Below are 57,055 nucleotides of genomic sequence, written 5' to 3'. Positions count from 1 at the left end.
GCCTGCAGATCAAGGGCCTCGCGATGCGGCTCTTCCATCTCGGCCTGAAGTCGTCCGTCGTCGGCGACATGACGACGCCGCCGGTCGGTCCCGGAGACCTGCTCATCGTCTCGGCCGGACCGGGCAATTTCGCGACCATCTCCGCACTGATGGGTGTCGCCCGCACGGCAGGGGCCCGCACTCTGCTGGTCACGGCAGAACCCACGGGGGGAGCGGCCAGGCTCGCCGACACCGTGCTCGTCGTGCCGGCGCAGACCATGGCGAGCGATCAGGGGGCGTCGACCTCCGTGCTGCCCATGGGCTCGCTCTATGAGGGTGCGCTCTACGTGTTGTTCGAAGTGCTGATCCTCAATCTGCGGGAACGTCTCGGAGTTTCGGCCGCCGCCATGCGGGCGAACCACACCAATCTTGAATGACCGGCGCGCTCTGCGTCACATCGGGGGAGAGCCAACCGTCATGAGGGAAACGACCGTGAAACCCAACCGGGGTTACGGGCGCTGGACTCCGTTCTGGTTCCTGGCGCCGGCCGTGCTGACGCTCTTCGTCATCGGCATCTATCCGACCATCTTCGCGCTGGTCACCTCGTTCCGCCAGTACAACATCGCCCGGCCGCGCGAGGGCTTTCCCTTCGTCGGTTTCGACAACTACATCAACGTCCTTTCCGACAGTACCTTCTGGGCCTCGCTCCTGCTGACCGCGCGGTTCTACATCACCGTGCTGCCGATCCAGCTTGTGCTCGGCCTCATCATCGCGCTGCTGCTCCACAAGCCCGGGCTGGGCCTCCTGAAATCGCTGGCGCGCGTGGTGCTGGTTGTGCCGCTCGCCACCACCTATGCGGTGGTCGGCCTGATCGGCCGCCTGATCTTCAACCGGGAATTCGGGGTCGCCAACCAGTTCCTCGATGTCGTCGGCATCGGCGGGATCGACTGGCTCGGCTCGCAGGGTGGGGCGTTCGCCGCCATCGTCATCATGGATGTATGGCAGTGGACGCCGTTCTGCGCCCTCATCCTGCTCGCCGGCCTGTCCATGGTGCCGGGCGAGATCGAGGAAGCGGCGCGGCTGGAGACCCGTTCCAAGCTGGCGATGCTGCGCTACGTGCAGCTGCCGTTCCTGCTGCCGAGCCTCACCGCCATCCTCATCATGCGCTCGGCGGACGTGCTGAAGCTGTTCGACATGGTGTTCGTCATGACCCGCGGCGGACCCGGCTCGGCGACCGACCTCGTGTCGATCTACATCCAGCGTGTCGGGTTCCGCATCTTCGACCTCGGGACGGCTTCTGCCCAGGCGATCCTGCTGCTGATCCTCACCATCCTGATCAGCCGTCTCTACATCCGCGTGCTCTACCGGGAGGTCAACTGATGCGCAGCAAGTCGGGAATCCTCCTTCACGCGATCGGTCTGGTCCTGATCATCGCGTTCTCGCTGTTCCCCTTCTACTGGATGGTCTCGTCGAGCTTCAAAACCCAGGCGCAGATCCTCGCATCCCCGCCGCAGTGGTTCTTCACGCCGACGCTGCAGAACTATGCCGACATCTTCGCCGACGCGAAGGTGGTCAACGCGATCATCAATTCGCTGATCGTCGCCACCTCGACGACGCTGCTGGCGGTCGCTCTGGGAACGCCGGCGGCCTTCGCGCTCGCCCGGTATGAATTCAAGGGCAAGTCGGACCTGTGGTTCTGGTTCATCTCGAACCGCATGACGAGCCCCATCGTGCTGGCGCTGCCGGTCTATCTGATCGCGATGTATGCGAACCTGCTCGATACCCATATCGTGCTGATCCTGATCTATCTCACCTTCAACGTTCCGATCGTGGTGTGGATCGTCACCGACCAGTTCAAGTCGATCCCGCCGGATCTCGAACAGGCGGCGCGGCTCGACGGGGCGGACCAGTTCACCATCTTCCGCAAGATCTACCTGCCGCTCGGCGCCCCGGGCATTGCCGTGTCGGCGATCTTCTCCTTCATCTTCTCGTGGAACGAGCTGCTCTATGCGCTGGTGCTGACCCGCCGCAACGTGCAGACGGCGCCCGTGGTCGCGACCTCCTTCATGTCCGGCTATGAGCTGCCCTGGGGCAAGATCATGGCGACGGGCACGGTCATCGTTTTGCCGGTCACCATCTTCGCGCTCATCGTCTCCCGCCACATGGTGCGCGGCCTGACCATGGGAGCGACCAAGTGACGGAGGCGCGCGAACCCATCCGCTTCGGCATCAACCTGTCCTTCTGCGTGAAGCGCTGGGTGACGCCGGAGCTCTGGGCGCCTCTGGTCCGCGAGCGGCTGGGTCTCGAGCTCGTGCAGCTGAGCTACGACCTCATCGACCCGATGTGGCCGGATGAGGTGCTGGATCGCCATGCGAACGCCATACGCCGTGCCGCGGCGGAGAACGGCATCACCGTGCACAGCGCCTTCATCGGCCTGGCGCACTACACCTACAACCAGCTGCTCCACCCCGATCCGGCCGTGCGCGATTATGCGGAAGGCTGGCTCGGCCGCGCCTATCGCGTGGCGGCTCTCGCCGGCATTCTCGAGGTCGGCGGCCCGCTCGGCGCCATCGCCTCCCGTCCCGATGGTGCCGAGTCCGAGGCGCTCGACGCGCGTGACTACGACGATCTCGTCGCCCGGATGCTGCGCCTGGCGGAACGAGCGAAGGTGGAAGGCTTGACCGGGCTCTATGTCGAGCCGACGCCGCTGCGCCGGGAATGGCCATGGACCGTCGACCAGGCGCGCGGCATGATGACGGATGTCGCCGGCAGCGCAGTGCCGTGGCGCTATTGCGTCGACTGGGGCCATGGAACCTTCGAGCCTCTCTACGGGCCCGATCACGGCGCAATGGAACCGTGGTTCACCGGCCTCTCCGACGTGATCACGGCCGTCCACATCCAGCAGACCGATTTCGCCTTTGACCGGCATTGGGATTTCACGGTTCCCGGCCGCGTCGATGCCGAGGCCGCCGCAGCGATGCTGCGGCGTACCGGGCTCGCCCGCTGGCCGGTTTTTCTCGAGGTCTTCTATCCCTTCGAGCAGGACGACATTTCGATCCTGAAGGCGGTGGAAGCCTCGGCCCAGCTCCTCAAGCGCAGCTTCGCCTGAGCGGGAGATGGCCATGACCTACAGCCACGATGCGCCGAACGTCTTCTCCGCCCAGGAGCTGGATGCCGCGCAGGTGCGTGCGCGGGTGGCGTGGCTGTATTTCGTCGGGGGCCTTACCCAGCAGGAGATCGCCGACAAGCTTGGCATCACCCGGCTGAAGGTAAACAAGGTGTTGGGGCAGGTGCGGTCGGAGGGCTCGGTCGTCATCGACATCCGCCTGCCGCTCGCCGAATGCGTCAATCTCGAACATCGGCTCGTCGAGCGCTACGGGTTGTCCGAGGCGTGCGTGGTGCCGAGCCTGGCGGATGTCGCCGAGCAGCAGCGCGTCATCGGAGAGGCGGCCGGGTCGATGTTCGATCGCCTGCTGCGCCCTGGCATGGGTGTCGGCGTTGGGCTCGGCACCACGCTGGTGGCCGGGCTGAAGCGCATCACACCCCGTACGCTGGCTGATACCTGGGTATGCTCGCTGATGGGCGGACTTACCCGCGGTTCGGGATCGAGCACCTTCGAGGTCGCCACCGGCTACGCGCGCGCCATCGGGGCGGAGTGCTACTACTTCGCCGCCCCGCTCTATTTCCCGACGCCCGAGAGCCGGGAGGCACTGCTCGCCCATCACGGCATCCGCGAGACCATGAACCGTGCGAGCTCGGTCGATGCGGTCCTGCTGTCGAGCGGCGACATGAGTCCGCTCTCGCTGCTGGTGAAGACCCAGACCGTTTCGCAGAATCTCGACGGCCTGCGTGCCGCCGGCGCGGTGGGCGATCTGCTGGGTGTGTTCCTGGATGCGGACGGCCGCCCGGTGGATCATCCCCTGAACGAGCGTGTGCTGGCGCTGTCGCCGGCGCAGGTTCGCTCCATCCCCTGCTCGATCCTCGCTTCCGGCGGCATGCACAAGGTGCCGGTGGTGCGCGCGATCCTCCGGGGAGGCTATGTGAAACGACTGGTGACGGACGAGAGCTGCGCCGCGGCGCTGCTCGAACGATGAGTTTGACGCTCCACACCCGCGCCCCTCTGGTGCGGATGTGGCGATCCTTGATTTAGGAGCTTGGGCCCGATGAGCTTTTTGCAGCTGGACACCATCAAGAAGACCTATGGCGATGTGAGCGTCATCAAGGGGGTCAGCTTTGCCGCGGCGAAGGGCGAGTTCGTGGTCTTCGTCGGTCCGTCGGGCTGCGGAAAATCCACGCTGCTGCGGATGATCGCCGGGCTCGAGGACGTCACCGAGGGACATCTCTATATCGACGGCAAGGACGTGACCTATGAGGAGCCCGCCAAGCGCGAGCTTTCCATGGTGTTCCAGTCCTATGCGCTCTACCCGCATATGAGCGTGTTCGAGAACATGGCGTTCGGCCTGCGCATGGCGAAGGTGCCGGAGGCCGAGATCAAGACGCGAGTGACGGAAGCCGCGCGCATCCTCCATCTAGAGCCGTTGCTCGACCGCAAGCCGCGCGCGCTTTCCGGCGGCCAGCGCCAGCGCGTGGCGATTGGCCGCTCGATCGTGCGCCACCCCAAGATCTTCCTGTTCGATGAGCCGCTGTCGAATCTCGACGCGGAGCTGCGGACCCAAATGCGGGTCGAGATCGCCAAGCTGCATCGCGACCTCGGCACCACCATGGTCTATGTCACGCACGATCAGGTCGAGGCGATGACGTTGGCCGACCGCATCGTGGTGCTGCGGGCCGGGCTGGTGGAGCAGATCGGAACACCGACCGAGCTGTATGACCGGCCGGCCAACACCTTCGTCGCCGGCTTCATCGGCTCGCCCAAGATGAACTTCATCAAGGCCAGCGTCACCGGCGTCGGCTCTGGCTCGCTCACGCTCGCCAACCCTTCTTTCGTCGGCGGCACGCTGTCGGTCGAGACGGTGAGCACCGGTCGCGTCAAGGCCGGCGACACCGTCATCGTAGGCTTGCGTCCGGAGCATCTCGAGCTCAACGCGGCCCAGCCGCTCTTGTCCCTCACGCTGGATTTCGCCGAAAATCTCGGTGGCGCCACCCAGCTCTACAGCCGCAGCGAAGGCGACATCGTCGCCATCGTCGTCCACGGTCGCCCCGATGTGAAGCCGGGCGACACGCTGCGTGTCGGCATCGAGGGTCGCCATATCTATCTCTTCGACGCCAATGGCCTTGCCCTCTGACCGGGCGCCGGCATCTCTCAACAGGACATAGACCCGTGATTGCACTGGTTCTGGAAAAGAAGGGCGAACTCGCCCTGCGTGACATCGAGCTGCCGACCGAGGTCGGCCCGGATGACGTGAAGATCTCCATTCACACGGTCGGCGTCTGCGGCTCCGACGTGCACTACTATACCCATGGTGCCATCGGCTCCTTCGTGGTCCGCGAACCGATGGTTCTCGGCCACGAGGCCGCTGGCACCGTGGTCGCGGTCGGCTCGAATGTGAAGAACCTCAAGATCGGCGACCGGGTCTGCATGGAGCCGGGGGTGCCGAACATGAATTCGCGCGCCACCAAGCTCGGCATCTACAATGTCGATCCCGACGTGCAGTTCTGGGCGACCCCGCCGGTGCACGGCGTGCTGACGCCCGAGGTGGTGCACCCTGCCGCCTTCACCTACAAGCTGCCGAACAACGTCTCCTTCGCCGAGGGCGCGATGGTCGAGCCCTTCGCGGTCGGGCTGCAGGCCGCGACGCGTGCCCATATCACGCCCGGCGATGTCGCCATCGTGATCGGCTGCGGCCCCATCGGCATCATGACAGCGCTCGCCGCTCTCGCCGGTGGCTGCGCGCGTGTCTACATCTCCGACCTCTCGGCCCCCAAGTTGGCCATCGCCGGCCAGTATCCCGGCGTGATCCCGGTGAACATCACCGAGAAGAAGCTTGCCGACGTCATTGCGGCCGAGACGGATGGCTGGGGTGCCGACGTGATCTTCGAGGCAAGCGGCAGCCCCCGCGCTTATGACGGCATCTTCAACCTTTTGCGCCCTGGCGGCACGCTTGTGCTGGTCGGCCTGCCGGTCGAGCCCGTGAATTTCGACGTGCCGGCCTCCATCATCAAGGAAGCCCGCATCGAGACCGTGTTCCGCTATGCGAACAATTTCGACCGTGCGGTGAATCTCATCGCGTCCGGCAAGGTCGATCTGAAGCCGCTGATCTCGGAAACCTTCGATTTCGCGCAGAGCATCGAGGCGTTCGACCGCGCGGCCAAGGGCCTGCCCACAGATGTGAAACTGCAGATCCGCATGCCGGACTGAGGTCTGCCGGACTGAAGGCTGCCGGCGGCGCTTGCGAGCGCCGCCGGGCGGTCATTCGAGGATTGAGGACAGAACATGGGTAACAGGCTTGAGGGCAAGGTAGCGGCCATAACGGGCGCAGCCTCCGGCATCGGGCTCGAATGCGCGCGCGCCATGATCGGGGAAGGTGCCAGCGTGGTGCTGGTCGACCGCGCGGCCGATGCTCTGGAGGCGGCGGTGGCCGATCTCGGCGGCGCGGCGAGCCCGCTCGTTGTCGACCTCACCGATCCGGCGAGCGTGGCATCGATGATGCCGGCGATCCTGGAACGGCACGGCCGGCTCGACATCTTCCACGCCAATGCGGGCGCCTATATCGGCGGCGATGTCGTCACGGCCGATCCGGACGTTTGGGACCGCGTGCTGAACCTGAACGTCAACGCCGCCTTCCGCTCGGTGCAGGCGGTGCTGCCGCACATGGTGGAGCGCAAGACCGGCGACGTGATCTTCACTTCCTCCATTGCCGGGGTGGTTCCTGTGGTGTGGGAGCCGGTCTACACCGCATCCAAGTTCGCGGTGCAGGCCTTCGTCCACACCGTGCGCCGGCAGGTGGCGAAGCATGGCGTGCGCGTCGGCGCCGTGTTGCCCGGGCCGGTGGTGACGGCGCTCATCAAGGACTGGCCGAAGGCAAAGCTCGACGAGGCGCTGGAAGCGGGTGCATTGATGCAGCCGCAGGAGGTTGCCGATTCGGTGGTCTTCATGCTGACGCGGCCGCGCAACGTTACCATTCGCGACCTCGTCATCCTTCCGAACGGGACGGATCTCTAGACCATGAGCACTTGCTTCGCCGGCATCGACGTGGGGACGGGCAGCGTCCGCGCGGGCATCTTCGACGAGAGCGGCACGCTGCTGGCGGTCGCCAAGCGGCCGATCACCTTGTGGAAGGAGCCCGGCGAGATCGTCGAACAGTCCAGCGACGAGATCTGGCGCTGCATCGGCGAAAGCGTGCGCGAGGCGGTGGCGACGGCAGGTGTTGCTCCGGGGGACATCGCGGGCGTCGGTTTCGATGCCACCTGCTCGCTAGTGGTTCTTGGCGAAGGCGGCATGCCGCTGCCGGTGGGCGCGCATGGCGACGCCAATCGCAACATCATGGTGTGGATGGATCATCGCGCCACCGGGCAGGCCGAACGCATCAATGCCCTCGGCAGTCCGGTGCTCGACTATGTCGGGGGCACCATTTCGCCGGAGATGGAGACGCCGAAGCTGCTCTGGCTGAGCGAGAACCTGCCGGCGACCTTCGCAAAAGCCTGGCAGTTTCTCGACCTCACCGACTTCCTCACCTGGAAGGCGACGGGCTCATTGGCGCGCTCGGTCTGCACCGTGACCGGCAAGTGGACCTACCTCGCTCATGAACAGCGGTGGGACGGCGATTATTTTCGCAAGATCGGCCTCGGGGTACTTGCGGACGAGAATTTCACGCGCATCGGCACCGAAGTGACTTCAGCCGGCAGCCCGCTCGGAACGGGGCTGACGCAGCAGGCGGCTTCCGAACTCGGCCTCTTGGCGGGTACCCCCGTCGGTACCGGTCTCATCGACGCTCACGCCGGCGGACTCGGCACGGTCGGGGCCCGCGGCGGTGAGGGCGATGTCCTGAACCGGCTGGCCTATGTGTTCGGCACCTCGGCCTGTGCCATGCTGACCACGCGCGAGCCGGTGTTCATCAAGGGCGTGTGGGGGCCTTATTTCTCCGCCATGGTGCCGGGCTATTGGCTGAACGAAGGTGGGCAGTCGGGAGCCGGTGCGGCGATCGACCGGCTGGTCGACATGCATCCCGCCCGCCCCCGAGCGGGCGAGTTGGCGTGTGCGGATGGCCTCAGCCTCACCGGCTGGCTGTCGAAGCAGGCCGAAGCCAAGGGCGGTGCGGAGGCCATCGCACGCCTCGTCGGCACCATCCATGTGGTGCCGGAATTCCTTGGCAACCGCGCCCCTTCGCCGATCCTCATGCCCGCGGCATCATTGCCGGGCTCGGCATGGAGGACGGGCTGGACGACCTTGTCGGGCTTTACATGGCGGGCCTTGCGGGCCTCGGCTATGGCCTGCGCCAGATCCTGTCCGCGCAGGCAGCAAAGGGTGCGCCGAGCGCAACGGTGGTGGTCAGCGGTGGCGCCGGGCAGAGCCCGCTGGTGCGTCAGGTGCTGGCGGATGCGACGGGCGTGAATGTTGCGGCGACGACCTCGCCCGAGCCAGTTTTGCTCGGGTCGGCGATCCTTGGTGCGGTGGCGGCGGGCCGGTTCACGGATGTCGAGGCGGCCATGGCTGCGATGTCCGAACTCGGCATCACCTACCGCCCGGCGGCGGCGACGCGCGCGTGGCATGACAAGAGGTTCGCGGCCTTCGAGACGCTTCAGGCGGCCTATCGCGTCATTCGCGACTGAGGCGAGGCGCACCACGAAAAAGGCCGGCCTCGCAATCGGGGCCGGCCTTTTTTATTCCCGATACTCAGCTGCTCAGGTCCTACCGGCCACCGTGTCGCGCATGGTCTGGATCAGTAGCACGGCGACCGTGGCACCGGCATCCTGCAGTCCGACCGTCTTCGCCTGGAAGGCAGCGGCCTTGCCATGCTGCGCCTGCATCGACTTGGTTGCCTCCAGCGCCTCCTCGGCGGCGGTGGCGGCATCCCTGAGTGCGGTGTCCAGTGTCGTGCCGGACGCTGCTGAGACTTCCAGCGAACGGGCCATGGGGTCGAGAACGTCGAGGATGGTCTTGTCACCGAGCTTGGCCTTGCCGCGCTCCGCCACGCCGTCGGCGAAAGCACGCCAGAGCGCGGCGGCCTCGGCGGTGCCGATGGCGTCCTTGCCCTCCAGCGCCTTGCTGCCGCGCAGGAAGCCGGTCGCGGTCAGCGTACCCATGGTCGAGGGTGCGGTCTTCGCCATGATCACGCCGGCGCTGCGCAGCAGCTTCGAGATGCCCGCGCCGGCGCCTTCCGCCGTGACGGTCTCGGCCGCGGCGGCGAAGGACTTGCTCATGGTGATGCCGAGATCGCTGTCGCCGACCTTGCCGTCGAGCGCGATCAGGAACTCGCGCTGCTCGGCGAACATGGCGCGCCAGGCGTCGAACAGGGCGATGAGGTCGGCAGCGTTCAGACGGTCCATGGCACGCCTCACAGCTTCACGTGCTGGAAGAAGGGCGTATTGGCCGGCGCGTCGATCAGGCGGTCGAGCTCCTCGTCGAGGGTCAGCACCGAGATCGAGGCGCCCGCCATCTCCATCGCGGTGGCATATTCGCCGATGAAGACATGTCTGGCCGTGGCGCCGCGCTCCTCCAGAAGCTGGGAAACGCGACGGAACAGGATGTAGAGCTCTTCCTTCGGCGTCCCGCCAAGACCGTTCACCAGAACCGCGACCTGCGAACCGACGCCGAGATCCTGTTCGGCGAAGATCCGCTCCATCATCTCGTCCACCACGGCATCGGCCGGGGCGAGCTTCTTGCGGCTGATGCCGGGCTCGCCATGGATGCCCATGCCGATTTCCATCTCGTCCTCGCCGATCGAGAAGGTGGCATGACCGACTTCCGGTACCACGCAGCTCGACAGGGCGACGCCGATGGTGCGGGTGCCGAGACGGGCCTTGTCGGCTATACGGGCGACCTCGTCGAGCGGAAGGCCCTCGGCGGCCGCGGCGCCGGCCGCCTTGAACAGGAAGAAGATGCCGGCAACGCCGCGGCGCTTGTGCTCCTCGCCGACGATGGACGAGGCCGCGTCGTCATTGCCGACAACCTGTTTCACCTGGATGCCGTCGAGATCGGCGAGTTCGGCAGCCATGTCGAAATTGATGATGTCGCCGGTATAGTTTCCGTAGATGTAGAGGACGCCCGCGCCCTTATCGATCGCTTTGGTGACTTCGTACATCTGCTCGGCGCTCGGCGACTGGAACACGCCGCCCACGGCCGCGCCGTCCAGCATGCCGTCGCCGACATAGCCGAGAAAGACCGGCAGGTGGCCCGAGCCGCCGCCTGTGGCGATACCGACCTTGCCCGCCGTCGGGCGCGCGGTCACCATGCAACGCCGGTCTCCGGCAGCATAGGTGAGCTGCTTCGGGTGGGCCCGATAGATGCCGTCCAGCATTTCATCGACGAAATCGACGGGATCGTTGAGAAACTTCTTCATTTCACGTGTCTCCGAAAGCTCAGCTTTTCTTCTGCGCGGTCACGAAGAAGGCGGCGGCGAGCAGGATGAAGCTGCCGACGACAACGCGCTGCCAGGTGCTGGGAATGCCGACCATGACCAGCACGCTGTTGACCACCACCACCAGCAACACGCCGAGAAGGGTGCCCAGCACGGTGCCGGTGCCGCCGGTGATGCGGGCGCCGCCCAGCACCACGGCGGCGATGACGTTGATCTCCGTTCCGACGAGATCGAACGGGTTCGACTGCCGGTTGGCGCAGGTGTGGATGATGCCGGCCAGACCGGCCAAGGCGCCGGCATACGCGAACAGGAAGATATGGACCGTACGCAGATTGTAGCCGAGCCGTCCCGCGACGCTTGCGTTGCCACCCACGGCGAAGATCGCGCGGCCCATAAGCGTTCGGTTGAGAATCCACCAGGTCAGCAGGGCAGCGATCGGCAGCACGAGGAAATACATCGGCAGCGTGATCGTGCGCCCGTCGGCGGAATCGAACTGCAGCAGCGGCATCCGGCCGAACGCGCCCATCTGCGGGGGCAGCGACATGATCCAGACCGTGCCGATGAAGGACAGCAGGAAGCCGCGGAAGAGATATTGCGTGCCGATGGTGACGATCAGCGAGGGCACGCGCAGATTGTGCACCAGTAGTCCGTTGATGGTGCCGAGCAGCGCGCCGCCCGCCATCGCCATCAGGATGATCGCCGGCATCGGGATCCAGGGGGCGTGTTTCGAGACGAGCAGCGTCAGCGAATACATGGTGAAGGCGGCGATCGCGGTGAAGGACACGTCGATGCCGCCGGCCGCGAGGATGATGAACACGCCGAGCGCAAACAGGCCCATCACCACGCTGGCACGGCCGATGTCGATGAGCGAGGACGGCTGCAGGAAGGCCGGATTGACGACAGAGACGATGACGCAGATCGCCATCAGCAGCAGGAAGGTGATGACTTCCGGCCGGCGGCGCACCAGTTCACGCAGGCTGAAGCCGCCGCGTGTGCCGGGTGCCGTCTCCAGCTCCACCGAGCTCATTGGGCATTCTCCGTCTTGGAAGCCAGCATTGCCTGGTAGAGCTGGTCCTCATTGGTGGCGAGGGCATCAAATTCGGCAACGATGCGCCCTGCATTCATCACCAGGATGCGGTCGCAGTTCTGCAGGAGCTCGGGGAGGTCGTCGCTGACGATGACGAGCCCCATCCCGGCCTCGGCCAGCGTCTGGATCACGCGATAGATCGTGTCCTTGGACCCGACATCGACGCCCACGGTCGGCCCGTGCAGCACAAGCAGCTTCGGCAGGATCGAGAGCCAGCGGCCGATCAGCACGCGCTGCTGGTTGCCGCCGGAGAGCGCACCGACCGGAAGGTCGAGGTCGCGCGTGTTGAGCCGCATGTCCTGCGAGATCTTCGCCGAAAGGGCGCGGCCCTTCTCCTTGTCGACAATGCCGAGCGCGTTGCAGAGCTTGCGCACGACGAGGGCGATCTCGTTCTCGAAGATCGACTTGTCGAGGAACAGGCCTTCGGCCAGCCGGTCCTCCGGCACATAGCCGATGCCGTTCGCGATGGCCTGCGCCGGGTGGCGGATCCGCCGGTCGGTACCCTCGAGGCTGAGCGTACCGCTCGCGGCCGGGCTCACGCCGGCAATCGCCATCGCCAGCTCGTTGCGTCCGGAATCCGCGAGGCCGGTAATGCCGAGAACCTCGCCGGTCCGCACCGAGAAGCTGATCTCCTCGAAAGCCGGCCGGCGGGTGAAGTTGCGGACGTGGAACAGCTCGGCGGCGCCCGGCTTAGCCGAGCGGTAGCGCCCGGCGTCGATTTCGCGGCCGGTCATCAGCTCGGCGAGCTGCTTCTTGCTGTAGTTGGCGATCGGTCCCTGGGCCACGCACTGGCCGTCGCGGAAGACAATGGCGTGGCCGCCGATGCGGTAGCACTCGTCCAGCTTGTGGGTGACGAAGAGCACCGCGACGCCTTCCGAGCGCAGCCGGGCGACGACGGCGATCAGATTGTCGACCTCGCGGCGGGTGAGCGAGGTGGTGGGTTCGTCCATGATGACCATCTTCGCCCGCGTGGCGATGGCGCGCGCAATGGCGACGAGCTGGCGCTGGGCGAGAGGCAGGTCGGAGACGATCGTGGCAAGGAAGGCCCGGTCGTCCGGCAGGCCGACGGCCCGCAGGGCCGTGGCGGCGGTTTCCCGCAGCCGGGTGGTGTTGAACAGCCGGGCGAGCGATCCGCCGGAATGCACCAACTGCTCGTTCAGCGCGACATTCTCCGCGACCGAGAGGTTCGGCAGCAGGGACAGGTCCTGGTAGACGGTCTCGATTCCCGCGGCCAAAGATTGGATAGAGGTGAGCGAGCGGAACGAATGACCTTCGAGGATGATCTCCCCCTCGTCCGGCACCAGCGCTCCGGACATCACCTTGATGACCGTGCTCTTGCCGCAGCCATTCTCGCCCAGCAGGTGATAGGCCTCGCCCGGCTCGATGGAAAAGCTGACGCCACGCAGGGCATGCACGCCGCCGAACCGCTTGTGGATCTGGCGCAGCTCAAGGAAGGCCTTCGCGCCGGCGGGCGCGCTGTCGATGCTGGAGTGGGGTGACACGCGGGTCCCTTTCGGCCGGACGGCGGATCAGGCGGCGATGCGCCGCGAGGCCGGAGGCCGTTCAGCCTCCGGCCCGACGTTTCAGGTTGTGATCAGAACAGCCGGTCCTTGTAGGTCGACTTGTCGACCAGCACCATGCCGTTGCCGATGACGAGCACGCCGTCGCCAGCGCCCTTGGTGATCTTCACCTTCTCATAGCCGGGCACGCCGAGATCCATGCCGTCCTTCAGCTCCTTCTTGTTGACGAGGAGCTTGGCGACCGCATTCATCGCCATGCCGGCATATTTGGGATCCCAGAACCCGATCGCGGTGATGGCGCCGGATTCCAGCAGGTCAGCCGAGGGGTTCGGCAGGCCGGTGCCGACCAGGCACACCTTGCCGGAGAGGCCGGCTTCGTCGATGGCGCGGCCGACGCCGAGCACGTCATTGCCCGCCGAAGTCTGGAAGCCCCGGATGTCCGGGTGCTTGCGCAGGATTTCCTTGGCCTTCTCATAGGTCCCGTTGGCGTCGTCGAACGACTCGTTGTTCGGGTCGACGAGCTGCATGTCGGGGTGATTGGCCTTGGCATTGGCTTCGCCGGCGCCGACCCACTGCATATGGGTCCGGCTGCCGAGCGAGCCCACGAACGTGGTCCACTTGCCCTTGCCGCTCATGCACTGCGCGAGACGCTCGTTCAGCGCCTTGCCGTAATCGGCGTTGTCGAAGGCCTCGATGTCGGCCTGCGTGTTCTTCTGGTTGTCCGCCTCGTGGGTCACCACGACGACGCCACGATCCATGGCGCGCTTCAGCGTGCCCTCGAGCACGGAAGGATCCATCGGCACGACGGCGAGGGCGTTCACGCCCTTGGCGATGAGGTCCTGCACGATCTGGAGCTGCTGCGCGGCATCGGCGGTGGCAGGGCCGTACTGCGTGGCGACGACGTCCGGATTGTCCTTTTGGAACTGCTTGACGCCGGTTTCCATGCGGTCGAACCACGGAATGCCCGAGATCTTGACCACCGTCGCGATGACCGGCTTGTCGGCCGCCATCAGGGCACCGGCCGAGCCGACCGCGACCGCAGCGGCGATGAGCGAGCCGGCAAGAACCTTCTTGGACTTCACTCCCATGACTTCCTCCACTGGAAATTCCCTCATATGTCCGGGGCAGCGCGTGAGGGATTCGCAGCCGCCCGGTGTCTTCATTCCAGATGCGTCTTCATGCCGGCTTCTTGCGACGGCCCGGCGTGAGCAGGCCGACGAGGTCGTAACGGCTGACGGCAAGGAAGGCGAGAAGGAGGGCGCCCCACGCGAAATCGCGCACGAAGTTGGACAGCCCGCCGAAATTCAGCATGCTCGAGAGGAGCTGTAGCGCGATTGCCGCCATGACGACGCAGATCACCCGGCCATACCCCCCCTCGGGCCGCACGCCGGCCATGACCGCGATGAGGATCGCGATCAGCAGGTAGGACGTGCCGTAGTCCCACTTCACATTGACGTTGCGCGCGGCGATCACGACACCCGCGAGCCCCGAAAGCATGCCGCTCATGGCATAGGTCGCAATCAGCACGCGGTCCTTGGGAAAGCCGGCATAGGTGGCAGCCTTGGGATTGGTGCCCATGAGCATCAGCCAGAGGCCGAAGGGCGTGAACTTCAGCAACGCGGCGATCAGCGCCGCGACGGCGACGAACAGAACGAAGCTGACCGGCACGCCCAGCAGCATGCCGTTGCCGATGCTGGCCAATGGTTCGGGGCTGCCGACCGTCACCGCCCGCCCGTCCGAGACCACGACGGCGATGCCGGTGAATGCCATCTGCGTGCCGAGAGTGCACAGGATGGGGGTGATGTTGAGCCGGCTGATGAGCAGGCCGTTGATCATGCCGCCCAGGCAGCCGACGATGACAGCCACCAGCATGAAGGCGATCGAGAAAGCGAACGCGCTGTCCGTGCTGGAGATCAGCGCTCCCACCAGCACGGCGGACAGCACGCTCGACAGATTGGCCAGCGCGATGCCGGACAGGTCGATGCCGCCATTGCCCGCGCACATGGCGAGCATCACGCCGATGGCGAGGAACCCGATCTCGGGAAGCTGGCTGGTCATGGACTGAAGATTGAAAAGGGAGAGAAAGCTGCCACCGGAAATCGCCGCACCCGCCGCCAGCAGGAGCACGTTGATGCCAATGAGCATGACCAGCTGCCCGCCGGTGGTCCGCATGGTCGCCCTCCCATATGTTTTTTAGTAAATTTGGACCAGCTTCACTAAATTTGGTAGCAAAGCGACGGAGGCGGCGCAAGCCGCTTTTGAGGCAGCGGGGCTCGATCCTTAGGTGGAGATGTGAGGCGAGGGTAGCGAGCGGAAATGGGGCATCACTGCTGCCATTTTGCCCGAACGGTTGACCAGTCGCTCATTGTGTAAGCAATGCTTCACTAATCAGCGCCTTTGAACGCCATTTCCCGAGCGGGCACGCGTCTGAATCCGATACGAAAAAGGGGAGAGCGGGCGGTCATCGGGGCTTGGCATTGGGTCAAAAGAGAGTAGTAATTTTTACTAAACAAGATGCCGCCATCCTCGGATATGGCGGTCCCAAGGGCGGAATCAGTTCGGGCCATGGCCGACAGGAAACCTCTGACCATTCGTGACATTGCGCGTGCGGCTGGCGTCTCGCCGTCCACCGTTTCGCTGGTGCTGAACGGCAAGGGCGAGATTTCCGGGATCACCCGGGCGCGGGTGATCGAGGCCGCGGCCCGGCTGAAATACGTGCCGCGCGCGAAAGGGCGGCTGGACGCAGCGGAAACCATTCGTTTTCTCAAGATCGCGCGCCATGGCCACACGGTGAACCGCGATCACAGCGTCTTCATCTCCGATTATATCGACGGCATGTCGAACGAGGCGACCCGCCGCGGCTACACCCTTGAGGTGGTGAGCTTCGAGGCGCAGAACGCCGCTGCCATTGCCGAGACGCTGGCGGGCTCGCCGATCAGCGGGGTGATCGCGCTCGGCACCGAGCTGTCGGAGGTCGACATCGTCACGATCCAGGCCGCCGGCGTGCCGACGGTGTTCATCGACACCTTCCATGACGTGGTCGATGCCAATTTCGTCAACATGAACAACGAGGATGCGGTCCACAAAGTGCTGTCGCGGTTCCGCGATCACGGCTTCCGCCGCATCGGCTTCGTGGCGAGCCATGTCGAGACCACGAATTTCCGTCTGCGGCAGGAGGCCTTCCTCGCCAATATGGCGCGTCTCGAACTGCCGGTGGATCCGCGCCATGTCGTCTCGGTCGAATCCACCTTCGACGGCGCCTATATGGACACGCTGGCGCTTCTGGCGGCGGGTCCCGATCTCGCCGAATGCTATTTCTGCACCAACGACGTCATCGCCTATGGCTTCATCAAGGCGCTGCGGGAGTTCGATATTCGTATCCCCGAGGATGTCTCGATCATCGGCTTCGACAATCTGCCGCTCAGCTCCACCATGGAGCCGTCCCTCACCACCATCGATGTGTCGAAGCGCAAGATCGGTTACCTCGCCGTCACCCTGCTGGACGACCTCATCCATGCCGGTGAACCCCAGCTTCCGGTGAAGATCCTCGTGGGGGCCGAACTGGTGGCGCGGATGAGCGATGTCCGTTTTCCGCCGCCCCCGAAACCGGCCACGCGTGCCCGGCGCAGGACGGGCGCAGCGTGAGGCGGTTCGCTTGCAGGGGCCGACACCCGGTCCGTTGATCGTCGGAGAACATATGCCGCGTCTTGCGCTGATCCACACCGTCCCCGCTCTCATTCCCCTATTCCGCCCGCTGGTCGAGCAGGCCATGCCGGGCTGGCAGAGCTACAACGTCGCCGATGAGAGCCTTCTTCAGGACACGATCCGCGACGGCGCGGTCGGGCCGGCCACGATCCGTCGCCTCACCGGCTATGTGTTCGGCGCAGCAGAGGCCGGTGCCGATGCGATCGTCGTGACCTGCTCCACGCTGGGCGGCATCGTTGACGCGATCCGCCCCCTCCTTCCGACGCCGCTGTTCCGCATCGACCGCGGGATGGCGCTCGCGGCCATCGGGCAGGGCGAGCGCATCGGTGTCCTTGCCACCTTGCCGACCACGCTGGAGCCGACCTCATGTCTGGTCGGGGAGGCTGCCCGTGCCGCGGGCCGCAGCTGCACGGTCGTCGAGCGCCTCTGCGCCGGGGCGTTCCAGACATTGATGGCAGGCGACCGCGCCGGCCATGACAAGGCCATCCGTGCCGCCTTCACCGAGCTCGCCGCCACGGTCGACGTCGTCGTGCTGGCGCAGGCGTCCATGGCCGGTGCGCTGGCAGGTGAGATGCGGGACACCGCAGTGCCCGTGCTGTCGAGCCCCGAACTCGGCATCGCTTATGTCGCGGCGCAGCTTGGCGCGATCTCCTGAAGGCTGACCTGCCTCATCCTCAATCCCGGAGCGAACCAATGAAATACAGGACGCTGGGCCGGTCCGGCCTCAAGGTTTCCGCCCTCAGCATGGGCACCTTCTCCTTCGGGGGTGTCGGCGACTTCGCCATGGTGGCCCGGCAGGGCGTCGCGGAGGCGCGCCGGCTGGTGGATGTCTGCCTCGATGGCGGCATCAATGTCTTCGACACCGCGAACATGTATTCGCTGGGTCGCTCGGAGGAGATCCTCGGCGAGGTTCTGGAAGGGCGCCGCGAGCGCGTGCTCATCTCCTCCAAGGCGCGGATGCGGATCGGCGAAGGGCCGAATGACGAGGGCGCCTCGCGCTTCCACCTCATCCGCGAATGCGAACGCAGCCTCAAGCGGCTGCGCACCGACCATATCGACATCTATTTCCTGCACGAATGGGACGGCACCACCCCGCTGGAGGAGACGCTCTCGGCGCTCGACGCTCTGATGCGGGCCGGCAAGATCCGCTACATCGGCTGCTCGAATTTCTCCGGCTGGCACATCATGAAGGCGCTTGGCGTTGCCGAGCAGAAAGGCCTGCCGCGCTTCGTCACCCAGCAGATCCACTACACGCTCGAGGCGCGCGAGGCGGAATACGAGCTTCTGCCGATCGCGATCGACCAGGGGGTCGACGTGATGGTGTGGAGCCCGCTTGCCGCCGGCCTGCTGTCGGGCGCGTTTACCCGCGATCGTGTCCCCGCCGATTCACGACAGGCTGCGGGCTGGAGCGAGCCGCCGATCCGGGATCGGGAAAGGCTCTGGGCCATCGTGGACGTGTTGACGGACATTGCCGGCGCCCGTGGCGCCACGCCGGCCCAGATCGCGCTGGCCTGGACCCTCACGCGGCCCGGGATCGCGTCGCTCGTGGTCGGGGGCACCGAGGAGCGGCATTTCCGCGACAATATCGCCGCAGCAGCTATCGAGCTGACCTCCGAAGAGCTCGATCGGCTCAATCGTGTCAGCCGGCCGGCTTATATCTACCCTTACTGGCACCAGCATAATTTCGCGGCCGACCGTTTCGGTGCCGGCGACCTGGCGCTGCACGGGGCCTATGAGGATCTTGGGAAGATCTGAAATTCCATTGGCTTAGGCGCGCAAGGTCGCGCCCCCGTCGACATAGAGGTCGGCCATGGTGATGTGGCCGGCCCGGTCGGAGAGCAGGAAGGCGACGGCGTCGGCGACGTCCTCCGGCGTCGCCAGCTTGGCGAGCGGGATGCCGGTCTTGAAGGCCTCCGGGTTGCCGGCAATAACCCGTTGCGCGCCCAGATCATTTTCCCACATGCCGGTCTGCATCGGGGTCAGCGTCGAGCCGGGGGCGACGATGTTGCAGCGTATGCCATGGGGCGCCAGTTCCAGCCCGAGGCAGCGGGTGAACATGGTGGATGCGGCCTTGGATGCGGCATAGGCGGCCATGGCGTGGCGCGGGATGCCCGCGGCGTTCGAGCTCACCGTGACGATGGCCCCCCGCCTTCGCGGCACCATCACCCGCGCCAGCGCCCGCGACACCCGGAACACGCCCGTCGTGTTGATGTCGAAAACGCGCTCCCATTCGGCGTCGTCTGTTTGCAGAATTGCAAGATTGGAGAGCACGCCGGCGACATTCGCTGCGAGGCCGATCGGTCCGATGTGGTGATCGATGAGTCCGATGAGATCATCCACCTCGAGCGTCGATCGGACATCCAGCCGACGGGCGACGACCCCGTCGCCGAGCTCGGCGGCGAGGCGCTCCAGCGGGCCCTCGTCGATATCGGTCGCCACCACAGTCGCTCCCTCGGCGTGAAGGGTACGGACCACGGCCTCGCCGATGCCGCCGGCGGCGCCGGTCACCAGCGCGACCTTGCCGGCGAGTCCGTTCGGGCGGGGGTGTCGGTCGGTCATGCGGTCAGCTCGGCTCTGTGGGACGCCTCGGCCTCGACGAGCGCGGCGGAGAGCAGCGGGGCGATGCGCGCCACGGCTTCCGGGCCGGTGAGGTGGGCGTGGAGGGAAGTGATGTCGTGCACGATGAGGCCGGCGGCGTAGGGGCGCCACAGCTCCGGCGTCAGCCTGCGCTCGTGATGGTCGAGCGCGGCGCGGAAATGGGTCAGCGTTCCGCCATAACGGCGATGGTGGTGACCCCGCACCAGCCGATTGTTGCCCGCCACCACCCGCACCACGCCGTCGAGCGCGGCGTCGGGGAGGCGGGCCAGCGCGCTGCCCGATGCGCGAAGGAAGGCGATGACGGCGGCTCGGTTCAGGGCGAGGGCCGGCAGCCGGTCGGGATCGTGGCCGGCAATGGCGAGCAGGGCCTTCAGCGCGCCGTCCTCGCCGGGGTCGGGTTCGGCGCGCCAGACGTCGCAGGGATAGGAATCCAGCAGCGCCACCGCCCCGACCGCGACGCCCGCCTCCGCAAGCTCCACCGCCACCGCCTGCGCGAGGATGCCGCCCACGGACCAGCCGGCGAGGTGGACCGGGCCGGCGGGGGTGATCGCCCGGATGCGCCGCGCATAGTCCGCGGCCAGTGCCTCGAGGCTCTCCGCCACCGGACAGGCGGGGTCGAGCGCGGGCGCCTGCAGGCCGTGAACGGTGCGGCGGGGGGCGAGGCTGCGCGCGAGCAGCCCATAGCACCAGGAAATGCCGCCGGCGGGGTGGATGACGAAGAGCGGGGGAGCTGTTTCGCCGGTTTCGCTTTCCGTCGCCAGCGTGATGACAGGGCCGAGCCCGGCATCGTCCGTGATGCCGGCGCCGGCCTCCATCAGCCGCGCCAGGGCGGCGATGCCGGGATGGGCGAACAGCGCGCCGAGGCCGGGATCGCGGCCGAAGGCCTGCCGCATCTTCAGGAGCAGCCCGACCGCATCGAGCGAATCCCCGCCCAGCGCGAAGAAATCGTCGTCCGGCCCGACCGGACCGTCGATCTTCAGATGCTCCGCCACCAGCCGGGCGATGCGCGCCTCGGTTTCCGTCATCGGGCGGGAGGAGCCGGCGGTGGCAAGGTCCGGCTCCGGCAGGGCGGCACGGTCGAGCTTGCCGTTCGCGGTCACCGGCAGCACCGGCAGCGGCACGATGGCCGTCGGCACCATGTGCTCCGGCAGCAGGGCGGCAAGCGCGGGCCGCAGCCCGGCGAGGCCGGCGTCCGCCGCCGGCACCGCATAGGCGACCAGCCGGGTCACGCCGCGCGCATCGGGCCGGGCCAGCACCACCGCCTGCGCGACGAGGCCGGTGTCCGCGATGGCGGCCTCGATCTCGCCGAGCTCGATGCGGATGCCGCGGATCTTCACCTGATGGTCGGAGCGGCCGAGATAGACCACCGCGCCATCCTCCCGCACCCGCGCGAGGTCGCCGGTCGCGTAGGTGCGTTCCCTCGGCCGGAACGGGTCGGGGCGGAACCGTTCGGCGGTAAGGTCCGGCCGGCCGAGATAGCCGCGCGCGAGCTGCACGCCGCCGAGATGAAGCTGGCCGGCGACACCCGGCGGGCTCACCCGGTCGCGCCCGTCCAGCACGTAGAGCCGGGTGTTCCACACCGGGTGGCCGATCGGCACCGGCCGGGAGCGGTCCTGCGGCCCGGCGGGCCAGAAGGACACGTCCACCGCCGCTTCCGTCGGGCCGTAGAGATTGTGCAGCTCGCCCGCCATCGTGCGATGGAAGCGCTCGCGCAGCTCCGCCGGCAGTTCCTCGCCGGAGCAGAACACGCGAGCCAGAGCGAGGCCCCGCACCGCCGGCTCGGAAAGGAAGGCGGCGAGCATCGAAGGCACGAAATGCAGCGTGCCGACGCCGTGATCGCGGATCAGCCCCGCCAGCGCCACCGGATCGCGGTGCGCGCCGGGCGGGGCGATGACGAGGCGGCTGCCGGCGATGAGCGGCAGAAAGAACTCCCACACCGAGACGTCGAAGGTGGCCGGCGTCTTCTGCAGGATCACGTCCCGCGCGCCGATGCCGTAGTGGGCCTGCATCCAGATGAGGCGGTTGACGATGGCGCGGTGCTCGATGACGACGCCCTTGGGCTCGCCGGTCGAGCCGGAGGTGTAGATCACATAGGCCGCATCCTCGGGACGGGGCGGTACGGGGCGAGCGCCCGCCTGCGCCCCATCCACGTCTTTCCGATCCGTTTGCTCCCAATCCTCCGGTGCCAGTACCGCGACGGCAAACCGGGCGGCGTCCGCAGCCTGCGCCAGAACGAGGCGCGGCGCGGCGGAGGAGAGGATGCGGGCAAGCCGGGCGTCCGGCTGTTCGAGGTCGAGCGGCAGATAGGCGGCGCCGGCCCGCAGCACCGCGACCAGGGCGACCAGCAGGTCCAGCGAGCGCGGCAGGGCGATGGCGACGAGATCGCCGCGCCCGATGCCGCGTCCCGCGAGTTGCCGGGCGAGCGCGGCCGAACGGAGATCGAGCGTCCGGTAGTCCATCGACGCGGCGCCGAAGGTCAGCGCCACGGCGTCCGGCCGGGCCGCCATGGTGGCTTCGATCAGTGCCGCGAGCGTTGTGTCCGGCACCGCGTGGTCGGTGGCATTGAGCGTTTCGACCAGCCAGTGCTGCTCGGCTGGGCTTACGCTCGGCACCTCTGCGAGCCGGGACGCGCCGATGGCCGCCGCTAGGAAGGCGGCGAGCCGGCCGGCATGGCCTTCCGTCTGCCGGTCGTCATAGAGCCGCGGATGGGCGTCGACCTCGAGGCGCAGCCCATCGGTGCCATGGCTGCGGAAGGTGAAGGTGATGTCGTCCACCGGCCCGGTGCTGAGCACCTCCAGCCGGGCGTCGAGTCCCCCGAAATGCGGCGTCTCGTCGAAAGGCAGCACATTGATGAGCGGGCCGTAGAGCCGATGCCCCGCGCCGACCAGCCGGAGGTCGCGGCGCAATTGCTCGGAACGGTAGCGACCGTGGCGCCGGGCCTTCACCAGCGCGCGGCCCACCGCGGCGACGAAGGCGGGGAGCGGGGCGTCCTCGTCGGGGGTGACCCGGAGCGGCAGCACGTTCATCAGCATGGCGAGGCTGCGCGCCGCCGGACTGCCGAGCCGGGCCATGTGCGGCACCCCAACCAGCGCCTCGGCGGTGCCGGTGTGGCGCTGGCAATAGGCGCCGGCGAGCGCAGTGAGCGCATCCGGCCACGGCACGCCGGCCTCGCCCGCCAGCGCGTTCAGCCCGGCGACGGTCGCGGCCGGCAGATCGAGCGCGGCGCGGCGGAAGGCGGGTGCCCCTTTCCCGATCGGCGAGGGCTCCGGCGCCGTGACGGAGGAGAGGCCGGCCGCCTCCGGCCGGTCGGCGAAGGCCTCCTGCCAGAAGGCGGCGTCGGCCGCGCGCCGGGGCGCGGCGCGGTAGGCGTCGTCCTCCGCGAAGGCGGCCTCGAGCGGGGCGAGCGGCGCGCCGGCCGGCTCGCCGGTGCGCGCGGCGTTGTAGAGGCTCGCGACGCGGCGGGTCAGCAGGATCATGCCGTAGCCGTCCACCGCGAGATGGTGGATGCGCTGGTGCCAGACGTGGCGGGCCTCGCCGAGGCGATAGAGCGTCGCGGCGGCGAGGGGATCGCGTGCCGGGTCGGTGGGCCTCGCCATCTCGGCGGCGATGGCGGCTTCGGCTTCGGCCAGCGGATCGGCCGCCACGCTCACATCGCGGAAGGCGAGGCGGGGGCGGCGGGCCTCCTCGACGCGCTGCCGGGGGCCGGCGGGCGTCCCGACGATGGCGAGTGCCAGCGCGTCGGCCTCGGCAAAGGCCTGCGCCAGTGCGTCGGCGAAGGCGGCACGGTCGAGCGGGCCGGTCAGCTCGACATATTGCCCGGTGTTGAACAGCGGATTGGCCGGTTCGCGCTCCTGCGCGAACCACAGGCCTTCCTGGGCCTCGGTCAGCGGGCGCAGCCCGTCCGCGCCGGCGTCTGCCCCGGAGGCGGAGCGCTCCGCGCCGCTCATCCGTCCGCGCGTCCGGCGGCGGGCTGGCCGGCCTGCTCGGCCATGCGGCGGGAGACGATCGCCCACCAGCCGTCGAGCGTGGGGTGCTCGGCGAATTCGGAGAATTCGAGGTTCAGTCCGCCCTTGCTCCAGCCGAGCACGAGGTTCATGGCCCGCATGGAATCGAGCCCGAGGTCCATCAGGCTGTCTCCGCCGTCGATCGCCTCGGGCGCCTCATGCAGCATGGCGGCGATGTCGGCGCGCATCGCCTCGCGGGTCAGCGGCGCGGCCGGGGCTTCGAAGCGGCGGATCTCGGTCGGGTCGATCATGCGAAAACCTCAAGGATCGCGCGGGTGGAGAGCGGCACGCCGCACACACCGGCGAGATAGGCGAGCGCGCCGTCCTGCTTCTCGCGGGAAAAGTCGCCCAGCGCATCGGCGGCCATGAAGGGCTCGATGTCGCGCATGAAGGCGTCCGCCGCCGTCAGCAGGCAGCCGATATGGGCATAGACCCCGCAGATGACGAGCTGGTCGCGCCCGCGCACCCGCATCAGCGTTTCCAGATTGCTGCGCTGGAAGGCGGAATAGCGGTGCTTCACCAGCACGAAATCGTCCGCCTCCGGCGCCAGTTCCGGGATGATGGACTGGTGGCCGGGCGCGCGGCTCATGCCGGGCCCCCACAGCTCGGCCTGCAGGCCGCGGTCGCGGCGGTCCTGGTTGCCCTCCTGCGCGGTGTAGAACACCGGGATGCCGGCCGCGCGGGCCGCCTGCGCCAGCGCGGCGATATGCGCCACCATCGGGGCGAGCGGCGCGGCGTCGGGGGCGAAGACGCGCAGGAAATAGGCCTGCATGTCGTGAATCAGCAAGGCCGCGCGGCGCTTTTCCAGCGCGAAGGGCGCGCGCGGGGCGGGTAGTTCCTCCTCGCGCGGCAGGGCGTAGGGCGGAACACTGGGCAGGCCAGGTGCGGATGCGGTGCCGGGGGTGCTCATGAGGAGGTCTCCTTCGCGGCCTGCGCCTCCAGGAAGTCGCGTCGCAGCCGGGCGCGCAGCTCCTTGCGGCTGACCTTGCCGACCGCAGTGGTGGCGAAGGCCGGCACGAAGACGATCTGGTCCGGCACCTTGAAATCGGCAAGCCCGCGCCCGCGCACAAAGGCCTTCAGCGCCGCCGCCTTCGGCGCCTCGCCGGCGGCAATCACGAACGCGCAGCTCCGCTCGCCGAGGAACGGGTCGGGCAGCGACACCACGGCGGCATCGAACACCTGCGGATGGGCGAGGAGATGGTCCTCGATCTCCTCGGCGGACACCTTCTCGCCGGCGCGGTTGATGTGGTCGCCGGCCCGGCCCTGCACCACCAGATAACCGCCGGGCCGCCGGGCCACGATGTCGCCGGTGCGGTAATAGCCGTCGGGCGTGAAGGCGCGGGCATTGGCACCGGGATCGTTGTGGTAGCCGCGAATGGTATAGGGCCCGCGCGTCAGCAGATGGCCGGGCTCGCCCTCCGGCACCGGCCGGCCTTCGTCGTCCAGCACCAGCACCTCGTCGTCGGCGCTGATCGGGCGGCCCTGGGTGCCGGTGATGATCTCTTCCGGGTCGTCGAGGCGGGTGTAGTTCACCAGCCCTTCTGCCATGCCGAACACCTGCTGCAGGGTGCAGCCCAGCACCGGGCGCACCCGGCGCGCGGCCTCCGGCGTGAACTTGGCGCCGCCGACCTGAAGCACCTTCAGGCTGGAAAGGTCGTGCGCGCTGTTCGGCGCCGCCTGCAGCCAGAGCAGAGCGAGCGGGGGCACGAGGCCGGTCATGGTCACCTTCTCGCGGGCGATCAGCGGGAAGGCGGCCTCCGGGCTCGGCGAGGGGCTCATCACCACCGTGCCGCCGGCATCCAGCACGCCCAGCACGCCGGGCGAGCTCATCGGGAAATTGTGCGCGACCGGCAGGGCCGCGAGATAGACACTGTCCGGGGTGAGCCCGCAGATCTGCGCGCTGGCCCGCACCGAATAGAGATAATCGTCATGGGTGCGGGGGATCAGCTTGGACAGCCCGGTGCTGCCGCCGGAAATCTGCAGGAAGGCGACCTCGGAGGGGGCGGGCTCGGCAGGCAGCGGGCCGGCCGGCTCCGGCAGCGCGTCGAGCGCGGTGAAGCCGGCGTCGGCGGGAGCGTCGTCGCCGATGACGATCACATGCTCCAGCGCGGGCAGCTCGGCGGTGACCATTCGCGCCAGCGCGCGGTAGTCGAAACCCTCATGCCGGGCGGCGATGATGTAGCCGCGTGCTTCGCTCGCCCGGGCGAGATGGAGCACCTCGACCTGCCGGTGGGCGGGCAGCGCATAGACCGGCACCAGTCGGGCGAGGAACAGGCCGAAGATCACGGACAGGAATTCCGGAATGTTCGGCACCTGCACCACCACCCGGTCGCCGGGTTCGAGCCCCTGCGCCAGCAGGCCGCCGGCAATGCGCGTCGCGCGCGCGGCAAGCTCGGCGTAACTCCAGCGCTGCTCTCCACCGACCACGGCGGTGCGTGCCGCGAAACGGGAGGCGCGGGCACGCAGGAAGGCGGGGAAGGTCTCGCCGGTCCAGATGCCGGCGTCGCGGTAGCGGGCGGCGAGGTCGGGGGGCCAGACCTGTTGCAGAGGGGTCGTCATCATGTGTTCTCCGCGGGGCGGGCCGTGGCCGGCGTGTCGTGCGGCGGCAGCGCGCTCGCGGGCACGCCGAGCGCGGCCAGCAGCGCCGCGAACTTGGCGCCGGTTTCTTCTGTCTCCGCCACGGGATCGGAGCCCGCGACGATGCCGGCCCCGGCGAAGAGGCGGGCCCGGCTGCCGCAGACATCGGCGCAGCGTATGGCGACCCACCAGTCGCCCTCGCCCGCCGCGTCGCACCAGCCGACCGCGCCGGCATAGAAGCCGCGCGGCTCCGGCTCGAGCGCGGCGATGGCGGCGGCGGCGGCGGCGCGCGGGGTGCCACACACCGCCGGTGTCGGGTGCAGCAGGGCGGCGAGGGCGAGCGACGAGGTTTCAGGATCCTTCAGCCGCCCCTCGATGCGGGTGCCGAGGTGCCACATGCTGAGCGTGGAGGCGAGGGTGGTTCCCTCCGGTGCGCCGAGCTCGCGGCAGAGCGGGGCGAGCATGTCGAGGATCGCCTCCACCACCACGCCATGCTCGCGATGGTCCTTCTCCGAGGCCAGCAGGGCTTCGGCGGAGGCGCGATCGGCGGCGGAATCGGCAAGCCGCCGGGCCGAGCCGGCCAACGGATGCGAGGTGACGCGATCGCCGCGTCGCGAGACCAGCAGTTCCGGGCTGGCCCCCACCAGATGGCGCGTCGCCGTGGCGGCTGCCATGCGCGCATCGGCGGGCAGCGGCACGCAGAAGGCGGTGACGGCCGGATCGGCGCCGAGCCGGCGCAGCAGGGCGGCGATGTCGATGGGCCGGTCGGCTTCCAGATCGAGCCCGCGGGCGAGCACGACCTTGCTGAGCGCCCCGGCGTCGCCGAGTTCTCCTGCGTCGTCCCCCGCGCCGGCCGCGATGAGGGCGAGCGCCCGCGCCACGGCATTGCGATAGGCGCCGGCGGAAGGTCGCTCGCCCAGCCGCCAGCCGCCTGCGGGAAGAGGGGCGGAGGGAGGGGTGGCGGACTGCGAGGCGGCTCGTAGCGCCTCGGCCGGTGCGAGGGCCTGCGGCTGGTAGAGATGGGGGGCCTCCGCCACGTCGAAGGGCAGGGCGCCGACCAGCAGGCGAGGGCCTTCGGAGAGGTGCCGGAGAAGATGCGCGGCATCGGCCGCCACCCGGCCGGGGGCGGTGTGCAGCACCTGCCGGCAGCCCTGCGCGACGATCGTCGCGCCGCGGCTTCTCACCACGAAGGAGGCACCGGCCGGCCCGTTCTGCGCGCTCTCCGCCGGGCCGCCCGCTGGTTGCACGCGCGGCTCGGCCGGCGCCTTGCACCCCGTCTGCTGTGTCATGTCCATTCCGCTACCGGCTGCCCGTCAGGGCGTCACCAGGGTGACGGTGTCGCCATAGGGGTCGATCATCGGGGCAGGCCGGCCGCCGGGACCGCCCGGACCGCCGGCCGGCGGCGCGCCCGCAGGAGCCGCGCCCGCAGGAGCCGCAGCGGTAGCGCCGGGAGCGCCCGCCGGAGGAGCGCCCGCCGGGGCCGGGCCTTCCGCCGGGCGCGGGGGACGCATGCCGGTCTTCACCTTGTTGGTGACGAAGATGCCGCCGCCCGCCTTGTCGATCGCCACGGTGTTCGGCATCGAGCCGGTGACGACATTGGCGACGACCTTCAATTCCTTGCCGTCGACGATGCTGACATAGCCGCCGCGGCGATTGGCGACGAAGGCCAGGTTGCGGGCCGGGTCATAAGCGACGCCGAGCGCGCCCTCGCCGGTGGGGATGGTGGCGAGCACGGTGCCGTCATCCGCATTCAGCACGGTGAGGTCGTTGCTCTCCTGATTGGCGATGAACAGGCGGTTGCCGTTCGGGTCGTAGGCGACGTTGATCGAACCCTTGCCGCCCGTCGGCATGTCCTTGACCACTTTGCCGGAGGCGAGGTCGACGATGTGGACCTCGTTGTTCAGCATGGTGATGACGAAGAGGCGCTTGCCCTTCGGATCGAGCGCGAGGCCGGAGACGCCGGCCGGCAGGTCGGTGATGGTGCCGGCGAGTTCCTTCTTCGCGCCGTCGACCACCCAGACCTCGCCGGCGGTCTCGCCGCGGGTGAAGATGCTGACATAGGCCCGGTCGGCGTCTTCATCCACGAGAACCTCGCGGACATGGGACTTCTCGCCTTTCTTCACCGTGCCGACCACCTTGCCGGTGGCGAGGTCGATGATGGCGAGTACGCCGTCGCGGGTCTGGGTGCCGTAGAGGGTCTTCGTCTTCGTGTTGATGCCGAGGCCGAAGACGGGATCGTCGCCGAGCGCGATGGTTTCCTTCACCTCGAGCGTCTTCGGATCGAGCGCGAGGATCTTGCCCTGGTCCGATCCGCGCGGGCCGGTGGCGGCGACATAGACCCGGTCATTGCCGACGACGACCTCATAGAGCCCGTCCGCCGGCTTCACCGACTTCACCACCTGCGGCTCGGCCTCAGCGTAGGCCGGCATCAGCAGGAAGGCGGCGGTGGCGAGCAGGCCGGCCCGCAGGGACAGGCGGGGGGCGAGAAGGGCGAGGGACATGCGAGGGGTCTCCATGAGGTGAGGCGGCGTGGCCGCCGCCGGGCGCGCGGCGAGGTCGGGCGCGGGGGCGGCGATGGCTTCAGCCGTCAGGCAAGGTTGAGCCGTCGTTCGAGGTCGGTCCGTCAGTCGAGGTCGATCCAGTTGGGGCCGGCCACCGGCACGGCGAGGAAACGTTCGTTCAGGGTGCGCTGCACCTCGTCGGCCTCGGCTTCGCTGAAGAGGTCGGGCCGGATCCAGGCGGCGAGGATCTGCGCGGTGACGATGTCGAGCGGCGAATTGAGGAGCTGGTGCGACAGGCCGTGAACCCGGCCTTCGCGCACCGCCTTCAGCGCGGCGAAGCCGGGGCGGGCGACGACGCCCTGAAGGGTGTGGCGCGCCACGTCGGGCGGGAATTCCGGTCCCACCGTCAGGCCTGCCGTGCCGGCCATGTGGGCGCCCCCCGTCGCGATGTAGACCTCCGGGTCCTGCGCGATGACATATTCGAGGTTCAGCTTGCCGAAGGCGCGGGGAATGACGGCCGCGCCGATATTGTCGCCGCCGGCGAAGGCAATGAGGTCGCCCACATTGCCCTTGCCCGGCGAGTTGCAGCAGTCATCCGTCTGCGCGGCGTGCGGCTCCAGGAACACCGTGGGGGCCGGCTTCGGCGAGGCCGCGATGCGGGCGCGGATCGCCTCCAGCTTTTCGCGGCGATAGGCGAGGAAACGCTCGGCCGCCTCCTGCGCGCCGGTCGCCCTGCCGAGCAGCAGCAGGCTCGGCTCGGTGTTGGTCAGCGGGTGGATGAAGAAGTCGATGACCATCACCTTGATGCCGGCCGCCTCCATCGTGGCGCGGTCGGCATCGGACGGCTGGGAGCCGAGCGAGAACACGGCAACGTCGGGCCGCGCCGCCAGCACCTGCTCGACCGACAGCTTGCCGGCCGAGGAGGCGACCTTGGCGAGCCGGTCGATCGCCGGGAAGCGCGCCGCGTAGTCGGCATAGGTACGCTCGCCGAAGCGATTGATGTCGCGCGGCCACGCCGCGAGCACGGCGACGGGATCGCGGTGCAGCAGCGACAGCGCCGTGAGGAAGCGCCCGTCGTCGATCAGCAGGCGATGGGCCGGTGCCTCCAGCGTCACCGTGCGGCCAGCCACGTCGGTGAGCACGATTTCGGCCTGCGCACGCCCAAGCGTAAGCACGGCAGCCGTGAAGAGGAGCAGGGCGACGAAGGTCGGCCTCACCAGATCTGCAATTCGGTCGGGATTGAGCGGGAATGTGACGCGCATGGTTCACGAAGCTGTCAGCAAGATGGCTGGCGAGCTATCCGGTCCGCATGCGGAAAAATCAACTTAAATATTTGTAAGGACAAGTGGAATTATTAAAAAGAACTGCCTGTAAGATTTACATTTGAGAAAATATAAACTGACGGTCCGTCCTGGGTCTCCACTGCGCCTGATGTGTCGCGAAGCCGCGCGGTTGCTCGGCTGAACGCCGGAGCGTCGCATGTTCGCGCAGGCCCGTTCCGCCACCTGTCGACGGCCTTCGGACTGCATGGGGCGCGGGCTGCTGCCATGTGGGAGGCAGCCATGCGTCGGCCGGGGATTGCCGCAGGCATCCGACGGGGGCGGCCGACAACAAAACGGCCGGCGCTGTCCACGCCGGCCGTTTTGTAAAGATGGAGGGCCGAACCGCATCCCGGTGGATGCGGCTCGCGCGGCTGGCCCACTCAGGCAGCGGTCGCCTTGCGACGGCCGCGCGGCTTGGCGGGGGCCGGGGGCGGAACCGGCTTCTTGCGCTGCTGGCCCAGGCCCATCTTCTTGGCGAGATTGGAGCGCGCCTCAGCATAGCTCGGGGCGACCATGGGGTAGTCGTTCGGCAGACCCCACTTCGCGCGGTATTCCTCGGGCGTCATATTGTATTTGGTCCGCAGATGACGCTTCAGCGACTTGAACTTCAGCCCGTCTTCAAGACAGACGATAAATTCCGGAGTCACCGACTTCTTCACCGGAACCGCCGGCTTCAGCACTTCTTCGGTTACCACAGGAACCGGAGCCCCGAGACGGAGGAGCGCGCCATGAACCTTCGCGATCAGGTCAGGCAGCTCGGTGGCCGGAACCGAGTTGTTACCCACGAAAGCGGCGACGACATCGGCAGTAAGGCCAAGATAATCGGCGTTCGACGCGTCTTGTTCGGACATTCATCTTCTCCATTTCACTCAGAATCGGTGTAGTCAGTTTATGTTCGAAGGTCAACGTACCGGACAAGATAAACGTGGCGAAAGAGCAGATGAACCTTCGGATAAGGCAGGACGATTCTGAGCCGAATGACGGTTCGGCAGCAGATATCCGTTCGCAGAGACGTGAACCGCCCTGTCTTAAAGGAACACCGGCTCAGGAGTAGACGTGGTCGAAGAAAGCCCGTTCCAGTTCCACTGCACGGCGGAAGAAGGCGCGCGCGGGGGCGGCGCGCTCCGGGTTGAGCGCCCCGCCGACCCGGTCGAGCTCGCTGCGCAGCCAGCCGACGAAATCGCGGAAACCTTCATTGTTGTGCAGCGTAATCCATTCGGCGTGCACGAAGTCGCGCGGCAGGGGGCGGCCGGGCTGGTCGGCCCAGTCGAGATACAGACCTTCCGCAACGTTCAGCACCGCGAGGCAGGAGGCGTAGTCGAGGCTGCGCGCCGCCTCCTGCATCAGCGCCTGGAAGGCCGTGGTTTCCGGGGAGAGGACTGGTCCGTCGCGCTCGGCCTGCGGCACGTCGAGCGCGTCGAAGGCGCGCTGGAAATAGGTGTTCTCGTCGCTCACGATCATCGCCGCGAAACGGGCGAAGCGGATGCGCGAGGAAAAACGGTCAGCACTGGCGATCGCGGCGCCGATGAGCGCGGTGAAACGGTCGATGAACTGGTAGTCCTGGATCAGATAGCGCCGCATCACCTCCGGCGATACGCTGCCGCGGAAGATCTCTTCGACGAAACGATGCTGAACCGCGGCGTTCCAGTTCTCGCTATTCTCCGCGCGGAGTTCTTGGGCAAAATCGGACATCGGACACCTTTCCTGTCGTCGCGGACACAAGGTCCAGAGCTTTCCCGCGAAAGTCGAGCGCCTTTCGCCATCGGAACATGCCGCGGACCATCCGTTCCGGAGCGATGTCCTGCCGATCAGGCGCGTTGATCTGGTCGGACGGCTCTATGGCTGCTTCGTGTCCTCCCGTCGAGGCCGTCGCCATGCGCAAGCCCGATGCCGGCAGGCGGCAGCCGCAAGGCCGGTCGCGGAGCCTTCGATAGCCGGGAGAGGGCGAAGCTGGCGTGTCGTGATGACAGCACCGGCTTGCAACATTATACGGTCAATCCAGTCGCCGGCATCGTTCCAGCCGCACGCCGCCTGCGAACGGACTGCCGGCGAGAGAGCGCCGACCACCGGGTGCTGACGACAGGGTGCTGACTCCATGGCCGACTGGATTCCCGATCTCTCCCGCTCCGACCGGCCGCGTTATGTCGCCCTCGCCGATGCGATCGCCGAGGATGTGACGGCCGGCCGGCTGGCGGCGGGCGACCGGCTGCCGCCGCAGCGCGCGCTCGCCAAGGCGCTGGATATCGACTTCACCACCGTGGCGCGCGGCTATGTCGAGGCGCAGAAGCGCGGGCTGGTGGAATCCCGCGTCGGGCAGGGCACCTTCGTGCTGCGCCAGCGGCGGGAGCCGCCGCGTCCTGTTGGTCCCGCCATGGTCGATCTCACCATGAACCTGCCGCCGGAGCCGGACGATCCGGTCTTGCTGCAGCGGATGCAGCAGGGGCTGGCGGAGGTGGGGCGCGATCTCGTCGGCCTGCTGCGCTACCAGAGCTTCGGCGGCGCGCCGGCGGACAAGGCGGCGGCGCTGGGGTGGCTCGGCCGCCGGGGGCTGGCGCCGGCCCCTGAGCGGGTCTTCGTCACGCCCGGCGCCCATGCGGCGCTGCTCGGCATCCTCACCCTTCTGGCGAAGCCGGGTGAGGTCGTGCTCTGCGAGGCGCTGACCTATCCGGGCCTGCGGGCGCTGGCCGCCCGGCTGCGGCTCGATCTCGTCGGCCTGCCGATGGATGAGGAGGGCATCGTGCCGGACGCTCTGGCGCAGGCCTGCCGCGCCCTGCGTCCCCGGGCGCTCTACCTCAACCCCACCCTTCACAACCCGACCACGCTGACCCTTCCCGCGCCGCGCCGCGAGGCCCTTGCCGAGGTGGTGCGCGGCCACGGGGTGCCGCTCATCGAGGACGACGCCTATGGCTTCATTCCGCCGGAGGGGCCGCCGCCGTTCGCCGCGCTGGCGCCGGAGCTGACATGGCACGTCGCGGGCCTCGCCAAATGCATCGGCGCGGGGCTGCGCGCGGCCTATGTGGTGGCGCCGGAGGCGCGGGCCGGCTGGCCCTTCGCCGCCGTGCTGCGCGCCGGCAACGTGATGGCCTCGCCGCTCACCGTGGCGCTGGCGACCCGCTGGATCGAGGACGGCACCGCCGACGCACTGCTGCGTTTCATCCGCGAGGAGAGCGCGGCGCGCCAGAAGATCGCGGCGGAGGTTCTTGCGCAGGCGCAGCTCCCGCCCGGCAGCGTGCGGGCCGATCCGTTGGCCTTCAATCTCTGGCTGGAACTGCCCCAGCCCTGGAGCCGCGCGGCCTTCGCCCAGCACATGCAGGCAAGCGGCGGGCAGGCAACGGGCGGGCAGGGGGGTGCCATCGGGGTGGTGGGCAGCGATGTCTTCGCCGCCGACGGCCGCCCGCCGGAGGCGGTGCGCATCTGTCTCGGTGGCCCGGTGGACCGCGCCACGCTGCGTGGCGCGCTGGACTACATGGCCCACACCCTCGCGGATTCGCCGGCGGCGGCCGCGACGGTGCTTTAGCGTCCTTCACCGTTTAACGGAACCGATGAAAGGCTTGAACGCATCGGCTGATCGTATCTTCTTCACGCGAACCGGCATCCACGTCGCTCGAACATGCTCGAGCGGCTACATCCGCACCGTCTGCCCGCCATCGACCACCAGCACATGGCCGTTGACGAAGGAGGCCTCGTCGGACGCGAGGAACACGGCGGCGGCCGCGATCTCCTCCGGCCGACCCCAGCGGCCCGCCGGGACGCGGACATCGACGAAGCGGGCGAAATCGAGATTCTCGACGAGGTGCCGGTTGGTCTCGGTGGCGAACATGCCGGGCGCGATGGCGTTGCTGGTGATGCCAAGCCGCGCATAGTCCACCGCCAGTGCGCGCATCAGCCCGGTGAGACCCGCCTTGGCGGTGGTGTAGACCGGGTCGTCGCGATTGGCGACATGGCCGGCGATCGAGGTGACGAAGATGATCCGCCCATGGGTCTGCCCGGCCATGATGTCGGCTGCGGCGCGGGTCAGCAGCATGGGGCCGACGAGGTCGGCCTCCAGCAGCGCCCGGGCTTCGCTTTCGGTGAAGGCGGCGAGCGGGCGACGGTCGCGGGCGCCGACATTGTTGACGAGGATGTCGAGCCGCCCCTGACGGGTCACGAGATCGGCGATCGCCTCGCGCCCGGCCTCGCCGTCGGCGATGTCGAAGGCCGCGGTCGCCACGCTTTGTCCGCTGGCCTCGCCGATGGCGGCGGCCGCCGCCTGCAGCCGCCCGGCGTCGCGCCCGGTGATGGTGACGCTCGCCCCGGCGAGCGCCAGTGCCTTCGCCATCTCGAAGCCCAGCCCGCGCCCGGCCCCGGTGACGAGCGCGACCCGCCCGGTGAGGGAGAACAGCGCGGGAATGCGAGTCATCGGGCGGCTCCGTGCGATAGAGCATTTTCGAGCGACGTGGATACCGGTTCGCATGAAGACAATGCGATCAGTCGGTACGCCAGAGCCATCCATCGATTCCGTGAAACGATGGATGGCTCTGGCGCGGTGGGATCACCATAGGCCCGCGCGGCGGCAATGCCACCCGGTTCCGCGAGGAAGGAAGGGTTCGCCGGAGGTGCCGCTCCCACAGGGCCGTCGCCCCGGCCGTAGCGCAGCGGAGAGCCGGGTGCGGCGAGCGGGAGAATGAGAACGGGCTGCGCCGGCCGCCCCGCAGCCATCCGGCGCCTGGCCGGCGAGGAGGTGTTCCCGGTCGGCGAAGAGGTGTTCCCGGTCGGTCGCGGTCCCGGCTTTCCGCTGTTATGGACGGGTTGGCGGGGAAGGAATGCGTGCCGGGCATCGGGTGCGGCGCGAGCGCCGGCTAGGGAGGCGGATGGCGAGGAGGCGGAGGGCGAGGAGGCGGAGGGCGAGGAGGCGGAGGGCGAGGAGGCGGATGCGCTCCCCGTCCTCTCCATCTCACGTCCATCTCATTCCGGCAGCTTGCGAACGGCGCCCTTGTCGGCGGAGGTGGCGAAGGCGGCATAGGCCTTCAGGGCGGTCGTCACATTGCGGGCGCGGGGCTCGGCGGGCTTCCACCCGGCCTTGTCCTGCGCGGCGCGGCGGGCGGCGATCTCCTCTTCCGGCACGGCGAGGCGGATGATTCGGTTCGGGATGTCGATCTCGATGGGATCGCCGTCGCGCACCAGCCCGATGGTGCCGCCATTGGCGGCTTCCGGAGAGACATGGCCGATGGACAGGCCCGAGGAGCCGCCCGAGAAGCGCCCGTCGGTGACCAGCGCGCACAGCTTGCCGAGGCCTTTCGACTTCAGATAGCTGGTCGGGTAGAGCATCTCCTGCATGCCGGGGCCGCCCTTCGGGCCCTCATAGCGCACGATGACGACCTCGCCGGCCTTCACCTGATTGCCGAGGATGCCCTTCACCGCCGCGTCCTGGCTTTCGAACACCTTGGCCGGGCCGGTGAAGGTCAGGATGCTCTCGTCGACGCCGGCGGTCTTCACGATGCAGCCGTCCACCGCGAGGTTGCCCTTCAGCACGGCGAGGCCGCCATCCTTCGAGAAGGGATGCTCGACCGAGCGGATCACGCCGTTCGCGCGGTCGGTGTCGAGCTCGTCCCAGCGGGAGGACTGGCTGAAGGCGACCTGGGTGGGCACCCCACCCGGCGCGGCCTTGAAGAAGTCGCGCACGCTCTCGCTGGAGGTGCGGGTGATGTCCCAGCGGTCGATGGCCTCGCCCAGCGTGGGCGCGTGCACGGTCGGGCAGTCGCGGTTGATGAGGCCGCCACGGTCCAGCTCGCCGAGGATCGACATGATGCCGCCGGCGCGGTGCACGTCCTCCATGTGGACGTCGTTCTTGGCGGGCGCGACCTTGGAGAGGCACGGCACACGGCGCGAGAGCTGGTCGATGTCGTCGAGGTTGAAGTCGATCCCGCCCTCATTGGCGGCGGCCAGGATGTGCAGAACCGTGTTGGTGGAGCCGCCCATGGCGATGTCGAGCGCCATCGCGTTCTCGAAGGCCGGGCGGGAGGCGACCGAGCGCGGCAGCACCGAGGCGTCGTCCTGCTCGTAATAGCGGCGGGCGAGGTCGACGATGAGGTGGCCGGCCTCGACGAAGAGGCGCTTGCGGTCGGAATGGGTGGCGAGCGTCGAGCCGTTGCCCGGCAGCGAGAGGCCCAGCGCCTCGGTGAGGCAGTTCATCGAATTGGCGGTGAACATGCCCGAGCAGGAGCCGCAGGTCGGGCAGGCCGAGCGCTCGATCACCTGCACGTCCTCGTCGGTCACGCGGTCGTCGGCGGCCGCGACCATGGCATCCACAAGGTCGAGCGCGACCTTCTTACCGTGCATCACCACCTTGCCGGCCTCCATCGGGCCGCCGGAGACGAACACGGAGGGGATGTTGAGGCGCAGCGAAGCCATCAGCATGCCGGGGGTGATCTTGTCGCAGTTGGAGATGCACACCATCGCGTCGGCGCAGTGCGCGTTCACCATGTATTCGACGCTGTCGGCGATGAGTTCGCGCGAGGGCAGCGAGTAGAGCATGCCGTCATGGCCCATCGCGATGCCGTCATCGACCGCGATGGTGTTGAATTCCTTTGCCACGCCGCCGGCATTCTCGATCTCGCGCGCGACCAGCTGGCCGAGGTCCTTCAGGTGCACGTGGCCGGGCACGAACTGGGTGAAGGAGTTCACCACCGCGATGATGGGCTTGCCGAAATCGCCGTCCTTCATGCCTGTGGCGCGCCACAGGCCGCGGGCGCCGGCCATGTTGCGGCCATGGGTGGTGGTGCGGGAGCGATAGGCGGGCATCGTTCGTCTCCAAAAGGCGGGTCGCGGCGCGGGGTCGAGGCGCGTCGGGACGGTGTTCGTCGGCAGCATCAATCCTTGGCACGGCTTATGCTCCCGCGCGCGGCAGGCCGCAACCCGCCTTTTTGAGCGATTACAGGATCTTGAGTACGAAAATACCGCGCAGCCGACGACCGCGGCGGCTTCGGCTCACATTCCGCACGGTTCCGCAGCTCCTGCGTGCAATTGGCCTTGCCAGCCGCCCGGCAGGTGCGAAGCTGCAACCGGTTCGCTTCGGTGCGAACCGGGTCCGGGTGCCGGGGGGCAATCCGGATCGGTCACGCCGGCAGCCCTCGGCATGGGAAGCCCTCGATGCGGTGTCCTTCGGGCGCCCGTCGCGGGGTCCCGCGCCGAGGGTTCGCGGCGGGCCGGCTATCGCGTGCCGTTCAGCCTTCGATGGTCTGGCAGACATCCACCCATTCGGCCCCGGTGATCGCGGCCATGCGTTCGGGCGCGATGCGCAGCGCCGCGTTCCGGGCGCCGGCGGCGGGCACCACCTCGTCGAACGCCTTCAGCGATACGTCGCAATAGACCTTCAGCGTGCTGGCGAGGCCGAACGGACAGACGCCGCCGACCGGGTGGCCGGTGACCTCCACCACCTCCTCCGCGCTCAGCATGCTGGCCTTTCCGCCGAACGCCGCCTTGGCCTTGCGGTTGTCGAGCCGGGCATCGCCGCGCGCGACCACCAGGAAGGGCTGGTCCCCGACCTTCAACGAGAGCGTCTTGGCGATCTGGCCGTGGCTCACGCCATGGCCCGCCGCCGCCTCGGCGACGGTCGCGGTGCTGGTGTCGAGCTCGACGATAGCGATGTCGGGGGCGTTCTCGGCGAGGAAGGCGCGAACGGATTCGAGGCTCATGGAACCGGCAGACCCTTTCATGCGGGAGGCCCGACAGGATGAGGCCGCGGCACCCGGGCTGGCAAGCCGCAAGGCGGCGGAGCGCTCATTCCCGTTGCGCATGACCTTTTGCCAAATTGTTTATTCTTCGGAATGAGGCCGGGGTCTATTGGTGGGGAACCGGCCCGCGGGGAACGCGGGACCTTTCTCATTCGGACGACCGCCATGCGCAACGACCCGCGAACGCACGGACTCTGGGAAGCCTCCGCTCCCGCGGCCCCTCCCACCGGGCGGCTGGAGCGTGACCTCACCGCCGATGTGGTGGTGGTCGGCGGCGGCTTCACCGGCATGTCGACCGCGCTGCACCTCGCCGAGCGCGGCATCAGCGTGGTGCTGCTGGAGGCCGAGGAGGTCGGCTTCGGTGGGGCCGGCCGCAATGTCGGGCTCATCAATGGGGGCATGTGGGTGATGCCGGACGACATTCCCGGCGTGCTCGGCGCGGTGCATGGCGAGCGGGCGCTGGACCTTCTCGGCGGCGCACCGCTGCTGGTGCGCGAGGTGATCGAGCGCTACGGCATCGACTGCCAGCTTGAAAAACAGGGCACGCTGCATCTCGCCGTCGGCGAGGAGGGGCTCACGGAACTTCGCGACCGCCACCGCCAATGGGCCGCGCGCGGCGCGCCGGTCGAGCTGGTCTCGGCGGAGGAGACGGCGCGGCGTGTTGGAAGCGCGCCCGGCGCCTACACCGGATCGCTGCTCGATCCGCGTGCCGGCACGCTGCAGCCGCTCGCCTATGTGCGCGGCCTCGCTTCCGCCGCCCTCTCGGCCGGGGCGCGGATCTTCACCCACAGTCCGGTCCTCGCCACGGTGCGGCAGGGCGAGGGCTGGAAGGTCTCGACCGCCTCCGGCTCGGTCAGCGCCGGCTTCATCGCCGTGGCGACGGATGCCTATTCCACCGGCCCGTGGGAAGTGGTGCGCGACGAGCAGATCTTCCTTCCCTATTTCAACCTCGCGACGAAGCCGCTCTCCCCCGATCTGCTGAAGTCGATCCTGCCCAACCGCGAAGGCTGCTGGGACACCAAGGAGATCCTCTCCTCCTTCCGCATGGACCGCGCCGGCCGTCTGGTGTTCGGCAGCGTCGGGGCCCTGCGCAACACCGGCCATGCCGTGCATGCCGGCTGGGCGAAGCGCTCGCTGCGCCGGCTGTTCCCGCAGCTCGGGGCGGTGGAGTTCGAATATGCCTGGTTCGGCCGCATCGGCATGACCACGGACGCGGTGCCGCGTTTCCACCGCTTCGCCGACAAGGTGGCCGGCTTCTCCGGCTATAATGGCCGCGGCATCGCGCCGGGCACCGCTTTCGGCAAGGTGCTGGCCGGCTATATTGCGGGCGACATCGCCGAGGCGGATCTGCCGCTGCCGGTGACCGAGCCGAAGGCACAGCTGTTCAGGAACGTGAAGGCCGCCTATTACGAGGCCGGCGCCCAGGCGGCACATGTGGTGGCGGAACGCTTCTGAGGCGGCCGTCGCCGGTCCGGGGGTGCCGTGCCGCTTCCCCGCCCCCGGCCGGACCGCGCCGGGCGGCTCGCCCGGATGATCCGCATGCAGGTGCCGCGCCGTTTCCTCCCCTCCCTGCCGCTGCTCATGGCCTTCGAGGCGGCGGCGCGCAATGAGAGCATCACCGCGGCGGCGCGCGAGTTGAACCTCACGCAGAGCGCGGTGAGCCGGCAGATCAAGGCGCTGGAGGAGCAGCTCGGCGTCGAGCTGTTCCACCGCGAGCGGCAGACCATCCGCCTCACCGCCGGCGGCCACGCCTATGTGCGCGAGATCCGCGAGGCGCTGCAGAAGATCAGCACCGCCTCGCTCAACCTGCGCGCCAACCCGTTCGGCGGCACGCTGAACCTCGCGATACTACCCACCTTCGGCACGCGCTGGCTGGCCCCGCGCCTGCCGGACTTCCTGCAGCGTTTTCCCGGCATCACCATCAACCTCGTCACCAAGCTGAGCGTGTTCGACTTCCGGCTGGAGACGGCGGATGCCGCGATCCATTTCGGCAAGGCGGACTGGCAGGGCGCCGAGCTCGCGCTGCTCCGTCGCGAGACGGTGATCCCGGCTTGCAGCCCGGCGCTCAAGGCGCAATACGGCTTTGTCGAGCCGACGGTGATCCGCGAGGCGCCGCTGCTCCACCTCACCACCCGGCCCGATGCGTGGGAGCGCTGGATGCGGCTCAACGGGGTGCCGGCGGACCATGTGCACGGCATGCTGTTCGACCAGTTCGCCACCGCCGCGCAGGCCGCCATGGCGGGGCTCGGCGTCGCCCTGCTGCCGACCTTCCTGATCGAGGACGAGCTGCGGGACGGCCGGCTCGTGCCCGCCTATGACGCGCCGATGACCGGGGAGGAGGCCTACTACCTCGCCTGGCCGCGCGACCGCACCGCCCATCCCCCGCTCATCGCCTTCCGCGACTGGCTGCTGGCGGTGACCGAGGCGGATCGGTAAGAGAGATTATTCCCTGAAGGAATGATCTGTTGAAGAGCCATCGTTCGCGTGCGGTTCTTTTCGCTGATAGCGTCCCGCCCCATCATGCGCAGGGCGAATGGTGCGGTGCACCTGTCCCCCGCGCGATGCCTGATCCAGCGACGCTTCCGAGGAGCCGATCGATGCCGGACCGCCACCTCCATCCCGACGAGATCCGCACGCTGTTCTCGCGCGCCATGTCGGACATGTACCGGGCCGAGGTGCCGCAATATGGCACGCTGATGGAACTGGTGCGCGACGTGAACGCCGCCGCTCTCGAAGCCGATCCCGCTCTCGCCGCGGCGATGGAGCGCAATGACGAGATGGAGCGGCTCGATGTCGAGCGTCACGGCGCGATCCGGCTCGGCACGGCGGAGGAACTGTTCACCATCCGCCGCCTCTTCGCGGTGATGGGCATGTATCCGGTCGGCTATTACGACCTCTCGGTTGCCGGCGTGCCGGTGCATTCCACCGCCTTTCGCCCGGTGGACGACGAGGCGCTGCGCCGCAACCCGTTCCGCGTTTTCACCTCGCTGCTGCGGCTGGAGCTGATCGAGGACGAGGCGCTGCGTGCCGAGGCCGCCGCCATCCTCGCCCGCCGCGCCATCTTCACCCCGCGCGCGCTGGAGCTGATCGAACAATGGGAGCGGGCGGGCGGCCTCACCACGGGAGAGGCACAGGACTTCGTCGCGCAGGCGCTGGAGACGTTCCGCTGGCACTCCGACGCCACGGTGGACCTCGCGACCTATCGCAAGCTGCACGACGCCCACCGCCTCATCGCCGACGTGGTGAGCTTCAGGGGTCCGCACATCAACCACCTGACCCCGCGCACGCTCGACATCGACGCGGTGCAGGCCGGCATGCCGGGGCGGGGCATCTCGCCCAAGGCGATCATCGAGGGGCCGCCCCGCCGCGCCTGCCCGATCCTGCTGCGGCAGACCAGCTTCAAGGCGCTGGAGGAGGCGATCGCCTTCCGCGACGACGAGGGGGGCTCGGCCACCGGCACCCACACCGCCCGCTTCGGCGAGATCGAGCAGCGCGGCGTTGCGCTCACCCCCAAGGGGCGCCGTCTCTATGACGAATTGCTGGCCTCGGTGCGCAGCGAGGTTCAGGTCGGCGCGGGCGGGCGCAATGCCGGCGACTATGACCGCGAGCTGGGCGAGGTGTTCGCCCGCTTCCCGGACGATTGGGAGACCATGCGGCGGGACGGGCTGGCCTTCTTCCGCTATTCGCTGACGGAGGCCGGTGCGCGTGGCGCCGGCCGCGCGGATGCCGCGCTCGACACGCTGATCGCCGAGGGTATCGTGCGCATCGACCCGATCATCTATGAGGACTTCCTGCCCGTGAGCGCGGCCGGCATCTTCCAGTCCAATCTCGGAACAGACCAGCAGCAGAACTATGCCGAACGCTCCAACCGCGCGGCCTTCGAGGCGGCGCTTGGGGCAAGCGTGGCGGACGAGCTGGCGCTCTATGCGCGTGCCGAACGCGCCTCGCTGGACGCGGTCGAGGCGCGGCTGCGCGCCGCCGCGGCCTGAGCGGCGGGGGCGGGGCGATGGCGGGGCGGGAGCATGAGGACGCGCGGCAGGCTTCGCTCGCGGAAGCCCCGGTCGCCGCGTTCCTCGCGACGCTCGCCCGTGCCGGCTTCCGGGGCGATATCGCCGCCGATGCCGGCACCCGCACCGTGTTCTCCACCGACAACAGCATCTACCAGCTCCGTCCCGCCGCCGTGCTGTTTCCCCGCGATGCCGGCGACATCGCGCTCGCGGTGCGGCTCGCGCGGCATGATCCGGTCGGGCCCATCCCGCTCGGTCCGCGTGGCGGGGGCACCGGCACCAACGGCCAGTCGCTGACCCGCGGCGTGGTGCTCGACACCTCCCGGCACATGAACGGCATCGGCGCCCTCGATGACGAGGGTCTGCGCGTCATGGTCCAGCCGGGCGTGGTGCTGAACCAGCTCAACGCCTTCCTGAAGCCGCACGGCCTGTTCTTTCCGCCCATGGTCTCCACCGCCTCGCGCGCCACCATCGGCGGCATGGTCGGCACCGACGCCTCGGGCAAGGGCTCGCGGCGCTATGGACGGACCTCGGACTATATCGAGGCGCTGGACCTCGTCTTTTCCGACGGCACCTCGTGGACCGCGCGGGCGATGGCGCTCGACGAGGCCGAGACGATCGCCCGGCGCGACGACATCGTCGGCCGCGTGCATCGCGAGGCGCTGCGGGTGGCGCGGGAGAACGCCGGCGAGATCGACGCGGTGTTTCCGCGGATGAATCGCGGACTCACCGGCTACAACCTCAAGGGCGTCATCGGGCCGGACGGGCTGTTTCGCCTGTCCAGCCTGCTGGCGGGGTCGGAAGGCACGCTGGCGGTGACGACCGGCATCACGCTGCGGCTGGTGCGGCGCCCGGCGTTCAGCGCGGTGGTGCCGGTGCGCTATGCGAGCTTCCCGGCGGCGCTGGCCGATGTGCGCCGGCTGATCGCCGCCGATCCGTCCGCCATCGAGATCCTCGACGACACCATTCTCGGCCTCGCCCGGCAGGATCCGGTCTGGACCGCGCTGGAACCGGTGCTGGGCGGCCCCGCGCCGGTGCCGGTGGGCGGGCTGAACGTGGTCGAGTTCGTCGGCGACAGCGCGGCCGAGGTCGAGGCGGGCCTTGCCGCGCTGACCGGCCTGCTCGAGGCGGATACCGCCGCCGTCATCGACTGGCGGGTGCTGCGCGACCCCGCGACGATCGCCGAGGTGTGGTCGCTGCGCGAGAAGGCGGTGGGCCTGCTCGGCCGGCTCTCCCCGACCAAGCAGGGCACGCCCTTCGTCGAGGACACCGCGGTGCCGCCCGAGGCGCTGCCGGCCTATGTCGCCGATTTCCGCGCCCTGCTGGACTCCCACGGCGTCGCCTATGGCATGTTCGGCCATGCCGATGTCGGCTGCCTGCATGTGCGCCCCGCGCTCGACCTGCGCGATCCGCGCGACGCGGCGCTCATCCGCCCCATCAGCGACGGCGTCGCCGCGCTCACCCGGCGCTATGGCGGGCTGATCTGGGGCGAGCACGGCCGGGGCTTCCGGGGCGAATTCTCTCCCCTCTTCTTCGGCACCGCCCTCTATGCCGAACTCTGTGCGCTGAAGGGCGTCTTCGACCCCGCCAACATCCTCAATCCCGGCAAGCTTGCGCGGCCCGAGGGTGCGCCGCCGGTGGACCGCATCGACGCCGTGCCGCTACGGGGCGAGAGCGACGGGGCCATCGCCGCGCCCTTCGCCGGCGAGGTGGCGAAGGCGGTGTCCTGCAACGGCAACAGCGCCTGCTTCAACTGGGATGCCGCCGACCCGATGTGCCCGTCCTACAAGGCGAGCCGGGATCGCACCCAGTCGCCCAAGGGCCGCGCCGCGCTGCTGCGCGAATGGGGGCGGCTCGCCTCGGCGCAGGAAAAGGGCTCGCCGGCCGAGGGGCTGCCCGCCATCGAGCATGCGCTGAAGGCTTCGCTCGACACCTGCCTGTCGTGCAAGGCCTGCACCAGCCAGTGCCCGATCAAGGTGGACATTCCCGTCATGAAGGCGCGCTTTCTCGCCCGCTACTACGCCACCCGCCGCCGGCCCCTGCGCGAGCAGATCATTGCGCGGGCGGAGAGCCTGTTCGCGGCCGGCCGCCGGCTGCCGCGCCTCGCCAATCTGGCGTGCCGCCTCGCCAGCGCGTTTCGCCTCGACCGCGCGCTCGGCCTCGTCGACCTGCCCGCCTTCCGGCCGCCACAGGCCGGGCGCCGCCTCACGCCCGCCGGCCTCGTCCGGCTGGGCGCCCTGCCGGAGCCGCTCCGGCAGCGGGCGGTGATCCTGCTCGAAGACAGCTTCACCTCCAGCTTCGACGGCCGTGTCGTGGAAGCGGCGGACCGGTTGCTGGCCTCCCTCGGCTATGAGGTACATCGCGCTGCGCCGCCGGCCAATGGCAAGGCCGCCCATATGGTCGGCGACCTGCCGCGCTTCGAGGCGCTCGCCCGTGCCACGCTGGCCGAGTATCGCCGGCTGATGGCCAGCGGCGTCGCGGTGGTGGCGATCGAGCCGGTGGTGGCGCTCATGCCGGCGCAGGACTATCGCGAGATCGCCCCGCCGCCGGCGGAGGGCGAAGGGGTGATGGCGCTGGAGGCCTTCCTGCTGCGCGAGATCGAGGCCGGGCGCATCGCCCCGGCCGCCGTCGCCGCGGCCGGACAAGCCTTCGCCCTGTTTTCTCATTGCACCGAACGCACCGCCGTTCCGCGCAGTCCCGGGCAGTGGCGGGCGGTGTTCGCCCATTTCGGCCTGCCGCTGGAAGGCGTCGCCACCGGCTGCTGCGGCATGGCCGGGCTGTTCGGCCATCAGCGCGAGCATCTTGAAATGTCGCGCCGGCTGTTCGACATGAGCTGGGCCGGACAGCTGGCCTCGCTCGCGCCCGGCACGGCGCTTGCCACCGGCTTTTCCTGCCGCTGCCAGGCCGGGCGCCTTGCCGGGCTGGAGCTGCGCCATCCGGCGCAGGCCCTGCTTGCGGCGCTCGACTCCGCGATCTCGATCCGGCCGGCCTCTCCGGCCGCTGCTTCTTCTCCCGCGCATGCCGCGCACGCCTGAAAGGAAGACCATGTCCGACGCCTCCCCGATCAACGTCCCCTCCCTGCGCGCGGAGGCCCGTGACATCCTTGCCAAGCTCGGGGTGCCGGCTGGGCGCTTCGCGGAAAGCGGCCTTCCCGCCCGCTCGCCGGTGACGGGCGAGGTGCTCACCCATGTCGCGCCGGTCGATGCCGCCGCCGCCACCACTGCCATCGAGGCGGCGCATGACGCCTTCCTCGCCTGGCGCAGCGTGCCGGCGCCCAAGCGCGGCGAACTGGTGCGCCTGTTCGGCGAGGAACTGCGCGCGCACAAGGCCGAGCTCGGCCGCCTCGTCTCGATCGAGGTCGGCAAGGTGACCTCGGAAGGCCTCGGCGAAGTGCAGGAGATGATCGACATCTGCGACTTCGCGGTCGGTCTGTCCCGCCAGCTCTACGGCCTCACCATCGCCACCGAGCGTCCCGATCACCGCATGATGGAGACGTGGCATCCGCTCGGCGTGGTCGGCATCATTTCGGCCTTCAACTTCCCGGTCGCGGTGTGGTCGTGGAACGCGGCGCTCGCCCTCGTCTGCGGCAACGCCATCGTGTGGAAGCCCTCCGAGAAGACCCTGCTGACCGCGCTCGCCACCGAGGCGATCTTCGCGAAGGCGCTGGCCCGCTTCGCTGCCGACGGCAACGCCGTGCCGAAGGGCCTCTCCGCCGTTCTCACCGGCGACCGCGCCATCGGCGAGGTGCTGGTCGATCATCCGAAGGTGCCGCTGGTTTCGGCGACGGGTTCCACCGCGATGGGCCGGCAGGTCGGGCCGAAGCTCGCCGCCCGCTTCGCCCGCTCCATCCTCGAGCTGGGCGGCAACAACGCCGCGATCGTCTGCCCGAGTGCCGATCTCGACCTGACCCTGCGCGGCGTCGCCTTCGCCGCCATCGGCACCGCCGGCCAGCGCTGCACCACGCTGCGCCGCCTGTTCGTGCACGAAAGCGTCTATGACGCGCTGCTGCCGCGCCTGAAGAGCGCCTATGGCTCTGTGAAGGTCGGCAACCCGCTGGAGAACGGCGTTCTGGTGGGCCCGCTGATCGATGCCGGCGCCTATGAGAAGATGCAGGGCGCGCTGGACGCCGCCCGCGCGCTCGGCGCCAGCGTGACCGGCGGCGAGCGGGTCGCGGCGGCGGACGAGGCCTTCTATGTGCGGCCCGCTCTGGTCGAGATCGGCCGGCAGGAAGGCCCGGTCGAGCAGGAGACCTTCGCCCCGATCCTCTATGTGATGAAGTATTCGGAATTCGAGGAGGCGCTCGCCCTGCACAACGGCGTGCCGCAGGGCCTGTCCTCCTCCATCTTCACCAACGACCTGCGCGAGGCCGAGCTGTTCCTCTCCGCGCGCGGCTCGGATTGCGGCATCGCCAACGTCAATATCGGACCCTCGGGCGCCGAGATCGGCGGCGCCTTCGGCGGCGAGAAGGAAACCGGCGGCGGGCGCGAATCCGGCTCGGATGCCTGGAAGGGCTATATGCGCCGCGCCACCAACACGCTGAACTATGGCCGCACCCTGCCGCTGGCACAGGGCGTCACCTTCGACGTGTGAACGGGCCGGAAGGCTTGCTTTGAATGCGGGAAGGCGCGGGACCGAAGGGTTTCGCGCCTTTCCGTGCCGGTGGGGTCAGGCCGCCGGCTTCAGCGCCCAGAGCGCGAAGAGCGGTGCGGCGCCTGCGCGCATGGCGTGGCGGATGCCGGGCACGTTGTAGAAGGTGCCGCCCATGCCGGGGGTGAACCAGTCGCCCTCGACGCCGGCCTTGTCCTGCCGGAACGTGCCTTCCGAGAGCACCAGATAGGTTTCTTCCGGCGGATGGTCGTGGTCGGGATAGCGCACCTGCGGGCCCAGCAGTGAGACGCCGAGCCAGACGTCGCCGCGCTCCTCCAGCCCGCCGGGGCCAACGATCATCGCATTGGCATGGCCGTCGGGAAAATTCGCGCTCGCCGTCGCGTTGCCCGCCCGCCGGCGCCAGACGAGGCCGGGTTCGATCGCCCGGAAGCCGGCGACCAGCCCGGCGAAGGCCGGATCCGCCGCGGCGAGGGCGGCGTCGAGATGGATGCAGACCGGAAGCCGCTCGCCCGGTGTCGATCGCGTGGCCGCGGGTTGTTCCAGCGCCGCGAAGATCTCGCCCACGGAGCGTCGGCCCTCCGGGTCGCGGAGCTGGTGCTCATAGGCGGCGCGGGCGGCGTCGAGGAAGGCCTGCAAAGCTGCGTCGCGAATCGGGCTGGCGCTCATGCGTCATTGTCCTGCGGCTGAGCCCAGTCGGCCGGGGGAACGAAGCCGTGGCGGGCATGGAAGCGTTCGAAGTCGCGTGCGGTGGGGGCGATGCCGGTGAAGATCTCGACATAGGCCGGCATCCGCCGCATGCGTGTGGCGAGCTCCTCATTGGCCTGCATCGAGATGTAGCCGATCTGGACCAGATAGGAGGCGCGCGAGCGTACGTCGGCCACCAGCGGGTCGTAGCCGAAGCGGACGAACATCTGCGCCAGCGCTTCGAGGCGGATGGCGTCCGCCCGGTCGATCTCGGCCGCGATCTCGGGCGATTGCAGGCCCCAGCTTCGGATCGCGTGCTCGAACTGCGAATCGAACAGCCGGGAATCGAGCCAGCAATCGTGGACGTTCAGCATCGCCTCGACGATGGTCTCGGCATAGGCGCGGGTGCGCTCGACGAGGTTCCCGGTGTTCTTGGAGCGCCAACGATCCACCAGAGCGGCGAGCAGTTCCTCCCGGTCCTTGAAGAACCAGTAGAAGCTGGTGCGGGAGAGCTGCAGTTTTCGGGCGAGCGGCTGGATGCGCACGGCCTCGACGCCGCCCTCGATCAGGCTCTGATAGGCCACCTCCAGCCAGACATCCGGCGAACCGCGCCACCCCGTCTCGTTCACTGCACGCACTCCGTTCTTCGGGCCGGGCCGTGACGGCGCGTTCCCGGCCAGACATTGCGCTCCGGCGGCGCCGGTCCGTGCTCACGTGGAAGCCGGCGGGCGGCAGGTTTCCCCACCGCCCTCCCGGTGTGGGATCACTGCACGACGCGGGGTTCGCCGACGTCGGCACCGGAGGGATCGAGGCCATGCGCGGAGAGAATCGCCTTGAGCGTGCCGTCCTCGTGCATCTTCTTGATGCCATCGTCCAGCGCCTGGGTGAGGCCTTCATTGCCCTTGGTGTGCAGCAGATTGACCTGCGCCGCCTGGATCGAGGCCCTGACCCGCTCGTCGGGCTCGGCGACCTTGATCTGGATGCCGGGGTAGCCGCCCTTCTTCTGCGCGTAGACGCCGGTGCCGAAGCTGTCGATGCCGATGTCGATGCGACCGGCCTGCAGGTCCTGCGCCAGCGCGACGGGGTTCTGGTAGAGCTTGAGGTTGGAGCCCAGCAGCTTCTGCAGGTCCGCGACCCAGAGGAAGCCGGCCACGCTGCCGACCTTCTTGCCGACCAGATCGGACACCTTGGAATAGCCGGTCTTGGAATAGACGCCCATCTGGTCGAGATAGGTCGGATAGGACAGGCCCAGCACCTTGGCGCGCTCGGCGGTGCGGTACCAGTCGCCGGCGGCGAGGTCGGCCTTGCCGGACAAGACATACTGCACGGTCGCGGCGGCATCGACGATGGCCGGCGTCAGTTCGAGGCAGTTCTCCTCGGCGATCTTGCGGGCGATGTCGGTGTCGACGCCGCCGATCTTGCCGTCCGAGGTGATCGTCGAGAAGGGCGGATATTCATAGATGGCGACGGTCAGCTTGCCGGGCGCCACGGTCTTGAAGGTGTGCGCGGGCTTGCAGTCCTGTGCGAAGGCCGATCCGGTGGTGACGGCCAGCGCCAGGGCGGTCATGCCCAGAACACTGCGAAACGTGGTCATTGTCGTTCTTCCCTCTTGGGTTTGCGGAAGGCAGGCGCGGCGTTTTTTCTTGAGGACGGCACGTTTTCAGAAAGGCGCGGCGCGCGAGGGGCGGCCGTCAGGCATGCTTGCCGAGCCGGCGCTCCAGCGCGGCGACGGCAATGGTCGCGGGAATGCAGATGGCCGCGTAGAGCAGTCCCGCGAGAACGAGGATCGCCATGTAGCGGAAGGTCGTCGAGCCGATGAGGTAGGCCTGGCTGACGAGTTCCGGCAGGGCGATGGCGAAGCACAGCGAGGAGGCCTGCAGCATCAGGATCGCGAAGCCCAGCAGCGCCGGCACCGACACCCGCAGCGCCTGCGGCAGCACCACGAACCGCAGGGCGTCGAGGCCCGTGAGCCCGATCGCGGTCGCCGCCTCGCGCTGGCCGTGGGGCACCGCCTCGAGTCCGGCGCGGATGATCTCGCTGGTATAGGCCCCGGTGCACCAGGCGAGCGCGATCACCGCCGAAGGGAAGGAATCCAGGGCAAGCCCGGCATTGGGCAGGCCGAAATAGACGAACTGCAGCAGGATCAGCGCCGGCGCGCCGCGCCCGACCTCGACCACGGTGATGGCGAGGGAGCGCAGGATTTTCGACTTGCCCTGTACCGCGAGCGCGAGGACGAGGCCGAGCGGTATGCCGAAGGCGAGCGATGCACCGGTCACCGCAAGGCTGACCCACAGGCCGTCCAGGAGGCTCGGCAGATGTTCGATCCAGAAATCGAGAAGATCGGTCATCGCGCGACCCTCGCCCTGAGATGAAGGTCGGCCCAGCGCGCCGCCCAGGCGATGGGAAGGCTGAGCAGGATGTAGAGCAGGCCGGCAAAGGCATAGACGTCCAGCCCGCGAAAGCTGCGCTGCGAAACGTGGCTGGCCTGGAACGCCACCTCGGCGACGCCGATTGTGGAGGCGATGGCGGTGTCCTTCAGCAGGCCGATGGCATAGCCGGCAGCGGTGGGCAGGGCGACGCGGAAGAGCTGCGGGGCGATCACATCGGCGAAGCGGTGCCAGGTGGTGAAGCCGAGCGCGTGGGCCGCCTCCCATTGGCCGGGATGGATCGCGGTCATCGCGCCGCGATAGATCTCAGCCATGTTCGCCGCCGTGATCAGACCGAGCCCCACGGCGCCGGCCTGGAACGGCGACAGCTCGATGACGCTGCTGCCAAGCCCGAAGAAGATGAAGAACAGCCAGACGATGGGCGGAATGGCGCGCAGCGTCAGGATCACGGCCTGGGCGGCGAGGTTGAGGGCAAGGATGCGCGACATCCTGAGCGCGCAGAGCGGTATGCCGAGCAGGACGCCGATGAGGAGCGAAACGGCGGTGAGGCCTATGGTCCACGGCACGCCGGAAGCAAGGGTCCAGAACATGTCCGCGGTCATGTCAGCGATCCTTCACGGCATGAAGGAAACGCCGGGCCCGCTCGGTCTGCGGATTGCGCATCACGTCGCGGCTGACACCCTGCTCGACGATCTTGCCGTCGGCCATGATGATGACCCGGTCCGACACCTCTTCGGCGAAATGCATTTCGTGGGTGACCACGATCATCGTCATGCCGTTCTCGGCGAGCTCGCGCATCACCGCCAGCACCTCGAGGCCGAGCTCGGGATCGAGCGCGGAGGTCGGTTCGTCGAACAGCATGATCTGCGGCTCAAGCGCCAGAGCCCGCGCGATGGCGATGCGCTGCTGCTGTCCGCCCGAGCAGCGGCTGGGATATTGCTGGGCCTTGTCGGCGAGGCCGACGCGGGCGAGCAGCTGCATGGAGATCTTGTCGGCTTCGGCGCGCGAGCGCTTCATCACCCGCTCCTGGGCGATGCTCACATTGCGCAGCACCGTCAGGTGAGGAAACAGATTAAAGGACTGGAACACCATCCCCACGGCGCGGCGCAGATTCATCAGTTCGCGCCGGCCGGGCGTGTGGCCTGCCTCGATTACGGTGCCGCCGAGCGTCACGCGCCCGCTGGTCGGCGGCTCGAGCTGGTTGATGCAGCGCAGGAGCGTGCTTTTGCCCGATCCGCTCGGGCCGATGATCGCGACCACTTCGCCGGGTGCCAGGCGCAGATCGATCCCGTCGAGAACCACATGGCTGCCGAACGTCTTGCCGACGGCCTCCAGCGTCAGCAAGGGGGGCAGCGGAGCGAACCGCGGGTCGGTGGACGAGGACGCACGCTGGCTCATGAGCTTGTCCGGGTTCGAGGCCGCTGGAGCGGCAGATTGAGGCGATCCTGCATCGACGGTGCCCTTCCCCTCGCATGCGCGTGCCGTCCGCTCATCCAGCAATGTGGACCCTGGCAACCCAAGGCGGACGTGGCCGGCAGCCTCATCTCCTGGGAGGCGGTCCGGTAACGCTAGACCAGCGTCCAGTTTGGAACAAGCCAAAATGTACGTGACAGTTGAAAAACTCGACACTACTGTCTGAGTCCGTCGGGCGGCTTCGGTACCGAGCACGGTGCCCTGCCGGCGAAGGGTTTCGTCCCTCTGTCGACGCGTTCGCCCGCACGCGAGATTGCCCCATACCGCCCAACGACGCACCCCCGAGGATCGATTCCCATGGCGCCGCGTTTTCCCAAGATGCTTTCGCCCGTCACCTTGCGCGGCCACACGCTGCGCAACCGCGTGGTGTTCGGTGCCCACACCGCCAACATGGCCGAGGACGGCCTGCCCGGCCCGCGGCACATCGGCTATTACGAGGAGCGGGCGCGCGGCGGTGCGGCGATGATCGTCGTCGAGCCGATGCCGGTCCATGGCGCGACCATCCTGACCCGCGGCAATTTCCGCCATTCCGACGACAGCGTGGTCCCGCATTTCGCCAAGGTGGCGGCGGCGATCAAGCGGCACGGCGCGGTGGCGATCCAGCAGCTCTATCATGTCGGCAGCCACGGCGATTCCGACCTGTCCTTCCATGCGCACTGGTCGCCCTCCGGCATGCCGAGCTATCACGACACCGACGGCTCCCATGCCATGAGTGAAGCCGAGATCGAGGAAACGATCGACGGCTTCGTGCAGGCGGCCCGGCGCTGCAAGGAGGCCGGCTTCGACGGGGTCGAGGTGTGGGCGGCCTATCACGGCCTGCTCGACCAGTTCTGGACCCCGTGGTCCAACCGGCGCGACGACAGATGGGGCGGTTCGCTGGAGAACCGCATGCGCTTCTCGCGCGAGGTGCTGACACGGGTGCGGGCGATCTGCGGCGAGGACTTCATCGTCGGCCTCGCCATCAATGACGAGCCGGACGTCTCGGTCGCCCTGCAGAAGCGTGATCTCGCCGAGATCATCCGCCGGCTCGACGACGAAAAGCTGATGGACTACGTCACCTGCGGCAGCGGCAGCTATTTCGACTTCTACAAGATCATCCCGACCTTCCAGTATCCCGAGAAGCTGGGCGCCGATCTCGCGGCCCAGCTCAAGGGCGTGGTGAAGAACGCGCTCGTCACCGCGGAGAGCCATATCCGCACGCCGGACAATGCCGAGACCGTGCTCGGCGAGGGCGCGGCCGATCTTGTCTCGATCGTTCGCGGCCAGATCGCCGATCCGCACCTCGTGAACAAGGCGGCGGAAGGCCGGCCGGAGGATATTCGCGGTTGCCTCTCCTGCAACCAGATGTGCTGGGGCCGCCGCTCGCGCGACTACTGGATCAGCTGCGTCATCAATCCGTCGGCCGGGCGCGAATTCGAATGGGGCGGCGATCGGTTCACCCCGGCCGCGCGGCCGCGACGGGTTCTGGTGGTCGGCGGCGGCCCGGCCGGGCTGGAAGCGGCGCGGGCGGCGGCCGAGCGCGGCCACAGGGTCATCCTCGCCGAGGCGTCCGAGCGGCTGGGCGGCAATTTCCGCCTCGCCGGCCTGCAACCGCGCCGCGCCCAGATCCTCGATCTCATCGCCTGGTACGAGCGCCAGCTCGAGAAGCTCCAGGTCGAGGTGCGGCTCAACACTTATATGGAGCCGGACGACGTGATGGCGGTGGAGGCCGACGCGGTCATCCTCGCCACCGGCTCCCTGCCGCCCGACACCGGCTTCCAGAAGGCCTTCCCGGACATCGACACCATGCCGGGCTGGGAGAAGGGCAATGCTTTTTCCATCGAGGCGGTAATGGCGCGGCAGGCCCGCCCCGGCAAGCGCGTGCTGCTGCTCGACGAGAGTGGCGGCTGGCGCGGCTGCGGCACGGCGTGGAAGCTGGCCGAGGATGGCCATGAGGTCACGCTCGTGACCCCGGACCCGATGATCGGCCGCAACCTGCAGCATCCGGCGGCCGACGGCCCCCTGCGCAAGACGCTGGCGACGCTCGGCGTGCGCTTCGTGGTTGAGAGCAGCATTCTCGAATGGCACGGCGATGGGGCCACCGTCATCTCCCATCTCGACGGTTCCCGCAGCCGGATCGACGCCGACACGCTGGTGACGGCCACGACCAATGTCGCGGTGGACGATCTCGCCAGGGCCTTGCGCGCGAACGGAATGTCCGTCACCGAGATCGGCGACGGGGCCGCTCCGCGCCAGGCGCCCTATGCGATCTATGACGGACGCCGCGTGGCGCTGGAGTTGTGACTATGGCACGTACCGACAGCCGTCCGGGCATCACCCTGGCGCCGGAAGTGGCGCAGGCCTTCGCGACCGCCGCGCTCGAGGCCTGCGGCGCCCGTCCGGGCATGGCGGCCTCGCTCGCCCGGGCGACGGTGGCCGCCGAGATGCGCGGCAACGTCAATTGCGGCTTCGGCCATCTCAATGACTATATCGACGCCCTCGTCGCCGGCCGCATCCGCGGTGCGGCCGAGCCGGTGATCGAGGCGACAGCGCCGGGCGCGCTTGCGGTCGACGTGCAGGGCGGCCTTGCCCAGCACGGCTTCGATCTCGCGGTGGACGATCTCGCGGCGCGGGCGAAAGCCTGCGGCGCGGCCACGCTGGCGCTGAAGGGCAGCTACACCACCGGCGAGCTCGGCGATTATGCGCTGCGGCTCGCCGAGCGCGGGCTCATCGCCTTCGCCGCCACCAACGGCCCGCCGCTGCTGGGGCCGGAAGGCGTGCCGGTGCCGGTCTACTGCACCAACCCGATGGCCTTCGCCGCGCCGGGGCCGAACGGTCCGGCGCTGTTGATCGACCAGGCGTCGAGCGCCAGCGCCTTCGTCAACATCCGCGGCGCGGCGGCGCGCGGGGAGAACATTCCCGCCGGCTGGGCGGTCGACAAGACCGGCGCGCCGACGCAGGACCCGGCTGCCGCGCTCGAAGGCCACCTGCTGCCCTTCGGCGGCGCGCGCGGCGCCAATATCGCGCTGATGGTGGAGATCCTCGCCGCCGGGCTCTCCGGCGCGAACTGGTCGCTCGACGCGCCCGACTTCCTGTCGGGCAGCGAGTCGCCCGGCGTCGGCCTGTTCGTGCTCGCCATTGCGCCGCGCGGCGGGAGTGAGGGCCTCGCCGGCCGGATCGGGGCGCATCTGGAGCGACTCGCCGGGCTCGGTGTCCATGTGCCCGGACCGTCCAAGTTCCGCGCCGAAACCGCCGCTGCCGAAAAGGGCATCGTCGTCGATCGCGCGGCGCTGGAAAAGATCGCGGCCCGCTCAGGCATCGCCGTTCCCGCCTGATCCGGCCGAGCGCGCGCTCATCTCGCGGGCGCGCGCCTCGCCGGCCGCCAGCGCGGTTCCGATGAGAGACTCGAAGCCGCCGGCCATCGCGGTTTCGAGGAGCGCGGCGGTGATGCCGCGATAGCCGATCAGCGCGTCCATGATTGCGGACGGATCGGCATCCTTTTCCGCCAGCAATTGCGCTGCGCCGGTCACCACGCTGAGCGCCGCCTGCCGGGCGAGCGCCGGCGGCAAGCCGCGTGCGGTCGCGTGCTGGATCATCGCCCGCGCCAGCAAAGCGGGCAGAGCGGGCCCGGCCCCGGTGAAGCCGCTCACATAGTCGATCTCGTCCTCGCTGCCGAGTTCGCCGGCGCTGCCGCAGGCCTCCAGCAAGGCCTGCACCCGCGCCTTGTCGTCCGGTCCGACCTCGGGCGTCGCAAACCAGGGCGTGAAGCAGGCGCCGATCGTCGCTGCCGCATTGGGCATGGTGCGGACGATGCGGCGCGCGCCGGTGCGGGCCCTCAGGGTCTCGATCGTCACCCCCGCCATGAAGGAGAGCAGCACCCGGTCGCCTGCGGCCATTGAGAGATCGAGGAACTGCTCGGGTCGGACGGAGAGGATCACGATGTCCGAGCGTTCGACCAGAGCCTGGTTGTCGCTGGTCCAAGTCACGCCCGCGATCGGGCCGCTGCCCGTGCGGTTCGACAGGGTCAGCGCCTCGGGCGCGACGAGGCCCTTTTCGAGGAAAGCCTGGGCGAAGGCGGCCCCCAGCCAGCCGCTGCCGCCGATGATGCCGATGCGTCCGATCCCCGTCGCCATGATGTCCTCCGCTGCGCACCACCGGAATTAAAATGTACGCTCATGTTTGCACTATTGACAGGTGTGTACAGAATTTTAAACTCCTCTCAGCTACCTCCTTTGCGAAGGCCGCCAGGGTCCCCATGACCACGCTCCTCTCCATGCCCCATGCCGGGTCGTCCCCGTCCAGCGATCCTCTGCTGCAGCCCTATCAGCTCAAGCATCTGACGCTGCGCAACCGCATCATGATCTCCTCGCACGAGCCGGCCTATGCCGAGGACGGCCTGCCGAAGAAGCTCTATCGGGCCTATCATGTGGAGCGGGCCAAGGGCGGCATCGCGCTGACCATGACGGCGGGCTCCGCCTCGGTGTCGAAGGACAGCCCCCCTGCTTTCGGCAATGTGCTGGTCTACAAGGACGAGGTGGTGCCGTGGATGCGCGATCTCGCCGATGAGTGTCACGAGCACGGCGCCGCGGTGATGATCCAGATCACCCATCTCGGCCGTCGCACCCGCTGGGACAAGGGCGACTGGCTTCCGGTCATTGCCCCCTCCCATGCCCGCGAGCCCGCCCATCGCGCATTCCCCAAGCGCATCGAGGACTGGGACATCGAGCGGGTCATCAAGGACTTCGCGGACGCCGCCGAACGGATGAAGGCCGCCAATCTCGACGGTATCGAGATCGAGGCCTACGGCCATCTGGTCCAGCAGTTCTGGTCGCCCTCGACCAATGATCTCGACGGCCCCTATGGCGGTTCGCTGGACAACCGGCTGCGCTTCACCTTCGACGTGCTGAAGGCGATCCGCGACCGGGTCGGGCCGGATTTCATCGTCGGCGTGCGCTACACCGCCGACGAGACCGACATGGTGAACGGGACAGGCAAGGAGGAGGGAATGGAGGTTTCCCGCCGCCTCAAGGCGAGCGGCATGGTCGACTTCCTCAACATCATCCGCGGCCATATCGATACCGACGCGGCGCTGACCGAGGTGATCCCGATCCAGGGCATGCCGAGCGCGCCGCATCTCGACTTTGCCGGCGAGATCCGCGCCGAGACCCGCTGGCCCACCTTCCACGCCGCCCGCGTGCCCGATGTCGCGACCGCGCGCCACGCCATCGCCGCCGGCAAGGTGGACATGATCGGCATGACGCGCGCCCACCTCACCGACCCGCACATCGTGCGCAAGATCCTGGCAAAGCGCGAGGACGACATCCGCCCCTGCGTCGGCGCCAATTACTGCCTCGACCGGATCTATCAGGGCGGCGCCGCGCACTGCATCCACAACGGCGCCTCGGGGCGCGAACATCATATCTCGCATGAGATCCCGCCCGCCGGCGTCCGCCGCAAGGTGGTGGTGGTCGGCGCCGGGCCGGGCGGTCTTGAGGCGGCGCGCGTTGCCGCCGTGCGCGGCCATGAGGTCGTGGTGTTCGAGGCGGCCCCTCACGCCGGCGGCCAGGTGCGTCTCACCGCGCAGAATCCGCGCCGGCGGGAGATGATCAGCATCATCGACTGGCGGCTCGCCCAGTGCGAGGCAGGAGGCGTGACCTTCCATTTCAACAACTGGGCCGAGGCCGACACGGTGCTGGCCGAAAATCCGGATGTGGTGATCATCGCCACCGGCGGCCTGCCGCACACCGAGGTGCTTTCCGCCGGAAACGACCTCGTCGTCTCCGCCTGGGACATCCTGACCGGCGACGTGAAGCCAGGCCGCAACGTCCTCGTCTTCGACGATGCCGGCGACAATGCCGGGCTGCAGGCCGCCGAGGTGATCGCCGAGGCCGGCGGCAAGGTGGAGATCATGACGCCCGACCGCGCCTTCGCGCCCGAGGTCATGGGCATGAACCTCACCCCCTATATGCGCGCGCTGCAGAAGCACGACGTCACCTTTACCGTCACTTTCCGGCTGGAAGCGGCCGAGCGCGCCGGCAACCAGATCCGCGCGGTCATCGGCTCGGATTATGGCGGGGTCCGCAAGGAGCGGGTGGTCGACCAGATCGTCGTCAATCACGGCACCCGGCCGCTGGACGACCTCTATTTCGAGCTCAAGCCGCTGTCGCGCAATTGCGGCGCGGTGGATTACGACGCGATGATCGACAACCGCCCGCAGACCCGCGACGACAATCCGGAAGGTGCATTCCAGCTCTTCCGCATCGGCGACGCGGTGGCGGCCCGCAATACCCACGCGGCGATCTATGACGCGCTGCGGCTGGTGAAGGATCTGTGAGGATAGCGCCGATGAAAGTCTTGGTCCCCGTGAAGCGCGTTGTTGACTACAACGTCAAGGTCCGGGTTAAGGCGGACGGAAGCGGCGTTGAGCTTTCGAA

At 68.6% G+C, this 57,055-nt stretch carries 46 protein-coding genes and 2 pseudogenes (1 of these 48 cut by a window edge); 22 read left to right on the top strand and 26 right to left on the bottom strand.

Features of this window, described 5'->3' with window-relative positions; genetic code table 11:
- The 9 genes and pseudogenes from MWN34_RS10030 to MWN34_RS09990 all read left to right on the top strand — a co-directional run.
- On the top strand, window positions 1-416 hold the 3' portion of the coding sequence (locus tag MWN34_RS10030; protein ID WP_247028918.1) for an SIS domain-containing protein. The gene continues 136 nt to the left of window position 1, outside the view; 416 of the gene's 552 nt are visible here — the last part of the coding sequence; its start codon lies beyond the left edge, outside the window; its stop codon occupies window positions 414-416.
- 40 nt (window positions 417-456) lie between these two features.
- Entirely contained in the window at window positions 457-1,359 is a 903-nt protein-coding gene (locus MWN34_RS10025; RefSeq protein ID WP_247028916.1) for a carbohydrate ABC transporter permease, read from the top strand.
- Window positions 1,359-2,177: a carbohydrate ABC transporter permease gene (locus MWN34_RS10020; RefSeq protein WP_247028915.1), complete on the top strand. Its 819-nt coding sequence runs from the start codon at window positions 1,359-1,361 to the stop codon at window positions 2,175-2,177. The genes MWN34_RS10025 and MWN34_RS10020 overlap by 1 nt, the downstream gene beginning before the upstream one ends.
- Window positions 2,174-3,088: a sugar phosphate isomerase/epimerase family protein gene (locus tag MWN34_RS10015; protein WP_247028914.1), complete on the top strand. Its 915-nt coding sequence runs from the start codon at window positions 2,174-2,176 to the stop codon at window positions 3,086-3,088. The genes MWN34_RS10020 and MWN34_RS10015 overlap by 4 nt, the downstream gene beginning before the upstream one ends.
- Before the next feature lie 13 nt (window positions 3,089-3,101).
- Complete coding sequence (locus MWN34_RS10010; RefSeq protein WP_247028912.1) at window positions 3,102-4,073, top strand: sugar-binding transcriptional regulator; 972 nt, start codon at window positions 3,102-3,104, stop codon at window positions 4,071-4,073.
- A 69-nt stretch (window positions 4,074-4,142) separates the two neighbouring features.
- Window positions 4,143-5,225 carry an ABC transporter ATP-binding protein gene (locus tag MWN34_RS10005; RefSeq protein ID WP_247028911.1) on the top strand — a complete coding sequence of 361 codons (1,083 nt, stop codon included), beginning with the start codon at window positions 4,143-4,145 and terminating at the stop codon, window positions 5,223-5,225.
- A gap of 35 nt (window positions 5,226-5,260) precedes the next feature.
- Window positions 5,261-6,298, top strand: a complete 1,038-nt coding sequence (locus MWN34_RS10000) for an NAD(P)-dependent alcohol dehydrogenase (protein ID WP_247028909.1) — start codon at window positions 5,261-5,263, stop codon at window positions 6,296-6,298.
- A 75-nt stretch (window positions 6,299-6,373) separates the two neighbouring features.
- A complete protein-coding gene (locus MWN34_RS09995; RefSeq protein WP_247028907.1) occupies window positions 6,374-7,102 on the top strand; it encodes an SDR family oxidoreductase in 729 nt (242 codons plus the stop codon).
- A 3-nt stretch (window positions 7,103-7,105) separates the two neighbouring features.
- Window positions 7,106-8,709: pseudogene (locus MWN34_RS09990) on the top strand (FGGY-family carbohydrate kinase).
- A gap of 72 nt (window positions 8,710-8,781) precedes the next feature.
- On the opposite strand, the gene MWN34_RS09985 reads toward MWN34_RS09990, so the two are convergent.
- The 6 genes from MWN34_RS09985 to MWN34_RS09960 all read right to left on the bottom strand — a co-directional run bounded on the left by MWN34_RS09985 (window position 8,782) and on the right by MWN34_RS09960 (window position 15,236).
- Window positions 8,782-9,426 carry a dihydroxyacetone kinase family protein gene (locus tag MWN34_RS09985; RefSeq protein ID WP_247028906.1) on the bottom strand — a complete coding sequence of 215 codons (645 nt, stop codon included), beginning with the start codon at window positions 9,424-9,426 and terminating at the stop codon, window positions 8,782-8,784.
- Between the two features lie 8 nt (window positions 9,427-9,434).
- A complete protein-coding gene (locus tag MWN34_RS09980) occupies window positions 9,435-10,439 on the bottom strand; it encodes a dihydroxyacetone kinase subunit DhaK (protein WP_247028904.1) in 1,005 nt (334 codons plus the stop codon).
- Between the two features lie 19 nt (window positions 10,440-10,458).
- Entirely contained in the window at window positions 10,459-11,484 is a 1,026-nt protein-coding gene (locus tag MWN34_RS09975) for an ABC transporter permease (RefSeq protein WP_247028903.1), read from the bottom strand.
- Window positions 11,481-13,046, bottom strand: a complete 1,566-nt coding sequence (locus MWN34_RS09970; protein WP_247028902.1) for a sugar ABC transporter ATP-binding protein — start codon at window positions 13,044-13,046, stop codon at window positions 11,481-11,483. The genes MWN34_RS09975 and MWN34_RS09970 overlap by 4 nt, the downstream gene beginning before the upstream one ends.
- A 92-nt stretch (window positions 13,047-13,138) precedes the next feature.
- Window positions 13,139-14,152: a substrate-binding domain-containing protein gene (locus MWN34_RS09965; protein WP_247028901.1), complete on the bottom strand. Its 1,014-nt coding sequence runs from the start codon at window positions 14,150-14,152 to the stop codon at window positions 13,139-13,141.
- An 88-nt stretch (window positions 14,153-14,240) separates the two neighbouring features.
- Window positions 14,241-15,236 (bottom strand): ABC transporter permease, encoded by a 996-nt coding sequence (locus MWN34_RS09960; RefSeq protein WP_247028900.1) that lies wholly within the window; start codon window positions 15,234-15,236, stop codon window positions 14,241-14,243.
- A gap of 393 nt (window positions 15,237-15,629) precedes the next feature.
- On the opposite strand from MWN34_RS09960, the gene MWN34_RS09955 reads away from it, so the two are divergent.
- Genes MWN34_RS09955 through MWN34_RS09945 form a run of 3 tightly spaced genes read left to right on the top strand, consistent with a single transcriptional unit; the run spans window position 15,630 to window position 18,524 of the window.
- Complete coding sequence (locus MWN34_RS09955; protein ID WP_247028899.1) at window positions 15,630-16,709, top strand: LacI family DNA-binding transcriptional regulator; 1,080 nt, start codon at window positions 15,630-15,632, stop codon at window positions 16,707-16,709.
- A 52-nt stretch (window positions 16,710-16,761) separates the two neighbouring features.
- Window positions 16,762-17,424 (top strand): aspartate/glutamate racemase family protein, encoded by a 663-nt coding sequence (locus MWN34_RS09950; protein ID WP_247028898.1) that lies wholly within the window; start codon window positions 16,762-16,764, stop codon window positions 17,422-17,424.
- A 38-nt stretch (window positions 17,425-17,462) separates the two neighbouring features.
- A complete protein-coding gene (locus MWN34_RS09945) occupies window positions 17,463-18,524 on the top strand; it encodes an aldo/keto reductase (RefSeq protein ID WP_247028897.1) in 1,062 nt (353 codons plus the stop codon).
- A gap of 12 nt (window positions 18,525-18,536) precedes the next feature.
- Here MWN34_RS09945 and MWN34_RS09940 read toward each other — a convergent pair whose 3' ends face one another.
- The 10 genes from MWN34_RS09940 to MWN34_RS09895 form a co-directional block, all read right to left on the bottom strand.
- Window positions 18,537-19,328 carry a 2,3-dihydro-2,3-dihydroxybenzoate dehydrogenase gene (locus MWN34_RS09940; RefSeq protein WP_247028896.1) on the bottom strand — a complete coding sequence of 264 codons (792 nt, stop codon included), beginning with the start codon at window positions 19,326-19,328 and terminating at the stop codon, window positions 18,537-18,539.
- Entirely contained in the window at window positions 19,325-23,314 is a 3,990-nt protein-coding gene (locus MWN34_RS09935) for an amino acid adenylation domain-containing protein (RefSeq protein WP_247028895.1), read from the bottom strand. Before MWN34_RS09935 ends, MWN34_RS09940 begins: the two co-directional genes overlap by 4 nt.
- Window positions 23,311-23,622 carry a phosphopantetheine-binding protein gene (locus MWN34_RS09930; RefSeq protein ID WP_247028893.1) on the bottom strand — a complete coding sequence of 104 codons (312 nt, stop codon included), beginning with the start codon at window positions 23,620-23,622 and terminating at the stop codon, window positions 23,311-23,313. The genes MWN34_RS09935 and MWN34_RS09930 overlap by 4 nt, the downstream gene beginning before the upstream one ends.
- Entirely contained in the window at window positions 23,619-24,281 is a 663-nt protein-coding gene (locus MWN34_RS09925) for an isochorismatase family protein (RefSeq protein WP_247028892.1), read from the bottom strand. Before MWN34_RS09925 ends, MWN34_RS09930 begins: the two co-directional genes overlap by 4 nt.
- The gene (locus MWN34_RS09920) at window positions 24,278-25,933 is read right to left on the bottom strand and encodes a (2,3-dihydroxybenzoyl)adenylate synthase (RefSeq protein WP_247028891.1); all 1,656 of its coding nucleotides are present in this window, start codon (window positions 25,931-25,933) and stop codon (window positions 24,278-24,280) included. Before MWN34_RS09920 ends, MWN34_RS09925 begins: the two co-directional genes overlap by 4 nt.
- A complete protein-coding gene (locus tag MWN34_RS09915; protein WP_247028890.1) occupies window positions 25,930-27,237 on the bottom strand; it encodes an isochorismate synthase in 1,308 nt (435 codons plus the stop codon). Before MWN34_RS09915 ends, MWN34_RS09920 begins: the two co-directional genes overlap by 4 nt.
- Before the next feature lie 24 nt (window positions 27,238-27,261).
- A complete protein-coding gene (locus MWN34_RS09910; protein WP_247028889.1) occupies window positions 27,262-28,449 on the bottom strand; it encodes a YncE family protein in 1,188 nt (395 codons plus the stop codon).
- 122 nt (window positions 28,450-28,571) lie between these two features.
- Complete coding sequence (locus MWN34_RS09905) at window positions 28,572-29,711, bottom strand: ABC transporter substrate-binding protein (RefSeq protein WP_247028888.1); 1,140 nt, start codon at window positions 29,709-29,711, stop codon at window positions 28,572-28,574.
- Between the two features lie 440 nt (window positions 29,712-30,151).
- Window positions 30,152-30,622, bottom strand: coding sequence for a Ros/MucR family transcriptional regulator (locus MWN34_RS09900; protein WP_247028887.1), 471 nt, complete (start codon window positions 30,620-30,622; stop codon window positions 30,152-30,154).
- A gap of 193 nt (window positions 30,623-30,815) precedes the next feature.
- Window positions 30,816-31,463 carry a TenA family protein gene (locus MWN34_RS09895; protein WP_247028886.1) on the bottom strand — a complete coding sequence of 216 codons (648 nt, stop codon included), beginning with the start codon at window positions 31,461-31,463 and terminating at the stop codon, window positions 30,816-30,818.
- Window positions 31,464-31,866: 403 nt separating this feature from the next.
- On the opposite strand from MWN34_RS09895, the gene MWN34_RS09890 reads away from it, so the two are divergent.
- Complete coding sequence (locus tag MWN34_RS09890) at window positions 31,867-33,288, top strand: aminotransferase-like domain-containing protein (RefSeq protein WP_247028885.1); 1,422 nt, start codon at window positions 31,867-31,869, stop codon at window positions 33,286-33,288.
- Between the two features lie 105 nt (window positions 33,289-33,393).
- Here MWN34_RS09890 and MWN34_RS09885 read toward each other — a convergent pair whose 3' ends face one another.
- The 3 genes from MWN34_RS09885 to MWN34_RS09875 all read right to left on the bottom strand — a co-directional run bounded on the left by MWN34_RS09885 (window position 33,394) and on the right by MWN34_RS09875 (window position 37,444).
- Window positions 33,394-34,170, bottom strand: coding sequence for an SDR family oxidoreductase (locus tag MWN34_RS09885; protein ID WP_247028884.1), 777 nt, complete (start codon window positions 34,168-34,170; stop codon window positions 33,394-33,396).
- 545 nt (window positions 34,171-34,715) lie between these two features.
- Complete coding sequence (gene ilvD, locus MWN34_RS09880) at window positions 34,716-36,551, bottom strand: dihydroxy-acid dehydratase (protein WP_247028882.1); 1,836 nt, start codon at window positions 36,549-36,551, stop codon at window positions 34,716-34,718.
- Window positions 36,552-36,973: 422 nt separating this feature from the next.
- On the bottom strand, window positions 36,974-37,444 hold the full coding sequence (locus tag MWN34_RS09875; protein ID WP_247028880.1) for a YbaK/EbsC family protein: 471 nt from the start codon (window positions 37,442-37,444) through the stop codon (window positions 36,974-36,976).
- 204 nt (window positions 37,445-37,648) lie between these two features.
- Here MWN34_RS09875 and MWN34_RS09870 point away from each other — a divergent pair, with 204 nt between their 5' ends.
- From MWN34_RS09870 to amaB, 5 genes are all read left to right on the top strand, one after another.
- Entirely contained in the window at window positions 37,649-38,938 is a 1,290-nt protein-coding gene (locus tag MWN34_RS09870) for an NAD(P)/FAD-dependent oxidoreductase (protein WP_247028879.1), read from the top strand.
- A gap of 78 nt (window positions 38,939-39,016) precedes the next feature.
- Window positions 39,017-39,919: a LysR family transcriptional regulator gene (locus MWN34_RS09865; protein WP_425532092.1), complete on the top strand. Its 903-nt coding sequence runs from the start codon at window positions 39,017-39,019 to the stop codon at window positions 39,917-39,919.
- Window positions 39,920-40,080: 161 nt separating this feature from the next.
- Window positions 40,081-41,472 (top strand): 2-oxoadipate dioxygenase/decarboxylase HglS, encoded by a 1,392-nt coding sequence (gene hglS, locus MWN34_RS09860; RefSeq protein ID WP_247028877.1) that lies wholly within the window; start codon window positions 40,081-40,083, stop codon window positions 41,470-41,472.
- Between the two features lie 17 nt (window positions 41,473-41,489).
- Complete coding sequence (locus MWN34_RS09855; protein ID WP_247028876.1) at window positions 41,490-44,525, top strand: FAD-binding and (Fe-S)-binding domain-containing protein; 3,036 nt, start codon at window positions 41,490-41,492, stop codon at window positions 44,523-44,525.
- Window positions 44,526-44,535: 10 nt separating this feature from the next.
- Window positions 44,536-46,080, top strand: a complete 1,545-nt coding sequence (gene amaB, locus MWN34_RS09850; protein ID WP_247028875.1) for an L-piperidine-6-carboxylate dehydrogenase — start codon at window positions 44,536-44,538, stop codon at window positions 46,078-46,080.
- Window positions 46,081-46,155: 75 nt separating this feature from the next.
- On the opposite strand, the gene MWN34_RS09845 is transcribed toward amaB, so the two are convergent.
- The 6 genes from MWN34_RS09845 to MWN34_RS09820 all read right to left on the bottom strand — a co-directional run bounded on the left by MWN34_RS09845 (window position 46,156) and on the right by MWN34_RS09820 (window position 50,567).
- Entirely contained in the window at window positions 46,156-46,764 is a 609-nt protein-coding gene (locus MWN34_RS09845; protein ID WP_247028874.1) for a dimethylsulfonioproprionate lyase family protein, read from the bottom strand.
- Window positions 46,761-47,420, bottom strand: coding sequence for a TetR/AcrR family transcriptional regulator (locus MWN34_RS09840; RefSeq protein WP_247028873.1), 660 nt, complete (start codon window positions 47,418-47,420; stop codon window positions 46,761-46,763). The genes MWN34_RS09845 and MWN34_RS09840 overlap by 4 nt, the downstream gene beginning before the upstream one ends.
- Window positions 47,421-47,545: 125 nt before the next feature.
- The gene (locus MWN34_RS09835; protein WP_247028872.1) at window positions 47,546-48,376 is read right to left on the bottom strand and encodes a substrate-binding periplasmic protein; all 831 of its coding nucleotides are present in this window, start codon (window positions 48,374-48,376) and stop codon (window positions 47,546-47,548) included.
- A gap of 97 nt (window positions 48,377-48,473) precedes the next feature.
- On the bottom strand, window positions 48,474-49,130 hold the full coding sequence (locus MWN34_RS09830; protein ID WP_247028871.1) for an amino acid ABC transporter permease: 657 nt from the start codon (window positions 49,128-49,130) through the stop codon (window positions 48,474-48,476).
- Complete coding sequence (locus MWN34_RS09825) at window positions 49,127-49,771, bottom strand: amino acid ABC transporter permease (protein ID WP_247028870.1); 645 nt, start codon at window positions 49,769-49,771, stop codon at window positions 49,127-49,129. The genes MWN34_RS09830 and MWN34_RS09825 overlap by 4 nt, the downstream gene beginning before the upstream one ends.
- A 1-nt stretch (window position 49,772) precedes the next feature.
- Complete coding sequence (locus MWN34_RS09820) at window positions 49,773-50,567, bottom strand: amino acid ABC transporter ATP-binding protein (RefSeq protein ID WP_281502959.1); 795 nt, start codon at window positions 50,565-50,567, stop codon at window positions 49,773-49,775.
- A gap of 372 nt (window positions 50,568-50,939) precedes the next feature.
- Here MWN34_RS09820 and MWN34_RS09815 point away from each other — a divergent pair, with 372 nt between their 5' ends.
- Both MWN34_RS09815 and MWN34_RS09810 read left to right on the top strand, forming a co-directional pair.
- Window positions 50,940-52,925, top strand: a complete 1,986-nt coding sequence (locus MWN34_RS09815) for an oxidoreductase (RefSeq protein WP_247028868.1) — start codon at window positions 50,940-50,942, stop codon at window positions 52,923-52,925.
- A gap of 2 nt (window positions 52,926-52,927) precedes the next feature.
- Window positions 52,928-53,956 carry an Ldh family oxidoreductase gene (locus MWN34_RS09810; RefSeq protein WP_247028866.1) on the top strand — a complete coding sequence of 343 codons (1,029 nt, stop codon included), beginning with the start codon at window positions 52,928-52,930 and terminating at the stop codon, window positions 53,954-53,956.
- On the opposite strand, the gene MWN34_RS09805 is transcribed toward MWN34_RS09810, so the two are convergent.
- On the bottom strand, window positions 53,933-54,754 hold the full coding sequence (locus tag MWN34_RS09805) for a pyrroline-5-carboxylate reductase family protein (protein ID WP_247028864.1): 822 nt from the start codon (window positions 54,752-54,754) through the stop codon (window positions 53,933-53,935). The two genes, MWN34_RS09810 and MWN34_RS09805, sit on opposite strands and share 24 nt — an antisense overlap.
- A gap of 122 nt (window positions 54,755-54,876) precedes the next feature.
- Between MWN34_RS09805 and MWN34_RS09800 the strand changes: the two genes are divergently transcribed.
- Entirely contained in the window at window positions 54,877-56,955 is a 2,079-nt protein-coding gene (locus tag MWN34_RS09800) for an oxidoreductase (RefSeq protein WP_281502958.1), read from the top strand.
- Between the two features lie 11 nt (window positions 56,956-56,966).
- Window positions 56,967-57,055: pseudogene (locus tag MWN34_RS09795) on the top strand (electron transfer flavoprotein subunit beta/FixA family protein); the annotation flags it as partial.

This window comes from Ancylobacter crimeensis, from assembly GCF_023016805.1.
Classification (GTDB): domain Bacteria; phylum Pseudomonadota; class Alphaproteobacteria; order Rhizobiales; family Xanthobacteraceae; genus Ancylobacter; species Ancylobacter crimeensis.
Note: the sequence above shows the minus strand (reverse complement) of the source record. Positions and strands in the feature narration are given on the sequence as shown.

Excerpts from the sequence above, each read along its gene's own strand:
- MWN34_RS09980 (WP_247028904.1), bottom strand. The coding sequence starts at position 10,439 with ATGAAGAAGTTTCTCAACGATCCCGTCGATTTCGTCGATGAAATGCTG.
- MWN34_RS10010 (WP_247028912.1), top strand. The coding sequence starts at position 3,102 with ATGACCTACAGCCACGATGCGCCGAACGTCTTCTCCGCCCAGGAGCTG.
- MWN34_RS09805 (WP_247028864.1), bottom strand. The coding sequence starts at position 54,754 with ATGGCGACGGGGATCGGACGCATCGGCATCATCGGCGGCAGCGGCTGG.
- MWN34_RS09855 (WP_247028876.1), top strand. The coding sequence starts at position 41,490 with ATGGCGGGGCGGGAGCATGAGGACGCGCGGCAGGCTTCGCTCGCGGAA.
- MWN34_RS09905 (WP_247028888.1), bottom strand. The coding sequence starts at position 29,711 with ATGCGCGTCACATTCCCGCTCAATCCCGACCGAATTGCAGATCTGGTG.
- MWN34_RS09870 (WP_247028879.1), top strand. The coding sequence starts at position 37,649 with ATGCGCAACGACCCGCGAACGCACGGACTCTGGGAAGCCTCCGCTCCC.
- MWN34_RS09885 (WP_247028884.1), bottom strand. The coding sequence starts at position 34,170 with ATGACTCGCATTCCCGCGCTGTTCTCCCTCACCGGGCGGGTCGCGCTC.
- MWN34_RS10005 (WP_247028911.1), top strand. The coding sequence starts at position 4,143 with ATGAGCTTTTTGCAGCTGGACACCATCAAGAAGACCTATGGCGATGTG.
- MWN34_RS09995 (WP_247028907.1), top strand. The coding sequence starts at position 6,374 with ATGGGTAACAGGCTTGAGGGCAAGGTAGCGGCCATAACGGGCGCAGCC.
- ilvD (WP_247028882.1), bottom strand. The coding sequence starts at position 36,551 with ATGCCCGCCTATCGCTCCCGCACCACCACCCATGGCCGCAACATGGCC.
- amaB (WP_247028875.1), top strand. The coding sequence starts at position 44,536 with ATGTCCGACGCCTCCCCGATCAACGTCCCCTCCCTGCGCGCGGAGGCC.
- MWN34_RS09945 (WP_247028897.1), top strand. The coding sequence starts at position 17,463 with ATGAAATACAGGACGCTGGGCCGGTCCGGCCTCAAGGTTTCCGCCCTC.
- MWN34_RS09935 (WP_247028895.1), bottom strand. The coding sequence starts at position 23,314 with ATGAGCGGCGCGGAGCGCTCCGCCTCCGGGGCAGACGCCGGCGCGGAC.
- MWN34_RS09820 (WP_281502959.1), bottom strand. The coding sequence starts at position 50,567 with ATGAGCCAGCGTGCGTCCTCGTCCACCGACCCGCGGTTCGCTCCGCTG.
- MWN34_RS09845 (WP_247028874.1), bottom strand. The coding sequence starts at position 46,764 with ATGAGCGCCAGCCCGATTCGCGACGCAGCTTTGCAGGCCTTCCTCGAC.
- MWN34_RS09835 (WP_247028872.1), bottom strand. The coding sequence starts at position 48,376 with ATGACCACGTTTCGCAGTGTTCTGGGCATGACCGCCCTGGCGCTGGCC.
- MWN34_RS09965 (WP_247028901.1), bottom strand. The coding sequence starts at position 14,152 with ATGGGAGTGAAGTCCAAGAAGGTTCTTGCCGGCTCGCTCATCGCCGCT.
- MWN34_RS09940 (WP_247028896.1), bottom strand. The coding sequence starts at position 19,328 with ATGACCGACCGACACCCCCGCCCGAACGGACTCGCCGGCAAGGTCGCG.
- MWN34_RS09960 (WP_247028900.1), bottom strand. The coding sequence starts at position 15,236 with ATGCGGACCACCGGCGGGCAGCTGGTCATGCTCATTGGCATCAACGTG.
- hglS (WP_247028877.1), top strand. The coding sequence starts at position 40,081 with ATGCCGGACCGCCACCTCCATCCCGACGAGATCCGCACGCTGTTCTCG.
- MWN34_RS09915 (WP_247028890.1), bottom strand. The coding sequence starts at position 27,237 with ATGACACAGCAGACGGGGTGCAAGGCGCCGGCCGAGCCGCGCGTGCAA.
- MWN34_RS09800 (WP_281502958.1), top strand. The coding sequence starts at position 54,877 with ATGACCACGCTCCTCTCCATGCCCCATGCCGGGTCGTCCCCGTCCAGC.
- MWN34_RS09910 (WP_247028889.1), bottom strand. The coding sequence starts at position 28,449 with ATGTCCCTCGCCCTTCTCGCCCCCCGCCTGTCCCTGCGGGCCGGCCTG.
- MWN34_RS09925 (WP_247028892.1), bottom strand. The coding sequence starts at position 24,281 with ATGAGCACCCCCGGCACCGCATCCGCACCTGGCCTGCCCAGTGTTCCG.
- MWN34_RS10025 (WP_247028916.1), top strand. The coding sequence starts at position 457 with ATGAGGGAAACGACCGTGAAACCCAACCGGGGTTACGGGCGCTGGACT.
- MWN34_RS09930 (WP_247028893.1), bottom strand. The coding sequence starts at position 23,622 with ATGATCGACCCGACCGAGATCCGCCGCTTCGAAGCCCCGGCCGCGCCG.
- MWN34_RS09875 (WP_247028880.1), bottom strand. The coding sequence starts at position 37,444 with ATGAGCCTCGAATCCGTTCGCGCCTTCCTCGCCGAGAACGCCCCCGAC.
- MWN34_RS10020 (WP_247028915.1), top strand. The coding sequence starts at position 1,359 with ATGCGCAGCAAGTCGGGAATCCTCCTTCACGCGATCGGTCTGGTCCTG.
- MWN34_RS09815 (WP_247028868.1), top strand. The coding sequence starts at position 50,940 with ATGGCGCCGCGTTTTCCCAAGATGCTTTCGCCCGTCACCTTGCGCGGC.
- MWN34_RS09920 (WP_247028891.1), bottom strand. The coding sequence starts at position 25,933 with ATGATGACGACCCCTCTGCAACAGGTCTGGCCCCCCGACCTCGCCGCC.
- MWN34_RS09900 (WP_247028887.1), bottom strand. The coding sequence starts at position 30,622 with ATGTCCGAACAAGACGCGTCGAACGCCGATTATCTTGGCCTTACTGCC.
- MWN34_RS09950 (WP_247028898.1), top strand. The coding sequence starts at position 16,762 with ATGCCGCGTCTTGCGCTGATCCACACCGTCCCCGCTCTCATTCCCCTA.
- MWN34_RS09895 (WP_247028886.1), bottom strand. The coding sequence starts at position 31,463 with ATGTCCGATTTTGCCCAAGAACTCCGCGCGGAGAATAGCGAGAACTGG.
- MWN34_RS09810 (WP_247028866.1), top strand. The coding sequence starts at position 52,928 with ATGGCACGTACCGACAGCCGTCCGGGCATCACCCTGGCGCCGGAAGTG.
- MWN34_RS09825 (WP_247028870.1), bottom strand. The coding sequence starts at position 49,771 with ATGACCGCGGACATGTTCTGGACCCTTGCTTCCGGCGTGCCGTGGACC.
- MWN34_RS09985 (WP_247028906.1), bottom strand. The coding sequence starts at position 9,426 with ATGGACCGTCTGAACGCTGCCGACCTCATCGCCCTGTTCGACGCCTGG.
- MWN34_RS09830 (WP_247028871.1), bottom strand. The coding sequence starts at position 49,130 with ATGACCGATCTTCTCGATTTCTGGATCGAACATCTGCCGAGCCTCCTG.
- MWN34_RS09890 (WP_247028885.1), top strand. The coding sequence starts at position 31,867 with ATGGCCGACTGGATTCCCGATCTCTCCCGCTCCGACCGGCCGCGTTAT.
- MWN34_RS09955 (WP_247028899.1), top strand. The coding sequence starts at position 15,630 with ATGGCCGACAGGAAACCTCTGACCATTCGTGACATTGCGCGTGCGGCT.
- MWN34_RS09975 (WP_247028903.1), bottom strand. The coding sequence starts at position 11,484 with ATGAGCTCGGTGGAGCTGGAGACGGCACCCGGCACACGCGGCGGCTTC.